Source organism: Rhizobium cerradonense (assembly GCF_030182455.1).
Classification (GTDB): domain Bacteria; phylum Pseudomonadota; class Alphaproteobacteria; order Rhizobiales; family Rhizobiaceae; genus Rhizobium.
In genome coordinates this window covers 54483-111521 of the sequence record NZ_JAQJCK010000001.1, presented here as the reverse complement: position 1 = coordinate 111521, position 57039 = coordinate 54483, and the positions used below count along the sequence as shown (strand labels likewise).

General features: G+C 59.7%; 54 protein-coding genes and 2 tRNA genes (1 of these 56 cut by a window edge). 21 read left to right on the top strand and 35 right to left on the bottom strand.

What is annotated here, in order from left to right:
- The first annotated feature begins 82 nt into the window (after window positions 1-82).
- Window positions 83-226, top strand: coding sequence for a DUF1127 domain-containing protein (locus PH547_RS00605; protein ID WP_065091553.1), 144 nt, complete (start codon window positions 83-85; stop codon window positions 224-226).
- A gap of 113 nt (window positions 227-339) precedes the next feature.
- The gene (gene trmFO, locus PH547_RS00600; protein WP_104825082.1) at window positions 340-1776 is read left to right on the top strand and encodes a methylenetetrahydrofolate--tRNA-(uracil(54)-C(5))-methyltransferase (FADH(2)-oxidizing) TrmFO; all 1437 of its coding nucleotides are present in this window, start codon (window positions 340-342) and stop codon (window positions 1774-1776) included.
- A gap of 6 nt (window positions 1777-1782) precedes the next feature.
- Here the strand turns inward: trmFO and PH547_RS00595 are convergent, their stop codons facing one another.
- From PH547_RS00595 to yajC, 5 genes are all read right to left on the bottom strand, one after another.
- Complete coding sequence (locus PH547_RS00595) at window positions 1783-2244, bottom strand: hypothetical protein (protein WP_104822939.1); 462 nt, start codon at window positions 2242-2244, stop codon at window positions 1783-1785.
- A 75-nt stretch (window positions 2245-2319) separates the two neighbouring features.
- Window positions 2320-3180: a phytoene/squalene synthase family protein gene (locus PH547_RS00590; RefSeq protein WP_104822938.1), complete on the bottom strand. Its 861-nt coding sequence runs from the start codon at window positions 3178-3180 to the stop codon at window positions 2320-2322.
- Window positions 3181-3197: 17 nt separating this feature from the next.
- Window positions 3198-3584 carry an Mth938-like domain-containing protein gene (locus PH547_RS00585; protein WP_104822937.1) on the bottom strand — a complete coding sequence of 129 codons (387 nt, stop codon included), beginning with the start codon at window positions 3582-3584 and terminating at the stop codon, window positions 3198-3200.
- Window positions 3585-3588: 4 nt separating this feature from the next.
- Window positions 3589-6126, bottom strand: coding sequence for a protein translocase subunit SecDF (secDF, locus tag PH547_RS00580; protein ID WP_104822936.1), 2538 nt, complete (start codon window positions 6124-6126; stop codon window positions 3589-3591).
- A 166-nt stretch (window positions 6127-6292) separates the two neighbouring features.
- Complete coding sequence (gene yajC, locus PH547_RS00575; RefSeq protein ID WP_104822935.1) at window positions 6293-6640, bottom strand: preprotein translocase subunit YajC; 348 nt, start codon at window positions 6638-6640, stop codon at window positions 6293-6295.
- Window positions 6641-6846: 206 nt separating this feature from the next.
- On the opposite strand from yajC, the gene PH547_RS00570 reads away from it, so the two are divergent.
- Entirely contained in the window at window positions 6847-7719 is an 873-nt protein-coding gene (locus PH547_RS00570; RefSeq protein WP_285167116.1) for an ATP-binding protein, read from the top strand.
- A 165-nt stretch (window positions 7720-7884) separates the two neighbouring features.
- Here PH547_RS00570 and PH547_RS00565 read toward each other — a convergent pair whose 3' ends face one another.
- From PH547_RS00565 to PH547_RS00505, 13 genes are all read right to left on the bottom strand, one after another.
- Window positions 7885-9660 carry a peptidoglycan DD-metalloendopeptidase family protein gene (locus PH547_RS00565; RefSeq protein WP_104822933.1) on the bottom strand — a complete coding sequence of 592 codons (1776 nt, stop codon included), beginning with the start codon at window positions 9658-9660 and terminating at the stop codon, window positions 7885-7887.
- 170 nt (window positions 9661-9830) lie between these two features.
- Window positions 9831-10484, bottom strand: a complete 654-nt coding sequence (locus PH547_RS00560; protein WP_104822932.1) for a protein-L-isoaspartate(D-aspartate) O-methyltransferase — start codon at window positions 10482-10484, stop codon at window positions 9831-9833.
- Window positions 10481-11254, bottom strand: a complete 774-nt coding sequence (gene surE / locus PH547_RS00555) for a 5'/3'-nucleotidase SurE (protein WP_104822931.1) — start codon at window positions 11252-11254, stop codon at window positions 10481-10483. Before surE ends, PH547_RS00560 begins: the two co-directional genes overlap by 4 nt.
- A 72-nt stretch (window positions 11255-11326) precedes the next feature.
- Window positions 11327-12610, bottom strand: coding sequence for a serine--tRNA ligase (gene serS, locus PH547_RS00550; RefSeq protein WP_104822930.1), 1284 nt, complete (start codon window positions 12608-12610; stop codon window positions 11327-11329).
- 100 nt (window positions 12611-12710) lie between these two features.
- On the bottom strand, window positions 12711-13538 hold the full coding sequence (tatC, locus tag PH547_RS00545; protein WP_285167109.1) for a twin-arginine translocase subunit TatC: 828 nt from the start codon (window positions 13536-13538) through the stop codon (window positions 12711-12713).
- A complete protein-coding gene (gene tatB, locus PH547_RS00540; protein WP_285167107.1) occupies window positions 13535-14224 on the bottom strand; it encodes a Sec-independent protein translocase protein TatB in 690 nt (229 codons plus the stop codon). The genes tatC and tatB overlap by 4 nt, the downstream gene beginning before the upstream one ends.
- A gap of 55 nt (window positions 14225-14279) precedes the next feature.
- Window positions 14280-14483: a twin-arginine translocase TatA/TatE family subunit gene (locus PH547_RS00535; RefSeq protein ID WP_104822927.1), complete on the bottom strand. Its 204-nt coding sequence runs from the start codon at window positions 14481-14483 to the stop codon at window positions 14280-14282.
- Window positions 14484-14719: 236 nt separating this feature from the next.
- Window positions 14720-15418, bottom strand: a complete 699-nt coding sequence (scpB, locus tag PH547_RS00530; protein WP_104825081.1) for an SMC-Scp complex subunit ScpB — start codon at window positions 15416-15418, stop codon at window positions 14720-14722.
- Window positions 15419-15458: 40 nt separating this feature from the next.
- A complete protein-coding gene (locus tag PH547_RS00525; RefSeq protein WP_104822926.1) occupies window positions 15459-16304 on the bottom strand; it encodes a segregation and condensation protein A in 846 nt (281 codons plus the stop codon).
- Between the two features lie 123 nt (window positions 16305-16427).
- Window positions 16428-17441 (bottom strand): beta-N-acetylhexosaminidase, encoded by a 1014-nt coding sequence (gene nagZ / locus PH547_RS00520; RefSeq protein WP_104822925.1) that lies wholly within the window; start codon window positions 17439-17441, stop codon window positions 16428-16430.
- Window positions 17442-17554: 113 nt separating this feature from the next.
- On the bottom strand, window positions 17555-20419 hold the full coding sequence (locus PH547_RS00515) for an SPOR domain-containing protein (RefSeq protein WP_285167102.1): 2865 nt from the start codon (window positions 20417-20419) through the stop codon (window positions 17555-17557).
- A 62-nt stretch (window positions 20420-20481) separates the two neighbouring features.
- Complete coding sequence (argS, locus tag PH547_RS00510; protein ID WP_285167101.1) at window positions 20482-22242, bottom strand: arginine--tRNA ligase; 1761 nt, start codon at window positions 22240-22242, stop codon at window positions 20482-20484.
- A 54-nt stretch (window positions 22243-22296) separates the two neighbouring features.
- The gene (locus tag PH547_RS00505) at window positions 22297-23514 is read right to left on the bottom strand and encodes a deoxyguanosinetriphosphate triphosphohydrolase (protein WP_104822922.1); all 1218 of its coding nucleotides are present in this window, start codon (window positions 23512-23514) and stop codon (window positions 22297-22299) included.
- A 315-nt stretch (window positions 23515-23829) separates the two neighbouring features.
- Here PH547_RS00505 and erpA point away from each other — a divergent pair, with 315 nt between their 5' ends.
- Together erpA and xth are read left to right on the top strand one after the other, a co-directional pair.
- Window positions 23830-24162 (top strand): iron-sulfur cluster insertion protein ErpA, encoded by a 333-nt coding sequence (erpA, locus tag PH547_RS00500; RefSeq protein ID WP_104822921.1) that lies wholly within the window; start codon window positions 23830-23832, stop codon window positions 24160-24162.
- A gap of 130 nt (window positions 24163-24292) precedes the next feature.
- Window positions 24293-25084 carry an exodeoxyribonuclease III gene (xth, locus tag PH547_RS00495; protein WP_104822920.1) on the top strand — a complete coding sequence of 264 codons (792 nt, stop codon included), beginning with the start codon at window positions 24293-24295 and terminating at the stop codon, window positions 25082-25084.
- Between the two features lie 9 nt (window positions 25085-25093).
- Here the strand turns inward: xth and exoR are convergent, their stop codons facing one another.
- The 6 genes from exoR to PH547_RS00465 all read right to left on the bottom strand — a co-directional run bounded on the left by exoR (window position 25094) and on the right by PH547_RS00465 (window position 33414).
- Window positions 25094-25897, bottom strand: a complete 804-nt coding sequence (gene exoR / locus PH547_RS00490) for an exopolysaccharide production regulator ExoR (RefSeq protein WP_104822919.1) — start codon at window positions 25895-25897, stop codon at window positions 25094-25096.
- 706 nt (window positions 25898-26603) lie between these two features.
- Window positions 26604-27857 carry an OmpP1/FadL family transporter gene (locus PH547_RS00485; RefSeq protein ID WP_104822918.1) on the bottom strand — a complete coding sequence of 418 codons (1254 nt, stop codon included), beginning with the start codon at window positions 27855-27857 and terminating at the stop codon, window positions 26604-26606.
- Window positions 27858-28268: 411 nt separating this feature from the next.
- Window positions 28269-31112: a valine--tRNA ligase gene (locus PH547_RS00480; protein ID WP_104822917.1), complete on the bottom strand. Its 2844-nt coding sequence runs from the start codon at window positions 31110-31112 to the stop codon at window positions 28269-28271.
- A 121-nt stretch (window positions 31113-31233) separates the two neighbouring features.
- Window positions 31234-32163, bottom strand: a complete 930-nt coding sequence (locus tag PH547_RS00475) for a DUF2497 domain-containing protein (RefSeq protein ID WP_104825080.1) — start codon at window positions 32161-32163, stop codon at window positions 31234-31236.
- A gap of 242 nt (window positions 32164-32405) precedes the next feature.
- Window positions 32406-33077 (bottom strand): protein-L-isoaspartate O-methyltransferase family protein, encoded by a 672-nt coding sequence (locus PH547_RS00470; protein ID WP_199773543.1) that lies wholly within the window; start codon window positions 33075-33077, stop codon window positions 32406-32408.
- A 263-nt stretch (window positions 33078-33340) separates the two neighbouring features.
- Window positions 33341-33414, bottom strand: a tRNA-Cys gene (locus tag PH547_RS00465).
- Between the two features lie 394 nt (window positions 33415-33808).
- Between PH547_RS00465 and PH547_RS00460 the strand changes: the two genes are divergently transcribed.
- Entirely contained in the window at window positions 33809-34912 is a 1104-nt protein-coding gene (locus PH547_RS00460) for a porin (RefSeq protein WP_104822916.1), read from the top strand.
- A 275-nt stretch (window positions 34913-35187) separates the two neighbouring features.
- A complete protein-coding gene (locus PH547_RS00455; RefSeq protein ID WP_104822915.1) occupies window positions 35188-35505 on the top strand; it encodes a hypothetical protein in 318 nt (105 codons plus the stop codon).
- A gap of 178 nt (window positions 35506-35683) precedes the next feature.
- Here PH547_RS00455 and PH547_RS00450 read toward each other — a convergent pair whose 3' ends face one another.
- From PH547_RS00450 to PH547_RS00435, 4 genes are all read right to left on the bottom strand, one after another.
- A complete protein-coding gene (locus PH547_RS00450; protein WP_104822914.1) occupies window positions 35684-35866 on the bottom strand; it encodes a hypothetical protein in 183 nt (60 codons plus the stop codon).
- 178 nt (window positions 35867-36044) lie between these two features.
- Entirely contained in the window at window positions 36045-36233 is a 189-nt protein-coding gene (locus tag PH547_RS00445) for a hypothetical protein (RefSeq protein ID WP_104822913.1), read from the bottom strand.
- A gap of 336 nt (window positions 36234-36569) precedes the next feature.
- Window positions 36570-36644, bottom strand: a tRNA-Asn gene (locus tag PH547_RS00440).
- Window positions 36624-36848 (bottom strand): hypothetical protein, encoded by a 225-nt coding sequence (locus PH547_RS00435; protein ID WP_285167506.1) that lies wholly within the window; start codon window positions 36846-36848, stop codon window positions 36624-36626. Before PH547_RS00435 ends, PH547_RS00440 begins: the two co-directional genes overlap by 21 nt.
- Between PH547_RS00435 and PH547_RS00430 the strand changes: the two genes are divergently transcribed.
- Window positions 36762-37076, top strand: coding sequence for a hypothetical protein (locus tag PH547_RS00430; protein ID WP_104822912.1), 315 nt, complete (start codon window positions 36762-36764; stop codon window positions 37074-37076). The two genes, PH547_RS00435 and PH547_RS00430, sit on opposite strands and share 87 nt — an antisense overlap.
- A 10-nt stretch (window positions 37077-37086) precedes the next feature.
- Here the strand turns inward: PH547_RS00430 and PH547_RS00425 are convergent, their stop codons facing one another.
- A complete protein-coding gene (locus PH547_RS00425; protein ID WP_104822911.1) occupies window positions 37087-37644 on the bottom strand; it encodes a sugar O-acetyltransferase in 558 nt (185 codons plus the stop codon).
- 463 nt (window positions 37645-38107) lie between these two features.
- Between PH547_RS00425 and PH547_RS00420 the strand changes: the two genes are divergently transcribed.
- The 3 genes from PH547_RS00420 to PH547_RS00410 all read left to right on the top strand — a co-directional run bounded on the left by PH547_RS00420 (window position 38108) and on the right by PH547_RS00410 (window position 41464).
- Window positions 38108-39460, top strand: a complete 1353-nt coding sequence (locus tag PH547_RS00420; RefSeq protein ID WP_285167097.1) for an extracellular solute-binding protein — start codon at window positions 38108-38110, stop codon at window positions 39458-39460.
- 197 nt (window positions 39461-39657) lie between these two features.
- Entirely contained in the window at window positions 39658-40542 is an 885-nt protein-coding gene (locus tag PH547_RS00415; RefSeq protein WP_104822909.1) for a carbohydrate ABC transporter permease, read from the top strand.
- A 7-nt stretch (window positions 40543-40549) separates the two neighbouring features.
- The gene (locus PH547_RS00410; RefSeq protein WP_104822908.1) at window positions 40550-41464 is read left to right on the top strand and encodes an ABC transporter permease subunit; all 915 of its coding nucleotides are present in this window, start codon (window positions 40550-40552) and stop codon (window positions 41462-41464) included.
- A 244-nt stretch (window positions 41465-41708) separates the two neighbouring features.
- Here the strand turns inward: PH547_RS00410 and PH547_RS00405 are convergent, their stop codons facing one another.
- The gene (locus PH547_RS00405; protein ID WP_104822907.1) at window positions 41709-42821 is read right to left on the bottom strand and encodes a sn-glycerol-3-phosphate import ATP-binding protein UgpC; all 1113 of its coding nucleotides are present in this window, start codon (window positions 42819-42821) and stop codon (window positions 41709-41711) included.
- A 248-nt stretch (window positions 42822-43069) separates the two neighbouring features.
- On the opposite strand from PH547_RS00405, the gene PH547_RS00400 reads away from it, so the two are divergent.
- Entirely contained in the window at window positions 43070-44527 is a 1458-nt protein-coding gene (locus tag PH547_RS00400) for a cryptochrome/photolyase family protein (protein ID WP_104825078.1), read from the top strand.
- A 4-nt stretch (window positions 44528-44531) separates the two neighbouring features.
- Here PH547_RS00400 and PH547_RS00395 read toward each other — a convergent pair whose 3' ends face one another.
- Window positions 44532-45362, bottom strand: a complete 831-nt coding sequence (locus PH547_RS00395; RefSeq protein ID WP_283050153.1) for an SDR family NAD(P)-dependent oxidoreductase — start codon at window positions 45360-45362, stop codon at window positions 44532-44534.
- 295 nt (window positions 45363-45657) lie between these two features.
- Between PH547_RS00395 and PH547_RS00390 the strand changes: the two genes are divergently transcribed.
- The 5 genes from PH547_RS00390 (at window position 45658) to PH547_RS00370 (ending at window position 49504) form a co-directional block, all read left to right on the top strand.
- Window positions 45658-46698: a cysteine synthase A gene (locus PH547_RS00390; RefSeq protein WP_104822905.1), complete on the top strand. Its 1041-nt coding sequence runs from the start codon at window positions 45658-45660 to the stop codon at window positions 46696-46698.
- Between the two features lie 4 nt (window positions 46699-46702).
- Entirely contained in the window at window positions 46703-47440 is a 738-nt protein-coding gene (locus PH547_RS00385; RefSeq protein WP_104822904.1) for an alanyl-tRNA editing protein, read from the top strand.
- Window positions 47441-47493: 53 nt separating this feature from the next.
- A complete protein-coding gene (gene sseA, locus PH547_RS00380) occupies window positions 47494-48351 on the top strand; it encodes a 3-mercaptopyruvate sulfurtransferase (RefSeq protein ID WP_104822903.1) in 858 nt (285 codons plus the stop codon).
- A 59-nt stretch (window positions 48352-48410) separates the two neighbouring features.
- A complete protein-coding gene (locus PH547_RS00375; RefSeq protein WP_104825077.1) occupies window positions 48411-48923 on the top strand; it encodes a GNAT family N-acetyltransferase in 513 nt (170 codons plus the stop codon).
- A gap of 71 nt (window positions 48924-48994) precedes the next feature.
- Window positions 48995-49504: a DUF1203 domain-containing protein gene (locus tag PH547_RS00370; protein ID WP_104822902.1), complete on the top strand. Its 510-nt coding sequence runs from the start codon at window positions 48995-48997 to the stop codon at window positions 49502-49504.
- A gap of 17 nt (window positions 49505-49521) precedes the next feature.
- Here PH547_RS00370 and ald read toward each other — a convergent pair whose 3' ends face one another.
- Complete coding sequence (gene ald, locus PH547_RS00365) at window positions 49522-50640, bottom strand: alanine dehydrogenase (RefSeq protein ID WP_285167096.1); 1119 nt, start codon at window positions 50638-50640, stop codon at window positions 49522-49524.
- Window positions 50641-50790: 150 nt separating this feature from the next.
- Between ald and PH547_RS00360 the strand changes: the two genes are divergently transcribed.
- The gene (locus tag PH547_RS00360; RefSeq protein WP_104822900.1) at window positions 50791-51252 is read left to right on the top strand and encodes an Lrp/AsnC family transcriptional regulator; all 462 of its coding nucleotides are present in this window, start codon (window positions 50791-50793) and stop codon (window positions 51250-51252) included.
- Window positions 51253-51268: 16 nt separating this feature from the next.
- On the opposite strand, the gene PH547_RS00355 is transcribed toward PH547_RS00360, so the two are convergent.
- On the bottom strand, window positions 51269-52078 hold the full coding sequence (locus PH547_RS00355; protein ID WP_199773542.1) for an endonuclease/exonuclease/phosphatase family protein: 810 nt from the start codon (window positions 52076-52078) through the stop codon (window positions 51269-51271).
- Between the two features lie 174 nt (window positions 52079-52252).
- Between PH547_RS00355 and PH547_RS00350 the strand changes: the two genes are divergently transcribed.
- Both PH547_RS00350 and PH547_RS00345 read left to right on the top strand, forming a co-directional pair.
- Window positions 52253-52612, top strand: coding sequence for a PilZ domain-containing protein (locus PH547_RS00350; RefSeq protein ID WP_104822899.1), 360 nt, complete (start codon window positions 52253-52255; stop codon window positions 52610-52612).
- A gap of 137 nt (window positions 52613-52749) precedes the next feature.
- On the top strand, window positions 52750-54738 hold the full coding sequence (locus tag PH547_RS00345) for a bifunctional 2',3'-cyclic-nucleotide 2'-phosphodiesterase/3'-nucleotidase (protein WP_285167095.1): 1989 nt from the start codon (window positions 52750-52752) through the stop codon (window positions 54736-54738).
- Window positions 54739-54773: 35 nt separating this feature from the next.
- Here the strand turns inward: PH547_RS00345 and PH547_RS00340 are convergent, their stop codons facing one another.
- Window positions 54774-55742 (bottom strand): LysR family transcriptional regulator, encoded by a 969-nt coding sequence (locus PH547_RS00340; RefSeq protein ID WP_283050140.1) that lies wholly within the window; start codon window positions 55740-55742, stop codon window positions 54774-54776.
- A gap of 136 nt (window positions 55743-55878) precedes the next feature.
- On the opposite strand from PH547_RS00340, the gene PH547_RS00335 reads away from it, so the two are divergent.
- Window positions 55879-56493: an FMN-dependent NADH-azoreductase gene (locus tag PH547_RS00335; protein ID WP_104822896.1), complete on the top strand. Its 615-nt coding sequence runs from the start codon at window positions 55879-55881 to the stop codon at window positions 56491-56493.
- A 57-nt stretch (window positions 56494-56550) separates the two neighbouring features.
- Here PH547_RS00335 and PH547_RS00330 read toward each other — a convergent pair whose 3' ends face one another.
- Window positions 56551-57039, bottom strand: the 3' portion of a protein-coding gene (locus tag PH547_RS00330) for a TetR/AcrR family transcriptional regulator (protein WP_104822895.1). Its footprint extends 99 nt past the window's final position; the window shows 489 of its 588 coding nt (coding positions 100-588); its start codon lies off the right edge, out of view; the stop codon is at window positions 56551-56553.

The following is a 57039-nucleotide window of genomic DNA, read 5'->3' as shown; positions in this document are numbered from 1 at the left end:
TATTCGTCCTCGCGCCTATATGAATATCAAGCGCTGAGGCGGCAATCGTGCCGCTCGCAACTAGATGACTGAGGACAAGAAAATGAACCCGCTTCGTATTGCCAAGAACTGGATTAGCTATCGCCGCACCCTGAACGAGCTCGGCAACCTCTCCAGCCAGACCCTGTCGGATATCGGCGTTAGCCGCTACGAAATCCGCAACATCGCTTCCCGCTCTTTCCGTTAATCGCAACGGACTGAGTGGACTGCTTCAAAACGGCGCTCTTCGGCGCCGTTTTTGATTCCGGCTTCCGCGTAAAGCAATTGGATCGCCGGCCTGCCCGTGGTAATGACGCGCGCATGACAAATACCAACTCCATTTCTCCCATCCATGTCATCGGCGGCGGCCTTGCCGGCTCCGAAGCCGCTTGGCAGATCGCCAGCGCCGGCGTGCCCGTCATCCTGCATGAAATGCGTGGCGTGCGTGGCACCGAGGCGCACAAGACCGACGGTCTGGCCGAACTCGTCTGTTCCAACTCCTTCCGCTCAGACGATGCGACCAGCAATGCGGTCGGCGTCATCCATGCGGAAATGCGCCTGGCCGGCTCGCTGATCATGGCTTGCGCCGATAAGCATCAGGTTCCCGCCGGCGGCGCGTTGGCGGTAGATCGCGACGGATTTTCGGAGGCGGTAACGCAGGCGATCGAAAACCACCCTCTGATCACGGTCGTTCGCGAGGAAGTCCAGGGCCTGCCCCCGACGGAGTGGGGTCGGGCGATCATCGCCACCGGGCCTCTGACCGCGCCGGGGCTTGCCAGTGCCATCCAGGCAGAGACGGGCGCGGACGCACTTGCCTTTTTCGACGCCATCGCGCCGATCGTCTACCGCGACAGCATCAACATGGACATTTGCTGGCACCAATCCCGCTACGACAAGGTGGGACCGGGCGGCACGGGCAAGGACTACATCAACTGCCCGATGGACGAAGCCCAATATAACGCCTTCGTCGACGCGCTGATCGCCGGCGACGCCGTTGGTTTCAAGGAATGGGAAGGCACGCCCTATTTCGACGGCTGCCTGCCGATCGAGGTCATGGCCGAGCGCGGGCGCGAGACGTTGCGCCACGGGCCGATGAAGCCGATGGGCCTGACAAATGCCCATAACCCCGGCGTCAAGGCCTATGCGGTCGTACAGCTACGCCAGGACAATGCGCTCGGCACGCTCTACAACATAGTCGGCTTTCAGACGAAACTGAAATATGGCGCGCAGGCCGAGATTTTCCGGCTGATCCCAGGCCTGGAGAATGCCGAATTCGCACGGCTCGGCGGCCTGCATCGCAACACCTATATCAATTCGCCGACGCTGCTCGACCGCTCGCTCTCGCTGAAATCGCGGCGGGGCCTGCGTTTTGCCGGCCAGATCACCGGTTGTGAAGGTTATGTCGAAAGCGCCAGCATCGGTCTGCTGGCCGGTCGCTTCGCGGCAGCCGAGCACAGGGGCGAGTCGCCGTCCCTGCCGCCAGACACGACGGCGCTGGGCTCGCTGCTCAACCACATTACCGGCGGCCATATCGTTTCCGATGAAGAGCCGGGCAAGCGCTCCTTCCAGCCGATGAACATCAATTTCGGGCTGTTTCCGGAATTGGAACCGGGTTCGATCGTCAAGCCGGAGGGCGTCAAGCGCTTCCGCGGCAAGGACAAGACGATCATGAAACGGCAACTGATCGCCAAGCGGGCACTGGCGGATTGCGCTGCGTGGCTGGGGGTTCAGGCACCCGCGATCATCAAAAGCGCCTGAGCCTCTTTAGGCCTTTGCCGCTGGCTTGGTAGCCGAGGACTTGGAATCATCGCTCGCAACATAATTGCCGAGCAGCCAGAGTGAGACCTCTGCTGCCTCCGCGGGCGTCGCGAATTCGAATGTGCCGTTATGGTGCGGGGCGTCCAGGAAATCGATGGTCAAGCCGCGACCGCTTCCCGAATCCTTGGCATGTGCCCTGCCCGGCTCGATCAGATGAACGGCAAAGTGATTGCGCAGGCTCCGCATGAAGCCGGCCTTGTCATCATGCAAGCGCACGAAAACCGCTTGGCCATTGGCCGTGGTCTGCAATTGCCGGATGGCTTCCGTCGGAAAAGCGCGGCCGAACTCCAGAATGGCAAGACCGGTATCGTGCAGACCATCTTCCTTGTTCTGCGACGCCATGCGCGTTGCGAAGAAGGCAAAGAAAACGACGATCGCAAAGAGTATGCACCAGACGATGATGCCCATAGCGGCTCTCCTGGGATGCGGGCAAATATTCGGCAATCTCTATAAGCTCTGAGACTTGCGCGAACGTGGTCAGTTTCAGATTTTCCTGGTCACCGAGGCCAGAGCCATGCGCATCTGCCGGCGCCATTGTGGCTGCAGGAACGATCGATCGAACAGGTCGGCGCCCAGCGCCTGCGCGCGTTTCAGCACCGGCTCTGCCAGAACCACCGGCAGGAAAGCCGGAAATACCGCCGGCGAAATATTGCCGGCAGCTCTCGCCTTCGCGAGATGCTCACGGCCGAGGCCGGCGAAAGCTTCGATGGCGGCAGAAATGCGTGCCTTGTCCTCGCCAGCGAGAAAAGCATCTCGATCGAGACCGGTTGCCGTCAAGATTTCCAACGGTAGATAGAGCTGTCCGCGATGGCGGTGCATCGGCATCAGCAACAGCAGCCCGGCAATCGCCTGTGCCACGCCGGCATGGCCGGCAGCGTCGGCCGAGCGGCGGGCATCCTCCGGCGACAGCACGAGGCTCGCAAGCTGGATCAGCGCCGACGCCGTCTCGCCGGCATAGCCTTCCAGCGTACCGCGCGTTTCCATCGGGTCGTCGTAGAGATCGAAGATGCGCGCATCGATCATATCGATCAGCGTTTGACGCGGCAGGCGATGCAGCTCGATCGCGGCGAGCAGCTCGGCAGCCACGGGATTGGCCGCGCTCGACCCATGCGCCTGTCCCTCGAGCAGATCGCGCCAATATTGCATGCGCACTTCGCCCGGCAATGGCTCGTGGACCAAATCGCGGATGCGCGCCAGCTCCGCATTGAAGGCGTAGAGTGCGGCGAGAGCGCCGCGCTTATCCTCCGGCGCCAGCAGACAGGCAAGATAGCGGTCGCGATCGGTGTCGCGAAGCGTCGCCAGGCAAAGATCCTGGTTGCTACGGGGCGCAGCTAATGTCGTCATGCCCTGCCTGATCCTCGTCAAACGGCGATCAGCGCCGCGGCAACGGCGCGCGACTCGGCCAGCATGATGTTGAATGTGCGCACCGCCGCTCCCGTATTCATCGAATCGGAAGAAATCTGCCTGGCGCGGAAAGCCGCCCTCAGCTCCGATGGCAAAGGCCGCAGTTCCAGGCCGGTGCCGACCAACAACACCTCGATCTCGGCAGCCTCATCGAGCACTTTCTGGAAATGCGCCGGCGTCAACGCATCCTCCAGCGTCATGTCCCAGCCGTAAATGCCGGAGGGCAGGCAGAGCAGCGAGCCGCGATGCGACATGTCGGCAAATCGAAAACCGCCATTGCCATAAGCGTCGATCGGTGCGCGGCCGGGAAAATGCGCGTTCCGTATTTCTATGCCTTTTGCCACTTTGTCACACCGCTGGTTTGCCTGATTGAACGTCGCCGCCTGCCTGTCCCTTGTTTTCGCCGCCAGCCTGGAATCTATCCGGGCGTAGCTTGAAGACGATCAGGACCGGGGCCGCAATATAGATCGAAGAGAAGGTGCCGACCGCGACGCCGAAGAGCAAGACGAAGGTGAAGGAGCGGATCACCTCGCCGCCGAATATACAGAGCGCGAGCAGCGCCAGCAAAGTCGTCGCCGAGGTCAGAACCGTGCGCGACAGCGTCTGATTGATGGAGGCATCAATCAGAATCGGCAACGGCATCTGCGAATAGCGTCTGAGATTCTCGCGCATCCGGTCATAGACGACGACGGTATCGTTCAGCGAATAGCCGACGATGGTCAAAAGTGCCGCAATGCCCGTCATGTTGAATTCCATGCCGGTCAGCACGAAGAGGCCCAGCGTCAGGATGACGTCATGCAGCGTGGCGACAATCGCGCCAACGGCAAACTGCCACTCGAAACGCAGCCAGATATAGATGAGGATCGCAGCCAGCGCCGCGAGAACCGCAAGCGACGCCGTCGCGCTGATTTCGCCGGAAACGGCAGGGCCGACGACCTCGACACGGGAGAAGTCGTATTCCCTGCCTAGTTCGTCGCGCACGAGGGTCACGGCGGATTGTTCGGCGTTCTCGCCGCCCTGCTGCGCATGCACTCGGATCACCGCACTTAGCCGATCGTCGAGCCGCTCGACCTGTACATCGCCCGGAACGACGTCCTGCAGACGCGATTGAATATTGGCCGGATCGACAACGCCCTGCTTGGCGCGAACTTCGATGATCGACCCGCCGGTAAAATCGATACCGAGATGCATGCCGATCGTTGCGAAGGCAAGCAGGGTTGCGACCGACAGCGCCGCCGACACCGTAAACGAATAGCGGCGGATACCCATGAAGCGAATATTGGCGCCGTCGAAGATGCCGCTTCGCACACCCGCCAGCAGCACGCGCGGCTTGCGATGCGAAATCCAGGCGTCGACGAGCGAACGCGTCACGAAGCAAGCGGTAAAGAAGGTGGTGAAAACGCCTGCTATCAAGGTCGCGGCAAAGCCGCGCACCGCGCCGCTGCTGACATAAAAGAGGATGGCCGCGACGATGAGCAGCGTGAGGTTGGCATCGGCTACGGTGGCAGCGGCTCGGTTGAAGCCGTGGCGCAACGCGTCGACGAGAAGATGGGTCTTCTTTTCTTCTTCCCGGACGCGTTCGTAGATCAACACATTGGCATCGAGCGCGATACCAATGATGAGAACGATGGCGGCAATCCCGGGCAAGGTCAGCGTGATGCCGAACAGCCCCATGATTGCCAGAACCATGATGATGTTGATGACAAGTGCAATCGTCGCGGCGACGCCGAGCAGTCCGTAGAAGCCGATCATCAGCGCGGCAACGAAAATGGCGGCAACAATGCAAGCGGTTATGCCGGAGCGCATCGTTTCATTGCCCAAACCGGGCTTGATGGTTCGCTCTTCGACCGTCGTCAGCGTCGCGGGCAATGGCCCGGACTTCAGCATGACGGCGAGATCCTGCGCGCCCTGCGCCGTGAAATCACCGGGTATATCGATATCGCCGGTGGTGATTGCGGTCTTCAAGGCGGCCGCCGAGATGACCTGGTCGTCAAGCACGACCACGACATTCTTGCCGAGATTGGCAGCCGTCGTCTGTGCAAAACGGGTGGTCGCTTCGGCCGTCAGTTTGACGGAGATATTGCCGTTATTGTTCTGGGTGTTGGACACCGCCACAGCATCGGCAAAGTCGATATTCGAGAGGAGAGGCTGCTTCTGGACGAGATAGCCAACTGGAGGGTCATCTTCGGAAAACAGCACTTCCGAACCGGCGGGCGGGCGGCCATTGATGGCATCCTGCACCGACATGGATTGATCGATCAGACGGAAGCTGAGCTGGGCTGGCTGGTTCAGGAGGTTCTTCAGGCGCTGCGGATCGGCAAGGCCCGGCACCTGAATGACGACACGATCCGCGCCTTGCCGGCGGATCAGTGGCTCACCGACGTCCAACTGAGCGATACGATTGCGGATGACTTTCAGCGAGCGCGTCATCGATGCAGAGACACGCTCATCGATGCCGGCATCGGTAATATCGACGGTCAGGGCACCATTGTCGCCCTGCGATAAGACCACTCCCGTCTTGCCGCTGGTGATCGGCTTCAAGGCAGTTACAGCAGCCTGCACCTGCGCGGGATCGTTGATGCGGAGCTGGATCTTCTGGCCAGTGCCGGTAAGACCGGAATAGCTGATATTGACCGTGCGCAGCCTGGCGCTGATATCGCCAACAACAGTCTCCAGCCGATCCCGGACGACATCGCCACGCTCGATTTTGAGCATGATATGTGAACCGCCCTCAAGATCGAGCCCGAGTCCGACTTTGCTTCGCGCAAACCAGGCCGGAAAAGAGGAGAGCTGCTGATCGCTGAGCAGATTGGGCACGGCAAGGAGAACGCTCAAGAGAACGGCGAACCAGATCAGGACGGTCTTCCACCAGGAGACGTGCAGCATCGCTCTCTCGAGTTTTGGCTTCTCACTGCGCCCCCACAATCACCGGGACACACAAAGGCGCAGTAACACTTTGAATTTGCGCACAGTTCTCTTCGAAAGTCGAATCCGATTTTCGAAACTGCACGCTGGCGTGGCAAGCTGCTCGGCCCCACCTGCCCGTCAAACCTTACGCAGCGTCAGCCTTGACCGGCTCGCCCTTGACGCGGACTTCCGTGATGGCGCTGCGCACAACGCGGATGCGGACGCCTTCGGCGATTTCGACTTCCAGTTCCTTGTCGTCGACGACCTTGGTGACCTTGCCGACGATGCCGCTCGTGACGATCTGGTCGCCGCGGCGGATATTCTTCAGGACTTCCTCACGCTTCTTCGCCTGTGCGCGTTGCGGGCGGATAAGAAGGAAATACCAAACCACCATCAGCGGCACAAACAGGATGATCATTTCAAAGCCGGAACCGCCAAAGGCGCTTGCGGCTGAATCTGTCGCGCTCTGCGCATATGCGTTGGTGATAAACATCGAGAACTCCCTTGAACTCCTTGCGGGAACGGGCCCCGCGTCAGGTGGCCGGAATATAGTTGTGATCATCGCGAATGCAACAAAAACAGCCGCGGACCGTACTGTTTTCCAGGCCTCTTAGCCTTTCGGGCCCGAAAGGAGCATGGTACCCGCCAAGACAGGGAGCATTTTACTCCTTTCCCGACTAACGTTCTGGAGGAAAAACGGTGACCGAAGATCAAAACACGCTGATCCTTGCGGAAGTCCGCCGCCTCGCCGACGCGCTTGAACGCCTCGCCGGCCCGGCACCGGCCGTCAACGATTGGGACGCTGCCGATTGCTTCGTCTGGGCCCCTACCCGGCTCTATCTGCAGCCCGTTGCCCGGCCGAACCGCGTGGCGCTGACCCTCATCCGGGGCGTCGACCATGTGCGCGACATTTTACACGAAAATACGCTGCGCTTCACCGAAGGCTTCGCCGCCAACAATGTCTTGCTCTGGGGTGCGCGCGGCATGGGCAAGTCGTCGCTCGTCAAGGCCGTGCATGAGGATGTGCGCCGCGCCACCGGCGTCTCGCTGAAGCTGGTCGAAGTGCATCGAGAGGATATTTCCTCCTTGCCGGTACTGCTCGATATCCTGAAAGCCACGCCGCATCGGGTCATCGTCTTCTGCGACGACCTTTCCTTCGATCACGACGACACCGCCTACAAATCGCTGAAGGCGGCGCTGGACGGCGGTGTCGAAGGCCGGCCGGACAATGTGCTGTTCTACGCCACATCGAACCGCCGCCACCTGCTGCCGCGGCATATGACGGAAAACGAGCAATCGACGGCCATCAACCCTTCGGAAGCGGTGGAGGAAAAGGTATCGCTCTCCGACCGTTTCGGTCTCTGGCTCGGCTTCCACAAGTGCAGTCAGGAAGATTATCTGCAGATGATCGACGGCTATGCCGATTATTTCAAGCTCACGCTTGATCGCGCCCAGATGCATCACGAGGCGCTGGAATGGGCAACGACACGCGGCGCCCGCTCCGGGCGCGTGGCGTGGCAATATATCCAGGATCTTGCCGGTCGGCAGCGGATCGTGCTGGAGCGGGATTGACCATCGCCTTCCAAATCATGTCGCGCAGCGGCCGTGCGACAACGACATGCGCAAAATTAAGAACCTAATGCGCAAAGAGCGGATCCCAGAGATCGCGATGCGCTTTAGAACGACAAAAAGCCCGGTGGTAGCCGGGCTTTTTGCAGACTCCTTGAGACGCACTACCTATTCAAGGAACGTCATTGGGTTGACCGGGGCCGAATTCTTGCGGACTTCGAAGTGAAGCTGCGGCTGCTTGACGTCACCGCTCATGCCGGACGTGGCCAGCGTCTGGCCGCGCTGAACCTTCTGGCCACGGGCGACGCTAAGTGCATCGGCATGGCCGTAGACCGTGACCGTGCCGTCGTCGTGACGGACGAGGACGGTGTTTCCGAGTTCCTTCAGGCCGTTGCCGGCATAGATGACGACACCGTTTTCAGCGGCCTTGATCGGGGTGCCTTCCGGAACCGAGATGTCGATACCGTCGTTGCGGCTGCCGTTGACGTTGGAGCCATAGCCGGCAATGACCGCGCCGCGGACTGGCCAGCGGTATTTGCCGATCCCCGTCGCTTCCGGAGCATCCGCCTGCACGTCGGCCTTGGCGGCGGCGTCGCCGACGGACTGGGTCGGCGCTGCGGCCGCGACCGCCTGGGGCTTGGCGGCATCGGCGGCCGGCGCTGCGGCGACGGCCTTGGGCGCTGCCTTTGCTGCCGGCTCTGCGGCGGCAGTCTTAGTCGCGGCGGCTTTCGCAGCCGGTTTTACGGTCGGCTCAGCAGCCGCCTGCTTCGGCTCCATGGCCGGCACTGCAACAGACTTCACGGCGGACTTTTGCGGCTCGATCGAGGCGGTTTTTACCGGATCGGGTTTCACCGGTTCGGCCTCGGCAACTGCACCGTGCGGCAGCTTCAGCGTCTGGCCGATACGGACGCCGCCGCCCGACTGTATGTGGTTTGCCTGCTTGAGCGCATCGACGCTGACGCCGGCGTTTTTCGCGATCCTGGCAAGCGAGTCACCCGGCTTGACGACATAGGTGCCATCGCCCTTCGGCTGCGGACCCTTGCCGTTACCGGCAGCGAGCTTGCTGGGATCGGCGAGGCCGGCCTGCGACTTGCCACGCATCTGACCGTTGGATGGCAGCACCACGGCATCCTGCTCCGGAGCCTTGACCGGCGCGGGCATCTTGCCACCCTTGGAAAGGTCGGTCGCTTCCGAGGCCACTTTGGCCGGGCTCGGAGCACCGGCACCGTTCATGGTCGGGATGATGATCTGCTGGCCGGGCTGAGCGCTGGCGCTGTTCTTCAAGCCGTTGGCGCGCAGGATTTCTTTTTCCGGAACGCCGTAGCGGCGCGACAGCAGGCTTATGTTTTCGCCGGGACGCAGCGTGACGCTTGGCGCGTTGACTGCCGTCCAGCCGGATGAAGGTGCTGCGGCAGTCGGCGCCTTGATCGTGCCGGTCGACATCGTATCCGGAGCCAGAGCCGGTTCTGCGCGGGATACCGCAGCTTTGCCACGCGATGCGGGGAACGGCTGGGCAAGCGCTTCGCTTTCTCCCTTGGAGGCGACATGCGAGCGAACCGGCGCTGCGGAAGCAGTCGGCGCTGCAAGCTCGGTCCGCTGGATCGCGACGGGAGCGCTTGATACGCGAGCACTCGAATAGGATGGATTATAACGGGCCGGAGAATTCGGATATGGCCTCGTCACCGGTGCGTTCTGCTGCGAATAATCCTGCTGCTGATAACCGCCGCCCTGGGCGAGATCGGCACGCGGCACGGGATCGCCATCTGCCCCATTCAAGCCGCGACGATTGATCGAGCCGGTCGTCGTCTGATCCGGAGAGCCCGCAAAGAGCCCGCCGAAGCGCGTCGTGTCCGAACTACAAGCTGTCGCGGTACTCGCCAGGAGAACGGCCACCAAGACTTTCCCTGCCGATTTACCGAAGTTTGACGAAAGACTGAAACCCATGACTCGACCCACTTGAGACGCAACCGATTATGGGTCGATTAAAGCGCGTTAATCTTACCATGCGGTTAAAGCACTGGCGTCACATGTGTTTTTTTGAGGAATTGCTAACCATAGAAGATGAAACCCCGCGTTCGCGGGATACTTCCAAGGATTTCAATCTAAATTAGGCCTCAAAGATAAGAGGCGAGCATCGGCACGATCGGCTGATAAGGAACATCGAAGAGTTCCTCGCGCTCGAAGCGACTGCCGGTCTTGGTGAGACGCACCATGCGGCAGACATTGTCTGAAAGTATCAACGGCGCAATCATCGACCCGCCGGAAACCAATTGCTCGGCAAAGAAGCGCGGCATGGTGGTGAAGGCGGAGGTCACCAGGATGCGATCGAAAGTCCCCTCGCCCGGCAAACCGACGCTGCCGTCAGCCTGGCGGATGATGACATTGCGCAGGCCGAGCGTATCCATGCGCTGCTGCGCTGCCGTCGTCAGCGTCTTGTAGCGATCGACCGTCAGCACCCGCTCGACAATGCGGCCCATGACGGCAGCAGTGAAGCCGCTGCCGGTTCCGATTTCGAGAACGCGATGGCCTGGCTTGATCTTCAGGCTATGCAGAATGCGGACGACGAGATCGATGCCTTCCATGAAGGCACCGCATTCGATCGGGATCGTTCGGCTGGAATAGGCATCATCGGCAAATTGCAGCGGCACGAAGGGTAGGCGCGGCGTCTGTTCGACGGCCGTCATCAGATCGATGTCCAATATGCCTTCGGCCCGCAGCCGCAGCACGACGGCTGCAAAGCCTTCCTTCTCGACCAGACGAGATGTCAATCCGCTACTCCGTACCCGAGCGCCCGCGCCACGCGGTCTTGCGCCGAATAATCCGTTAAATCGAGTTTCAAAGGAGTTACCGAAATACGATTTTGTTTCAAGGCATGGATATCGGTGCCGGGGCGAAAGATGCCGCTGCGTTCGCCGAAGCGCAACCAGTAATACGGGAAACCACGGCCATCGGCCCGTTCCTCGACCTGGAGATTGAAGGCGAGATTGCCCTGCGCGGTGACTTCTGTGCCCGAAACTTCGTCCGGTTGGCAGTTCGGGAAGTTCAAGTTGAGAAAGGTGCCGTCGGGCATGTCGACATCGATAAGCTTGCTGAGAAGCGCGGGCGCATGCGCCTCCACCACCTCCCAGGGAACGACCCGTGTCCCGTTCTCATGCACATAGGCTTGGCTCAGCGCGATGGAGCGCACGCCCTGCAGCGTACCCTCGATCGCGCCGGCAATCGTGCCCGAATAGGTGACATCGTCGGCAACGTTGGAGCCGGAATTGACGCCTGAGAGCACCAAGTCCGGCTTGATGTCCATGACCTGGCGGATGCCCATGATGACGCAATCCGTCGGCGTACCGCGCAGCGCATAATGCTTGTCGGAGACCTTGCGCAGACGCAACGGTTCGGAAAGGCTCAGCGAATGGGCAAGGCCGCTTTGATCCGTCTCCGGCGCCACGATCCAGACGTCATCGGACATGGTGCGGGCGATGCGCTCCAACACGGCCAGTCCTTCGGCATGAATGCCGTCGTCATTGGTCAGAAGTATCCGCATTGCCCCCACCGCTCAAAAACATGATCCCGAATAGCGCGAAGCGGTTTTCGGACAAAATCATGTCCCGTCAAATCAGGCTGCCCGCTCGATTCTCTTCAGACCACCCATATATGGCAGCAGTGCGTCCGGAACAGTGACTGAGCCGTCGTCATTCAGATAATTCTCGACAACGGCGATCAGGCAGCGGCCAACGGCAGTGCCGGAGCCGTTCAGCGTGTGGACGAATTTCGTAGCCTTGTCGTCCTTGCCGCGATAGCGGGCATTCATGCGCCGCGCCTGGAAATCGCCACAGACCGAGCAGGAGGAGATTTCGCGATAGGTGTCCTGCCCCGGCAGCCATACTTCCAGGTCGTAGGTCTTGCGGGCGCCGAAGCCCATGTCGCCGGTCGACAGCGTCATGACACGATAATGCAGGCCAAGACGCTTCAGCACTTCCTCGGCGCAGGCGGTCATCCGCTCGTGCTCGACAATCGAGCTTTCTGCGTCGGTGATGGAAACGAGTTCGCATTTCCAGAACTGGTGCTGGCGCAGCATGCCGCGCGTATCGCGACCGGCCGAACCTGCTTCCGACCGGAAAGACGGCGTCAGCGCCGTGAAGCGCAGCGGCAGCTTCTCCTGATCGAGGATTTCACCGGAGACGAGGTTGGTCAGCGTTACTTCGGCAGTCGGGATCAGCCAACGGCCATCCGTGGTCTTGAACAGGTCCTCGGCGAATTTCGGCAATTGGCCGGTGCCGAACATGGCCTCGTCGCGCACCATCAACGGAGAGCTGACTTCGGTATAGCCGTGTTCACCTGTATGAAGGTCCAGCATGAATTGGCCGAGCGCCCGTTCCAGGCGCGCAAGCTGCGAGGTCAGCACGGTGAAACGCGAGCCGGAGAGCTTGGCAGCGCGCTCGAAATCCATGTAGCCGAGCGCTTCGCCGATCTCGTAATGTTCCTTCGGCGGATGGTTCCAGGTCGGCTTGGCGCCCCAGGCATGCTTGACGACATTATCGTGCTCATCCTTGCCAACCGGCACGTCGTCGAGCGGAATATTGGGAATGCGCGACAGGGCGTCGTTGAGCTCGGCCGTCAGCACGCGCTCCTCTTCTTCCGCGGCCGGCAGCGACGTTTTGATCTCGGCGACCTCCGCCTTCAGCTTCTCGGCAAGCTCGGTGTTCTTCTGCGCCATGGCCGCGCCGATTTCCTTCGAAGCGGCGTTGCGGCGAGACTGCATATCCTGGACGGATTGGATGACGGAGCGGCGCTTCTCGTCGAGCGCAATGAGGCTTTGCGACAAAGGCTCGGCTCCGCGCTTAGCAAGCGCTGCATCCAAAGCCTCGGCATTCTCACGAATCCATCTGATATCAAGCATCGTCGTTCCAGGTCGTTGCACAAGATGATGACTCCGCCCGAGATTTCGGACGGAGATTAAACCGGCAGAACCTTATGGAAAGACGATGCGGACCTGCCGCTCAGACGCTATCCGTCTTGGCGACATCGGACGTCTCGTCACTCTCCTCGAGCGCTTGCCGGGCACGCTGGCGTTCCACGAGTCGCGCCGCGTAGATGGAAATCTCGTAGAGAAGGATCGTCGGCAGTGCAAGGCCGATCTGGGACATCGGATCCGGCGGCGTCAGCACGGCGGCGACGATGAAGGCGAAGACGATCGCGAACTTGCGCTTTTGCGCCAGCCAAGCCGATGTCAGCAGGCCGACGCGCGCCAGCAGCGTAGTGATGACCGGAAGCTGGAAGACGAGACCGAAGGAGAAGACCAGCGTCATGATGAGGCTGAGATATTCCGAGACCTTCGGCAGCAGCGCGATGCCCACCTGACCCTCGGCCGGTGCCTGCTGCATCTTCAGGAAAAACCACATCACCATGGGCGTGAAGAAGAAGTAGACGAGTGCGGCGCCCATCAGAAACAGAATCGGCGATGCGATTAGGAACGGCAGGAAGGCAGAACGCTCGTTCTTGTAGAGCCCGGGCGCGACGAATTTATAGATCTGTGCAGCGATGATCGGGAAAGAGATCACCAGCGCACCAAACATGGCGACCTTCACCTGCGTAAAGAAAAACTCCTGCGGCGCGGTATAGATCAGCTCGGCCTTGGTAACATCGAGGTGCGCCCAGACCACGGCCCATTTGTAGGGATAGACCAGATAGTTGAAGAGGTGCTTGGCAAAGGCGAAACATCCGATGAAGGCAATGAAAAACGCCACCAGCGACCAGATCAGCCGCGTGCGCAATTCCATGAGGTGTTCGATAAGCGGCTGCGGCTTATCGTCGATGTCACCCGTCATGCCTCGTCCTTCTTCTTAGGCGTTATTTTGCTCGCTGCAGGGCGCTTCCTGGGAGAGGCCGCGGCGGCTGGAGCATCGGCCGTGGCCGCTGCAACCTTGCGAGGCGCCCGCTTCGGCTTTTCCGCGACAACCGATGTGTCGACCAGCGCAGCAGCGACCTCGTCCGTCTTGCCCGGTGCTTTTGCCCGAGGCTTGCGAACAGCTTTCGGCTTAGCAGGCGCTTCCGCAGCAACGGCGGCCGGCTGCGGCGTAAGCGGCGCTGACGATACGGCCGGTGCGGCCTCGCTAGCTGCCGGAACGATTGGAGACATTTCCGGCAGCCCCATGGACGGCTCGGACACTGGTTCGGCCGGCGTCGATGTTGCCGCGACAGGCTGATCAGCGGTCGTCGAACGCTGCAAGTCGGCCTTGATCTCGTTGCCCATCTGCCGCAGCGGGTTCATTGCTTCTCGCAATGAATTGACCGGATTGAGTTTTTGCGCATCGGAGATCGTTTGGCGCACATCGTCCAGCTCCGCCTCACGCATGGCCTCATCGAATTGCGCGCGGAACTCGCCCGCCACTTTTCGGGCCCGCGCCGTCATTTTGCCGATTGTCCGCAACGTTGCCGGCAGTTCCTTAGGGCCAATGACCACAAGCGCCACGACGGCGATAACCAGCAGCTCAGACCAGCCAACATCGAACATGAAAAGGCTCCTGGGCCGACAGCGAGCGTCTCAACTCCCTGCGCACCCGACATGATTATTTCGATTCGTCGGCCTTGTGTTCAACCGTGCGGGACGCTGTCGTCTGAGACGGCGTCTCATCCTCGTCGCTCATGCCTTTTTTGAAGCTCTTGATGCCCTTGGCAACGTCACCCATCAGCTCCGGAATCTTTCCACGGCCGAACAACAACAGCGCGATGGCCAGGACGATAAGCCAGTGCCATATGCTTAGAGAACCCATTGCGATAACTCCCAATTTCAACGTCTTCCCGATGTAAGACGTTTACGGATGTTTTTCAAACACCAAAATGTGCTGCGTCAGCGCACATGGGGATAGTGAGCGCCAAAGCCGCAGTCGAACATCTCCAAATGAGGAGAACGGCCTACATATTAGAAGCCGCTAATGGCAAAACCGAGACTTGCTGTCACTGTCTGGAAAAAAGCTTTGTCGCGGCCAAGCGGCCTGCAACGACCCGCTTATTCGTCCGAAGCGCCGCCTGGCGCCAGAAGGCCGAGTTCCTCCAGATCCAGTTGCGTGATCGGATCTTCGTCCTCGGTCAATTCGTCGCTCATCAGTGGCGACGGAATGTTGAAGTTGGCGGGAATACGGCCCGAAAGCAGCCCTGCCCCCTTCAATTCCTCGAGACCGGGAAGGTCTCGCAGCTCTTCCAGCCCGAAATGATCGAGAAAATCCCGCGTCGTACCCAGCGTCACCGGACGGCCGGGCGTGCGCCGGCGACCGCGAAACCGAACCCAGCCGGATTCCATCAGGACGTCCAACGTCCCCTTGGAGGTCTGCACGCCTCTGATATCTTCAATCTCGGCGCGCGTCACCGGCTGGTGATAGGCAATGATGGCCAGGACTTCGAGTGCTGCGCGCGACAGTTTGCGCACCTCGTTGTCATCGCGGCGAATTACGAAGGAAAGATCGGCGGCCGTGCGAAAAGCCCAGGCGCCGTCGACCTGTATCAGATTGACGCCACGCGTCGCATAATCGGCCTTCAGACGCTGCATGATGGAGCGCACATCGATGCCGCGGGGAACGCGATCGGCGATAAAACCTTCGGACACCGGCTGAGCGGAGGCGAAGACCAAGGCCTCGGCGATGCGTTCGGCCTCGCGGATGAGGTGTTCGTCGACGGCCGGCTCTGTCGGCGCAGCCGCTTCATCGTCCATATGGTGGTCGTCGTCCGGGCCGGTCACGCTCGCTCCTGCTCTATTCCGCCGCTTCGAGTTCTATATGGTTCGGCCCGCGACGCATATAGAGCGGCTGAAACGCGCCCTCCTGGCGGATTTCCAGCTTGCCCTCGCGCACGAGTTCCAGCGAGGCGGCAAAGGCGCTGGCGATGGCGGTGACACGCTCGCTCGCGCTGGTCATATAGCGCAGCAGATAGTGTTCCAAGGCAGTCCAGTCGGTGATCTCGCCGATCATGCGGTTGAGGATCGTCCGGGCGTCGACCAGCGACCAAACGCGGCGACGCTCGATCGTTACCTGCGTGATCGCCTGGCGCTGACGCAGGCCGGCATAGGCAGTCAAGAGATCATAGAGGCTTGCGTCATAGGCCGATTGGCGCCGGTCGGGAATATGTTCGGGCGCGCCGCGGACGAAGACGTCGCGGCCGAGACGATTGCGGTTGACGAGGCCGGTTGCCGCATCCCGCATCGCCTCCAGACGCTTCAGCCGGAAGGCAAGCGTTGCGGCCATTTCCTCGCCGGTCGGACCGTCTTCCTTGCTCTGCTGCGGAATGAGCAGCTTCGACTTGAGATAGGCGAGCCAGGCGGCCATGACTAGGTAATCGGCGGCAAGCTCGATACGGATCCGGCGGGCACGCTCGATGAACAACAGATATTGCTCGGCGAGCGCCAGCACGGAGATACGCGACAGATCGACCTTCTGGTTGCGGGCAAGATGCAGCAGAAGGTCGAGCGGGCCTTCGAAACCGGCGATATCGACGACCAGGGCAGGCTCATGCATGCCGCGCTCGGCACTATTGTCCTGCCACAGCTTGTCCATCGGCGCCGCCGCCTGCAGGCTGTTTTCCGTGCCGTCCACCTTGTTCACCTTTCAGATCCCTACTGCATAATTCCTTAAATCGGTACCGATTTAAGGAATTATGCAGCATTTCAAAGCGCTACAGCGTCCTTAGCGCGTCTTAAAAGACGCGCGGCGCTGTAGAGTTCGGTCTTACGCCACCGCAAATATCGCGTCGAATTCAGCGCGGATCGAAGCCTCGTCGGCACCGTCGTTGCGGCCGAAGGCTGCCTCGACCGCTTTCGCACGCGCCAGAGAAGCTCCGGCCAGCACCGGAACATTACGCACCACCTGCTGCATCTCATCCATGACGCCATTGCAGTGCAGCACGATATCGCATCCGCCCGCAACAATATTCGCCGCCCGCTCGCCGATTGTGCCGGCTAGAGCGTTCATCGAGGTATCGTCGGAAAGCAGCAGCCCCTGGAAGCCAATATGGCCGCGAATGATCTCGTCGATGACCTTGCGCGACGTCGTCGCCGGATTGGTGGGGTCGATGTCGGTAAAGACGACGTGGCAGGTCATTGCCATCAACTCGTCCTTGAGCGCCACGAAGGGCGGAAAATCATGCGCCTCCAGCTCCGCACGCGGAACCGTGACGACCGGCAATTCATGATGCGAATCGGCAAAGCCGCGGCCATGCCCGGGCATGTGCTTCATCACCGGCAGCACGCCGCCAGCCTTCAGACCTTCGGCGGCCGCGCGCCCCATCTCCGTCACCGTCGCGGGATCGCCGCCATAGGCGCGGTTGCCGATAACATTGCTCGAACCTTCGACGGGCACGTCGAGCACCGGCAGGCAATCGACGTTGATGCCGAACTTCAGGAGATCGAAGGCATGCAGCCGCGACATCAGCCAGGCGGCGCGCAGGCCCTGTTCGCGATCTTTGCGATAGATATCGCCCAGTGCTTGGCCGGACGGATAATGCGGCAGAATCGGCGGACGGATGCGCTGCACCCTGCCCCCCTCCTGATCGATCAATACCGGTGCATCACGGCCGACGCTATCGCGTAACGAAGCGACGAGATCGGCTATCTGCGCGGGCTCGGAAATGTTGCGTCCAAACAGGATAAAGCCCCATGGCTGTTCCGACTGATAGAAGGAACGCTCTTCGGGCGTGATGGAATGGCCGCTACAGCCGAGGATCATGGATTTTGATTCGGTCATGTTCGAATCATAAAGGCCACCTCGCGAAATGCGAATAACCTCAAACCGAGATACACAAAAGAAAACGGCGAGCCTCGGCCCGCCGCTTTCAACAATCTTGGGGCCTCGATCTCCTATTTAGAGATCAGGCAGGTGCCGCCTGCGGCGCGGTAACGCTGGCAGATGTCGGCAGCTTCATCCTTGGAGCCGGCGACGACGCGGACGCGATAGTAGGTGCCCTTGCCAGCGATATCGGCCTTGCGAATTTCGAGCGGATGACCACCGATGACGCTGGCGAACTTGACCTTCAGATTGGCCTGCGACTTCTGCGCTTCCGCCTCGGAAGGCAGCGAAGCGATCTGAACGCCGTAAGCACCGCTTGCACTTGCCGACGCGGCCGGAGCAGCCTGGGCCGCAGCCGGGCTCGCCGACGCGACCTGTTGCGGTTTCGGCTGAGCCGGAGCCGGGTGCGCGGCGGCGGCGTTATTTGTGGCAGCGGCAGGGACGGCGGGGGCGGCCTTGGCCGGCTGCTGTGCCGGACGCGAGGTCGGAACCGGAGTCGTCTTCACGACACGGATCGGCGTGCTTTCGGCGCTGGCTGAGTCGCCGTCGTCGGCCTGGTCCGCAGCCGGTTGCGAGGCCTGCGTCTCTGCCGTCGAGGGGCGAAGATCGGCGGAGGCGACTTGATTGCCGACCGGCGGTTTTGCAGCCGGCGTCTTCGGTGTCGAAGCCGGAGAGGCGGCCGTCGTGGTGTTGTCGACAGCCGGCTCCTCGCGGGCAACCAGCGAGCCATCTGGCTTGACGATCATCGTGCGCACCTTGCGCGGCGATACCGACGGAACCTGCGAATCATCGTTGGCGGCCGTATTGGCATTGTTGCCGTTCTGGTTCGGCAACAGCCGCGGATCCTCAGTTTCGCCGACCGGAGTCGGAGTGACCTGATCGTCGCTGCCGTCGTCAGGCGATACAGATTCGGGGATCAGCGTCTTCTGGACGACATCCACCGGCTGCTCATTGGAGGAAACCAGTTCCTTCTGCTTCGGCGCCGCAGTGCTGTCGCCGGCCACGCGGTCGTAGACAGCCTTGTCCTGATTGGGAACAACCGTGCCGCCTGGATTTTCCGGAGCGACCTTGACCGGATCGGCATCGGCAGTGATGACGCGCGGCTCGCCGGAGAAGGTCGAAATCGGCGAACCGTGACGAACCCAGCCGTAGATACCATAGGCGCCAAGACCCAGAACTGCGATGACGGCAGCGGCGGTCGCCATGCCACGGAACGAGCGCGCCGGACGACGGCCGGCCACAGCGGCCGGGTTCAGCGTCATGCGGGCGACGTTCTCGACCGGATTGGACGCTTCACGGTAGCTGCGGCGGAAATCCTCTTCCAACGCCCGTTCGAACTCGTCGAATTCCTCTGCAGGCTGTTTGGCCACAGCAGCAGGCTTTGCTGCCGCATTCTTGGACCAGGATGCGGCCATCGCGGCGCCGCCGAGGGCGGCTGCGGCAGCCGGCTTGATCGGCTCGGGGGCCGCTTCCTTGGCGGGCGTACCGAACAGGCTCGCCATCTCCGAGTCGATGTCGAAATCATATTCCGGCGGCACCACGATCGGCTCTTCCGGCTCGACCGGCGGCAGGTTTGGAACATGCGAGCCTTCGAAGTTCTCGACACGATCTTCAGTATCGGAGATTTCGGACGGATCGAATGGCAGAGCCTGATCGGCATCAAGAACAGGCGCAGCCTTGCGGGCCATCGGAGCTGTAGCAACAGCGACGGGCTCAGCCGGGCGCTGCGGAGCCGGCTCCTGACGCGGAGGCTGCATGACGCTGGGCGCAGCAGCTGCGGCAGTCATCGCTGCCACAGTGACGACGGGAGCAGCCGGAGGCGGCGCTACCGGGGTTGCCCGAGAGACAATCGGAGCAGGCTGCGGTGCGACCACCGGAGCGGACGCAGGCTGCGGGATCGGAGCAGCCTTGTTCGTTTCGGCGAAATCGAGCTCAGCCAATTCCATCTCGATATCTGCGAGATCGAACTCGAAGTCCTGGCCGGCGAAGGGATCTTCGGCTTCCAGAGCGATCGGCTTCGGCTCTTCGCGCTGCGGAGCCGCAGCAACGGGCGCAGTCACAACAGCGACGAGGGCGTCAACAGGCGCTGCCGGTGCCTTGGGCTCCGAGCCGAAAATATCGAAACTCGGCTCAACCTTCGCCGCCGGTGCGGCACTTCTGGAGGGAACCGGATAGCGGTCGACATCGGCCAGCAGATCGTCGATTTCAGCGGAAAGAGCCGCGGCGTCCATCTGGACGGGCTCCGGTGCCCTGGCGACCGACGCATCCGGTTGAGCCACGACAGGCGGTGGCTGAGGCGTGTCCTGCATCATCGGCAGATCGAAATCGAGCGCCGTTTCGATAGGCGGCTGCGCCTGAACTACCGGCGCGACCGGAGCTTGAGCCACAGGCTTTGCTTGCGTCGGAGCCGCAACGGTGAAATTAGCAAGCGGCAGCCGCACGGTGGCGGCAGCGGACTGCGGCAGCGGCGCAGGCTTCGGAGCCGGAGCTACTGCCTGTGGCGCCGGAACGGGTTGCGGAGCAGGAGCTGGCTGCAAGGCCGGCGCGATCGACATTTCCAGTTCGTCGATCAGATCGCGTGCGCCGACGGTTGGCTTGGCCGGAGCCACGGGCTGCGGCAACTCGGCAAACTGAGGTTCGCTGCGCACCGGCTCGACCGGATGCGAGAGCTGGGCTTCGCCGGCAAAAGGCTGATCTTCCGGCGAGACCGGAATGTCATCAGCAGGACTCAAACGAGGCGCATCATAACGCTCGAACTCCCGCAAGAGCTCATCTTCGAGATCGAAGGCCGGCTCTTGCCGCTGGGCAGCGGGCGCCGCCTGGGCGGCAGGCCGCGGCTCGAAACCGACGATGCGGGCGAGTTCGGCAAGCGGATCATCATCCGCAAAGAACTCGTCGTTTCCGCTTGCGCGATACGCCAACTGTTTTTCTGCCATCACCCAATCCACTCGCAAACGCTACAGATAAATGCCAGCGCAATGTGGGTAAATGGTGACGTTTATCGCATTTCATCCGGCGCTGCGGTCCCGGTTATACCAAGACCTGACTTCAAAACCGACGCGACAGCGTGCACCAGCCCAAGTCTGGCAATGCTTAATTCTCGGTTCTTATCGTTAACAAATCGTAATTCAGGTAAATCTTTACCTTTATTCCAATGTCCATGGAAGGAACTTGCCAGATCGTAAAGATAAAAAGCGATGCGGTGAGGCTCCTGCGACTGGGCTGCAGCCTCAATGATTCGCGGGAATTCCGCAATCTTTGCGATGAGCTGTAATTCGGTCGGATCGGAGATCGCGCCGCTGACGGCTTTTGCCAGATCGAGCGAGGCAATATCGAGATCGGGGAAGGCTTCCTTGGCCTGCCGGAAAACCGACATGCAGCGCGCATGCGCGTATTGCACGTAGAAGACAGGATTGTCCTTGGACTGCTCGGTCACCTTGGCGAAGTCGAAGTCCAGAGGTTCGGAATTCTTCCGGTACAGCATCATGAAGCGTACAGAATCGCGGCCGACTTCTTCGACCACGTCGCGCAGCGTGACGAAGTCGCCAGAGCGCTTCGACATCTTCACCGGCTCGCCATTACGGAACAACTTGACGAGCTGGCACAGCAGCACCGTCAGTTTCGCCTGACCGTCCGAAACACCACGCGCCACGGCTTCCAGCCGCTTGACGTAGCCGCCATGGTCGGCGCCGAGAATATAGATCATCTCGTTGAAGCCGCGGTCGAACTTGTTCTTGAAGTAGGCGACGTCGGCGGCGAAATAGGTATAGGAGCCATCCGACTTGATCAGCGGACGGTCGATGTCGTCACCCACTTCCGTCGAACGGAACAGGGTCTGCTCACGATCTTCCCAATCTTCCGGCAACTGTCCCTTCGGCGGCGGCAGCGCGCCCTTGTAGACGTATCCCTTGAAGGTCAGGTCGTTGATCGCGGTACGGATCAGGGCGGCACCATTGGCATGCAGCGTCCGCTCGGAGAAGAAGACGTCATGATGGACGTTCAACGCTTCCAGATCGGCACGGATCATCGCCATCATCGCGTCGATGGCGCGTTCCTTGATAATCGGCAGCCATTGATCTTCCGGCATGCCACGCAGCTTGGTGCCGAATTCCTTCGCCAGTGCCTCACCGACCGGAACGAGATAGTCGCCGGGATAGAGACCGGCCGGGATGTCGCCGACCTGCTCGCCAAGCGCCTCGCGGTAACGGAGGAAGACCGACCGCGCCAGCACATCGATCTGCGAGCCGGCGTCGTTGATGTAATATTCCTTGGTAACGTCATAGCCGGCAAAACCGAGCAGATTCGCCAGTGCATCGCCGACGACGGCGCCGCGGCAATGGCCGACATGCATCGGCCCCGTCGGATTGGCGGAGACATATTCGACGTTGACTTTCTGGCCTGCACCAAGGGTCGAGCGTCCGAATTTTTGGCCTTCGGAGATCATCGTCGCCAGCAGGCGCTGCCAATAGCCAACCGAAAGGCGAATATTGATGAAGCCGGGGCCAGCCACCGAAACCTCGGCAACATCGGCATCTTCCTTCAGCTTGCCGATGATGATCTCAGCGAGCGCGCGGGGATTGGTGCCGAGCGGCTTCGACAGCACCATGGCCGCATTGGTGGCGACATCGCCGTGGCTGGGATCTCGCGGCGGCTCCACGCCGATGCGTCCAAAGTCGAGTTCGGATCGCTTTTCCTTCACAATATCAATTTGTTCAAGAGCGCTCTTAATTCTGACTTCGAAATCGGTGAAAAGGTTCATCATAGTGTCCACGCATAGCTTGGGCGGGCCCTGTCGGCCCGACGCCGCCGCTGCCTATCGCAAATCGGGAGTCTGGTCAAACAAACGCCTGTGGGCGCTGATGGCGTAGGTATCGGTCATCCCCGCTAGATAGTCGCCGACATGGCGAGCCTTGGCGGCAACGGCGAGGCCGGCGATATGGTCGACCCAATAATGGCTCTGCATCTCCTGGGGATTGTCCATATAGGCGCGGAACAGATCGGTGACGATCTGTGCTGCGCCGGCGCGGATGCGCATAATATCCGGATGGCGGTAGATACGTTTGAAGAGCATCTGCTTGATCTGCTTGTCCGTCTCGGCCATTTCCGGAGAGAAGGTGGCGATGATGCGGCCAGCAGCGCGGATATCGGCAACGTTGCTCGGCCTGATCTCGCCCAGCGCTTTTTGCGCAACGGAGATCACATCCTCCACCATGCGGGTGATCTGCCGGCGCATGATCTCATGCGTGAAGCGACTCGGCTCCAGATGCGGATAAAGCGCCCTCACCTCGGCCATCAGCGCCGAAAGAAATGGAATCTCCTCCAGCATCTCGAAATTCAGATAGCCGGAGCGCAGGCCGTCATCGATGTCATGGGTATTGTAAGCGATGTCGTCAGCGATTGCCGCCACCTGCGCCTCAAGGCTCGCAAAGGTCGCAATCTCCAGATCGTGGATTTCGCAATAGTCGAGGATCGGCTGCGGCACGGGGCCGCGCGTGCCCTTGCCATCTGATGTCAGCAGCGGACCGTTGTGCTTGACCAGCCCCTCCAACGTTTCCCAGGTGAGATTCAAACCATCGAATTCGGCATAACGCCGCTCGAGCTTCGTCACAATGCGCAGCGATTGCGCGTTGTGATCGAAGCCGCCATAGGGCAGCAGCACCTCATGCAGCGCGTCTTCACCGGTGTGGCCGAAGGGGGTGTGGCCGAAATCGTGGACGAGCGCCACGCCTTCGGCAAGATCCTCGTCGAGCTTCAGGGCGCGCGCCAAGGCGCGGGCGATCTGCGCCACCTCGATCGTGTGCGTCAGGCGCGTACGATAGTGATCGCCATCCTGCGCGATAAAAACCTGCGTCTTGTGCTTCAGCCGTCGGAAAGCGGTGGTATGCACGATGCGATCGCGGTCGCGTTGGAAATCGGAGCGCGTCGGGCTCGATCCCTCTTCATAAAGCCGTCCACGCGATTCCCGGGGATCGGTCGCATAGATAGCCCGCTCACCATAACCGAAACCCAATGCATGCCTGTCGATCGTCATTATCCATCCATTCCGGCGTTAGAGCGCCCGCGCTTTCGATTGAACGCGTGAAAGTCGCCCCATTCCTTCCAATCCAGAGCATCTTCTCCGCATTTTGATGATGCCATTCAAACGCGGGATGCTCTGGCCCATTGACGCCGCTTCACGGCCTTCATACCTATACCAAAGAAAAACAGCAAAATGGCACATGGCTCAACCATGAAACCATAGCTGTCAACGGCCGCACTTTCATGATAAAGGCTATGGATATCAGCCGTTTGAAAGGCGGACGGCTCATTGGTTCTCTCCGGATCTTGACCCCGGCAGGAGGAAGGCATGACTGAGACGAGTGTAACCCTATCGGATGCAGCGGCAAAGCGAATCGCCGCCATCGTCAGCGCCGAAACCGGCAAGCGAGCGCTTCGCGTCGCCGTCGAAGGCGGCGGCTGCTCCGGCTTCTCCTACAAATTCGATCTTGCCGACGGACCGCAAGAAGATGATATCGTTGTCGAAAAGGGCAACGCTACGGTACTGATCGACCAATTGTCGCTGGTCTATATGGCCGGCTCCGAGATCGATTTCGTCGATAATCTGCTCGGTCAGTCCTTTCAGATCAAGAATCCGAATGCGGTCGCAAGCTGCGGCTGCGGCACGAGTTTTTCGATCTGACTCTGCTGATTTTTCCACAGATTGATTGCCGGTCGGAAGCTGTTGCTTACGGCCGGTTTTCATTTGGACGGGTGGCCAAGGTCGTTTGCTGCGGATAAAAGAAAAACCGAAGCAGAGGAGCCGTCCCTTCATGAAGATCGCCACCTGGAACATCAACGGCGTCAAGGCGCGTATCGAGAACCTGTGCCAGTGGCTGAAGGACTCCGATCCCGATATCGTTTGCCTGCAGGAGATCAAGACGGTCGACGAAGGCTTTCCGCGCTTTGAGATTGAAGCGCTGGGCTATCACGCCGAGACGCATGGGCAGAAGGGTTTCAACGGCGTGGCGATCCTGTCCAAGATGAAGCCCGACGAAGTGACGCGCGGCCTGCCTGGCGATGACGCCGATGAGCAGTCCCGCTTCATCGAAGCGGTGTTCTCTGTGCCGGGGCATGGCGCGCTTCGTGTCTGCTGCCTGTATCTACCGAACGGCAATCCCATCGATACGGAAAAATATCCCTACAAGCTCGCGTGGATGGAACGCCTGCGGAAATTCGCCGTCGGTCGGCTGGAGCTTGAGGAGCCGATCATCCTCGCCGGCGACTACAACGTCATCCCGGAACCGCATGATTGTTTCGATCCGAAAGTCTGGGAAAACGATGCGCTGTTCCTGCCGCAAACCCGCCAGGCTTTCCGCCAGCTCGAGCATCTCGGCTTCACCGATGCGGTGCGCGCCACGACGGACGCGACCAAGCTTTATTCCTTCTGGGATTACCAGGCGGGCGCCTGGCCGAAGAACAACGGCATTCGCATCGATCACCTAATGCTTTCGCCGGAAGCGGCCGATCGCCTGACGTCGGCTGCAATCGAAAAGCACGTGCGTGCCTGGGAAAAGCCGTCGGACCACGTTCCCGTCATTGCGCATTTCGATTTTCAAGGCTGAGATCGGGGATTATTCGGCGCCGGCGACGTCCAGTTGATGCGCCATGGAAACGGCGACGCGACGGTCGTCTTCGCTGGCTATCGAGAAGGCCTGCTCCTGCAGGTCTTGCATCCATGGACAATCCTTCGGCTTGCACTTTTCGAGCGCCGCCGTCATGAAGGCGAGGCCGCGCACTGACTGGCCTTCCTGGAAGAGAATATTGCCAAAGACGGACATTGCGCCGGGATGGCCGCTCTTACGGGCCTGGTTCAGCCACTTCTTGGCCTGCTGCACATTGGCCGAGCCGCCCTCACCTGCCAGCATCATCTGCGCGAGCTGAAACTGCGCCTCGGGAACGCCGAAGGTCGATGCGACCTGGAAATAGAGCTGGCGCGCCTGATTGAGGTCGACCTTGACCGGGCTGTTTGCAATGCCGGTCTTGTAGTAATTGGCGAGCGCAAGCAGTGCGTTGATGAAGAAGCCGGTATCTTCGGAGCCGGGCTCTACACCCTGCTGGGCGATCTCGCTATAGATCTTGAAGGCTTCGAAATCGTCCTGGGTCACGCCATCGCCGTCGGCATACATATTGGCCAGCGCCCAACGCGAGCCAGTGTGCCCCTTCTCGGCGGCGTAACGATAGGCTTCGACCGCCTCTTCCTTCTGGCCATTCTTGTAGGCCCGGAAGCCGAATTTGAAGAGATCGAAGGGCCCCGATTCCTTTGTGACACCCGCATTGATATCGAATGCCAGGGCCTGGCCTGCGAGTGCCACAGAGGTGGCAAGCGACAGGCTGAGCATCATCATTCTCGCTGATATGAACTCGGACTTAAACATAACAGTCGATTTCTTTCGCTCCATTCGCATCCGCTGCGGTGATCCCATCTGCACCGTAAGGCCTGCGAATGTATTCCCTACCGGCGCGCAAACCAGCGAGATCCCCTTTTGAGGAGGTCTGCAGGACACCAGCCCAACGCCGTTCGCCACATTTCCGAGCGTAGTCTGAAATTATGTCCAAACGAGCATCCACGCTGACGCGGTCACATGTCGCCCTTGAAACAGCCCGCCGCTTCGCTGTCCAAAGAGAGAGATTTACGATCGAACGGGTGTATGATTCCTTCGGGAAATAATGCGTTTCCGGCTGCGTCGTGAACGTCACCGTTCCGATCCCGAATTGCTCTTTTTTCCGAAGTGTAAACTGACCCATCAACCGTTTACGCACTTTCTACTAAGGCCTTCCCCTGTGCCCGTATAATCGCTGCTCCCCATTTGTGGCGGGAAATGGACAAATTGGGCGCCGGATACACGCCCGTAATCTGTTGAAATAAAGTGTTGCTGATTCGTCACAAAGAGTTTGCCGATCTTGAGGTTTCGTTAACCACGAAACGCTAGGTGAGACGGTTTTGCCGGTCGGATCTGAAAACGGCTTGGCGCCAAACTTGGAATTAAAACGCCGCGAGACCAAAAAGGGCTCGCGGCGCGGGAATCGCTTGAAGCGGCGAGGACGAGACCTCGAAAGCTGCTTCAGTTCAATGATTTATGCTTAGAATCTAACCTTCATCGACGTCGACAATGCCGCGACGAGATCATTGCCGTAGCTGTAGGTCGCGTCATTGCCGTAGGTGATGCCGTTGGAGGTGATGGTGCCGGATTTGCCGCTGGTCAGCAGGCCCAGCGCGCCGGCGAAGGTGAACTCGACATGTTCGGTCGGCTTGTAGGAAAGACCAGCACCGAGCGTCCAAGTATCCGAGCTCAAGCCATAACCCTGGCTTGTGCCGCGATCCCAGCTCAAGCTGAGCGCGCCGCTCCATTGGTCATTGAACTTATGACCAATGCCGCCGGTGACCGTCCAGCCATCCTGGTAAAGCAGATCGAGCGAGGTGAGCTCGGTCGCGCCGCCCGTATGGCAGGATATGCCACGCGTGGAGGTCGGGCAAAGCGCGATGCTCTGCAGAACGCTCCAGTTGGTCCACTTGACCGAACCGAAGGCCAGCCAGTCCGGCGCGATGCCGCTCTGCACCTTCCATTCCAAGGAGTCCGGTGCATCGGCCGAACCGAAGACGGACGTGGCTTTGCCGAAGAACGCGCGGACCGGCGGCAGTTCCGTCAGATCGACGGTGCCCTTGAGGTTATCGTATTTGACCCGGCTGTTGTAAACGAGGCTGGTACGGAGGGCATATTCGGGGATCTCATAGGCAAGACCGGCGCGCCAGCCCCAGCCATGACCGTCGACATCCAGCGAGCCGACACCGTCATAGACGGCGGAAAACGGAGCGGGAACGACGGAGACCAGACGGGACTTGTAGCCGCTGACTTCCTGATAGAAACCGCCGCCGATCAGGCGTAGCTGACCCGGACCCGCATCGAACTTGTAAGAGCAGGTCGCCGCATAATTGTGCGTACGCACCTTGGTCTCGATTTCATTGTTGGCGCCGGCCCAGTTCAGACCCGGATTGGTGTGTGCGCCGAACGGCTCGGAGTAATCGGCCATGCAGTCGATGTCATCGGTAATGCCGATCTTGAAGCCGATATAAGGCACCGCAAAATTCTCGCCGGCATCGACCGAATGCGGACGGCCATTGAGGTTGCCATCGGTCGGATCGATGTCCTTTGCATTCTTCAGCTTACGGTCGGGCATCACATAGGTCACGCCGGACTCGAAAACGTAACGTCCCTTATCGAAAAGTAAGTCAATATCGTAGCCGGCGCGATCAAGCCCGCCCGCAAAAGCGGCGCTGGCGAATGACGAGCCGATAATGAATGCAAATGCGCCCCTCAGCGCAATACGAAATGCCATTGTGTCTCCCCCGATTTCGTATTCATTAATCCGATTGTTGCGACGATCACCCGAATTGGCAATGCGGCGCCGGCAATCCACAATGTTGTGAGATATTGATTGACTTACGTAAGAAAGTGATCTGCACGCCCAATCATAGCCAAGTTTAGGCATTTTTTGCTTCTCTAATCTCTATAATGGGCCCCGGTTAGATTTTCATTCCACACTGCAACAATTCTGTTACAATCTGACAACAGTCCGGCTTTTCAATAAACCCTACCAATTTAGGGGTAACCTTTCTTGCCTGTGCGAAGCTGGAGCGTCTTGAAAAGCGACACATTTTTCTGACGCTTGCCATCGAATCAGCCGCGCAAAGAAAAAGGGCACGCTGCCTTCGCTGCGTACCCTTACATTCAGATTGTTACAGCTTCTTCAGCCGGCTTCGCTGACCCGGTCAAGCGCAACCTTGAGGCTCGAAAGTTGGCCTTCGAGTTCGCCCAAGCGCTCGCGCTCGGCGGCGACGACATCCGGGTTAGCATTGGCGACGAACTTCTCGTTCGAGAGCTTGCCGACGATGCGGGCCATTTCCTGTTCGTTTTTGGCGATCCCCTTTTCGAGACGCGCCTTTTCGGCAGCGAGGTCGATGAGGTTACCGAGCGGCAGGCAGGCTGTCGCTTCGCCGACGATGATCTGCGCCGCACCCTTCGGCGCGGTGTCGGAGAGCGAAATCTTCTCGACACGCGCCAGCCGCTTGATCGCCGCGTCATGGCGGAACAGGCGTTCGCGCGTCAGGCTGTTGGCGCCGACGAGCACCAGCGGCGCGGTGGCGGCCGGCGGCACGTTCATTTCCGAGCGTACGGAGCGCAAACCTGAGACGAGATCGATCAACCAGTTGATCTCATCGGCAGCGACATCGTCGGCATAGGAGGGCGCCGGCCAGTCCGCATGGCAGATCAGGCCATGGCGTTCCCTGCCCTCGCCTGCCGTATGCGCCCACAGCTCTTCGGTCATGAAGGGCATGAAGGGATGCAGCAGCTTATAGGTCTCTTCCAGAACGTAGGCGGCGCAGGATTGCGCCTCCGCCTTGGCGTTCTCGTCGTCACCGCTGAACACGGGCTTCAAGAGTTCGAGATACCAGTCGCAGAACTGGTTCCAGATGAAGCGATAGAGCGAGCCGGCGGCATCATTGAAACGATAGGCCTCCAACGCTTCGGTAACATCACGCTCAGTGCGGGCAAGCTCCGTCAGGATCCAGCGGTTGACAGTGAGTTCGGCTGCTTCCGGGACAAAATGCGGATCACTCTTCGCGCCGTTCATCTCGGCAAAGCGCGTAGCGTTCCAAAGCTTGGTGCCGAAATTACGGTAGCCGGCGATGCGGGCCGGATCGAGCTTCACGTCGCGACCCTGCGCCGCCATGATCGCCAGCGTAAAGCGCAGGGAATCGGCGCCGTACTGGTCGATCAGTTCGAGCGGATCGATGACGTTGCCCTTGGACTTCGACATCTTCTGCCCGTTCTTATCGCGCACTAGGGCGTGAACATAGACCGTGTGGAAAGGCTCGACGGGCTCGCCGTTTTCGTCCTGCATGAAATGCAGGCCCATCATCATCATGCGGGCAACCCAGAAGAAGATGATGTCGAAGCCGGTGACCAGCACATTGGTCGGATAGTAGCGCTCCAGTTCCGGCGTCTCATCCGGCCAGCCGAGCGTCGAGAACGGCCAGAGCGCCGAGGAGAACCAGGTATCGAGCACGTCTTCGTCACGCGTCAGGATTTCGCCCGGCCTGAAGTTTTCCAGCAAGTCCTCGACATAGGCCTTCATCGGCCCTTCATGCGAAAGATAATGCTGGATGGCGGCCTGCAGCGCCTCTTCTTCCGTCTTCTCGACGAAGACCTGACCGTCCGGACCATACCATGCCGGGATCTGGTGGCCCCACCAGAGCTGTCGGGAAATGCACCAGGGCTGGATGTTCTCCATCCAGTCGTAATAGGTCTTGTCCCAGCTCTTCGGAACGAGCTTGGTGCGGCCTTCGCGAACGGAGGCGATTGCCGGTTCGGCAAGCGTCTTGGCATCGACATACCATTGTTCGGTCAAGCGCGGTTCGATCGGCACACCACCACGGTCACCATGCGGGATGGTATGCTTGTGCGGCTCGATCTTATCGAGCAGACCAGCCTCTTCGAAGATGCGGACGATGATCTTGCGGGCTTCGAAACGATCCTTACCCTCAAGCTCATCCCAGGCGCCATGCAACGCCGCCGGATTGTCGACACCTTCGAGGAAATCCTCGTTATCCTTGATGGTGATATGGGCATCGGCTGTCAGGATATTGACGACGCGCAGGCCGCGACGCCGGCCGACGTCGAAGTCGTTAAAATCATGCGCCGGCGTCATCTTGACGGCGCCGGTACCCGCGGTCGGATCCGGATATTCGTCGGCAACGATCGGAATGCGCCGGCCGACGATCGGCAGGATAACATGCTTGCCGACGATCGCCTTGTAGCGCTCGTCACTCGGATGAACGGCGACGCCGGTATCGCCGAGCATGGTCTCCGGGCGGGTGGTGGCGACAACGAGATAGTCGCGCGTTTCCCATTCCGTCGGCTTGCCACTTTCATCGAAAGCGATCGGATGTTGATAGGTGACGCCTTCTTCGAGCGGATAGCGCAGATGCCAGAGATGGCCGTTGACCTCATGCTGCTCGACTTCGATATCCGAAATCGCCGTCAGCATTTTTGGATCCCAGTTGACCAGCCGCTTGTCGCGATAGATCAGTCCTTCCTTGTAGAGCGTGACGAAGACTTCGAGAACAGCCTTGGACAGGCCCTCGTCCATTGTGAAGCGTTCGCGCGACCAATCGCAGGAAGCGCCCAGGCGCTTCAACTGGTTGAAGATCAGGCCGCCCGATTCCGCCTTCCATTCCCAGACTTTTTCGATGAAGGCGTCACGACCCATGTCGCGGCGGCCGGGCTGCTGCCTCTCCATCAACTGGCGTTCGACAACCATCTGCGTGGCAATGCCGGCATGGTCCATGCCCGGCTGCCAGAGCACATCCTTGCCGCGCATGCGCTCGAACCGCACCATAATGTCCTGCAGCGTGTTGTTCAGCGCATGGCCCATGTGCAGCGAACCGGTGACATTCGGCGGCGGGATGACGATGGTGAAGCTTTCCGCGCCGGGCTTGGCGTTCGCACCAGCGCGAAAGGCGTCGGCCTCATCCCATTTCTGGGCGATCTTCGGTTCGACGGCGGCGGAATCATAGGTCTTGTCGAGCATTTGGGGACCGGATCTGGAGGGTTCGGTGATGCGGGTTGTAAATAGGATGGTCGCGGGCAAGTCAATAAAAAAGCCGCCCCGGAAGCCGGAGCGGCGGATCGTCTACCCGGGGCTCAGGCTGTCAGCGACGCGGGCCGCGGGCCACTCGTTCGATTTCCTCGCGCACGAGACGCTCGACCAGAGTCGGCAGATTATCGTCCAGCCATTCCTGCAGCATCGGCCGCAGCATCTCCTGGGCGATTTCGTCAAGCGACCGGCGCTCGCTGCCGTCGATGGCAGCCGCGAGCTCGCCGAAGGAACGGGCAACCTGCGCACCGGCCGCTTCCGACATCAACGAGGATGTAAGCTCAGCCTGCACTTGCGGCAGGTAGCGATCCGCGGCTGTCGTAGATGGCGGCTGATTGAAAACCGGCATCTCAACTGAAGCGGCCGCAGTAGGAGCAATGGCAGCAGCCTTGCGCTCTTCGATCGACTCAGGCTGTGGTTCGATCTTGGCTGGTGCAACCACAGCTTCGGCGAGAAGGGCAGCGGCGGGCGGGGCCACGACCGGCGAGGTCACTGCCGGTGCAGGCGCTTCGGCGATCGCGCTACGCAAGGGCACGTCGGCGACCGGATCGACACGCGGCTCGGCAAGACGCGCGGCCATGGCCGGCGGCAATTCGCGCGGTTGCGGCGTTTCGCGCGCCGAATTCAGTTGTGCGGCATTGCGCTCGGAAGCGGCACGAACGCGCGCGGCGACATCGGCGAGCGACATGGTGCGGGCGGGCGCTTCCGGCTCGCGCATCGGAATCTGCGAATTGGCGGCGACAAAACGCGGCTCGGGGACAGCGGCTGCGGCCGACGGCACGTCATCCATTTCGGCAGCAGCAAATTGATCATCGACCGTCAGGTGGATATCGTCATCCTGCTCATCATCGGCAAGGGTATAAACAGCAGGCAGAGACGGCGAAATGGATTTGCCGGCGCCGGGCTCGTTGTTCTCGATGATCCGGCGGATCGACGCCAGAATCTCTTCCATGGACGGTTCACGCACTACACTTGGCTGAGCCATATTCATCCCCGTTTTCCCAGACAACGACCGGATTCCCGCCAAAGCAGCGCCCGAATCAGCGCCAGCGTAGAATACTACCCTTGGGAAAAAAATCACCGCGATAGCACTAAGCCACCTGATGCACAGTTTTGTTACGGTGGCTGCGAATCACCTGATATTGTGGACTTCTCTCTCCAAATGCCCAACGAAAAACGGGCGCCCGAAGCGCCCGTCTCAAAAGGATGGTTCAACCGCTTAAGCGGTCAGAATACGAATGCCTTGGCCTTGGCAAAGCCCGGCAGCGGTTTGACCGAAGCGTTGAAGAAGACGTTTTCGGAAAGGGCGCCACGCTCGCGTATGAAGACGGTGGCGCGCGCGGCGTGGCCATAGCCGAGGACGACGATCAACCGGCCACCTTCGCCAAGCTGGTCAAGAAGCACCTGCGGCACTTCTTCGACCGAACCATCGACGAAAATCACGTCATAGGGACCGCTGCCGGCATGGCCCTTTTCCAACTCGCCGGTAACGACGGTCACGTTTGCCTGACCGAGCGCGGCGAGATTGGCCTTGGCTTCTGCAGCCAGCGCCTCATCGGATTCAAGTGCGACAACGGTGCCTGCAAGGATCGACAGGAGTGCCGAGACGTAACCCGTGCCGCAGCCGACATCGATAACCTTGTCTTCCTTGGTGATTTCACCGAGCTGCAGCAGCTTTGCCAGCGGCGAGGCTTCCATCAGGAAACGCGCCGGCTTGCCGGAAGCTGCGGGGCTGACCTCAATGTCATTGTCGATGTAGGCCAGGAGCTTCGACTTCTCCGGCACGAAATTCTCGCGCGGTACCGTCAAAAACGCGTTCAACACGGAATGGGAGGTGACATCCGTCGTGCGGATCTGGTTCTCGACCATTTTCACGCGTGCTGCTTCGAAATCCATCATATCCTCTCGCGCCCAAAGGCAAAGCCGGGGTTGCTGTATGCTCAGCGTGTCTTAATCGCGTGCGGCTACGCTTTCAAGGCATCGCAGCGTCGGGCGCAGAGATTCATGGCATGGCGTCGCGGCGCAACAACAGGCGTTCCCTATTGTGCCAGTCAAATCGATGCCTCAACCCGAAGCCAATGGACGCTAAAGCAGGAACAAACTGCCACATCTTCCAAAAGGCGGGCCGAAATCAACCAATTAGAGATGAGATAGGAGAAGGATGGAGGCCTCGCCCGGAATCGAACCGGGATTCAAGGATTTGCAGTCCTCTGCGTAACCACTCCGCCACGAGGCCATCCGATTTGTAAAGGCGAGTGATGGCGGGCGTTTAGAACGAATCTTATTGGAGCGCAAGACCTATCGCGGCTGATGATCAAATAACTTGATTTCCAGCCTATGAACTCGGCAAGGCGCGGCAAAGCTTAACGATTTATTAAGCACCAACTAAACCTCCGAAGGCCGCCAATTGGCGGATTGCGTCATTTTTGCAACAAGATTCTTTTTCGAGTAGCGTGCGAATAGTTCGTCAGTCTTAGTATCTTGTCAAATCATTGAGACGGGTTCAGGAAATAGTTCGCGAGGCTTATTACTTCGCACCTACTGATAGGGAACATGAACGGGATGGGGTTGGGCACGTCGTCTTTTCGGCGCGATATCTCATGCCCAATCAGGAAAAGATTGGAGTTATTATGAACATCAAGAGCCTTCTTCTCGGCTCCGCTGCCGCGCTTGCAGCAGCATCCGGCGCTCACGCGGCCGACGCCATTGTCGCCGCCGAGCCGGAGCCCCTCGAATACGTTCGCATCTGCGACGCATACGGTGCAGGCTACTTCTTCATTCCGGGCACCGAAACCTGCCTCAAGGTTGGCGGCAAGGTTCGTACGGAAGGTGAGTGGTACAACGCTTACAACCGTGACAGCCACCAGGGCACGCTCTGGCACACCCGCGCCGAGCTGAACGTCGATACCGCGACCGACACCGAATACGGTCCATTGAAGACAGAAACCATCGTTCGCTGGGACTGGAACGACGGCAACTCCACCAGCACCAACCTGCTGTGGTCCTACATCAGCCTCGGTGGCTTCACCGTCGGTAAGAAGGACTCGGCCTACAACCTCTACATCGGTTACGCCGGCGACGTCATCAACGACGATGTGATCTATGACGGTCCGTACGAACTGAACCAGTTGACCTACAACTATGACGCCGGCAACGGCTTCACGGCGGTCATCTCGCTCGAAGATTCCAATTCCAGCGGCTCGGGCGCTTCTTACGGCGCAAGCTGGTGGACGGATGACAAGGCCGATCACTACGCGCCGGACGTCGTGGCCGGTGCTGGTTACAAAGCCGGTGCATGGTCCTTCAAGGTTGTCGGCGGTTATGACTCGATCGTCGAAGAAGGTGCTGTCAAGGCCCGCGTCGATGCGGACTTCGGTGCATTTTCGGCTTTCTTGATGGGCGGCTGGAACACCGACGGCGACAAGCTCAACAAGTATGCCGGTACCAACCAGGATATCTCCGCTTGCACGGCGCCGAACGGCACTGTGAACGAATCCAAATGCGGTTGGGGTGATTGGGCTGTTTGGGGTGGCGTTGGCGTTCCGATCAACGACAAGCTGAAGTGGAACGTGCAGCTTGCCTACACTGACTCGAAGATCTTCGAAGCGACCTCGAACCTCAAGTTCAATCCGGTCAAGGATCTGCTGATCGAGCCGGAAGTGACTTACGTTCACTATGATTATGCCAAGGACGATACCGTCTCCGGCATCCTCCGCTTCGAGCGCAACTTCTGACCTGATCTGAATTGACCTCCGATCAGAGAAGAGAGGGGCCTAGCTTTCCCTGCTAGGCCCCTTTTCTATGCCGATCGCCTCCCGAATATATAACCTCGGCCCCACCTGATCCCCCACCGGGACAGCGGAAGACACTACTTTCGGCAGGCGGCATTCTTATTGCCACCACTATACCACACGTTGCAATTGACACTCAGGTAACTTAAAGGGGAACTTTGCGGCCATCGCAGCGTTAAGTCCTGAAGGGACGTTGGTCCAAACAAGGAGTCGATGCTTTGAGACACTTCGCTTCGATAGCCCTGGCAGCCTCACTTGCTATGGGAACAGTGCTGGCCGCCGCGGTTCCGGCAACGGCAATGCCGTTGACAAGCTCGCCCTCGCCTAGCCTTTCCAGCGTCATTCTGGTTCAGGAGCGCGGATCCCGACGAAACCAGGATTGGTACGATGGGCGATATTGGCGTGATCGCCACTACCACCACCGCTACTGGCGCGATAGCCGCTGGGATCGCCGCCGTTACTATGATGATGATGACTGGCGATATCGCCGCTACCATCACCGGCACCACGGAGGCATCTACTTCGAATTCCGGTAATCCATAGCGACAAGTGCCGAATTCGTTACGCGTCAAAGCGGCGGATGCGATTGCCGCAAAGAGCGGATGCTTGTGCCCATATCCCAAAAACATTCCGGCCGTTGCCGACGATATATGCGGCAACGGCCGGGCCTATTTTTCTGGCGCTAACGGCCGGCAGTTCGAAGCAGCGACAGGATCAACGGCAGACGCGTTCCTTGCGGACAACCCAATGGCCATGAACATGGTGCCGTACGGTCTTCACAACGCAATGATGGTGATGATGATCGTCGACATGCACGATCGTGGCCGCCTCAGACTGCGTGCTGATGCCGACGAAGGAAGCTAGGGCAACGGCGGAAGCAAGAATCAGGTTTTTCATTTCGAACCTCTAAAGCATTTGGGGGAATATGCTGCGCGATAGGCGCACGACGTTTTTGCGCCCGTTCAGATTAACGCTACATGAATGTATCCTCACATTTTCGAGAGCAGCCGAACCTGCGGGAAGAGTGCGTGAGAACGCCACGCTGGGCGCGAAGAGAAAGCCGCGACAGCCCGTTTCAGCCCAGGCTATCACCGGCCACGCGCCGCATGATTTCTTCTGATCGATGATCCTGTTCCGTCGCCTGCTTCATGGCTTCGCTACGCTCGTGATCGAGCGGTTTGGCGACAGATTGGGCGACCCGAGCGGAAAGGCCGCGCTCCATTAAAACAGAAAGGCCGAGCGATGCCTCGCGCCGGCCTTTCATGCTCCAGTTCGACACTGCCGGTACCTCCGCGGTCAGCGATCGAAATGGTCCATGAACTAGAATATGGCGCGGCTGCAAAATTCTGCAATAGGTAAATCGGAGTAGGACAACCGTCCGAGCGCTCGGCTAATACGCCTAGCTCGATAGCGATTCAGCTAAACCAGGCCGGACCTCGCTCCGCCCGTCTCGGGGCAGCGCGGAAGCTGATGACGAGGAAGCACTTAATCTTTCGAGGAAAAACAATCGCTTAGCGAAAGAACCATTAGAATAAAATTAGGAGCCGGTTCAATCAAGAACCGGCTCCTACAATAAAGTCAGCTACTAAGCTGAATAAACTGGCTCCCCGGGCCGGATTCGAACCGGCGACCTGTCGATTAACAGTCGAATGCTCTACCGCTGAGCTACCAGGGAATACCGCTTGGCGCGGTGTGAGCGGGGTAATACAAATGCTTTCCCGATTTGCCAAGCGGTTTTTTCAAAAAAATCCATTTCCCTTGTATTATTTCGTCGCCTTACCATTTCCTGTGGATGACCGATCAAGCCAGAACCAAAGAAAAGACCGATCGCAACGGCAACGGAAAGGCGCGGCGTTTCGGAATAGATCATACCACACATGAGCTCGTCCTTGGCTCAATTCGTATTCCGCTTCCGCAATCGAGGCTTGCCCGGCTTGGCATCGGCCTTGCGTTGATCCTCGGCGGCCTTCTCGGCTTCCTACCCATCCTCGGCTTTTGGATGCTGCCGCTTGGCTTCATCCTGTTGTCACATGATCTGCCGCTCGTAAGGCGGTGGCGACGACGCCTTGCCGTGTGGTGGACAAAACGGCGGCGCCCGACGGATTGATGTCCGTCGCCTATTTGGCGTGCAAAGCCCTCGCAGGATTGCCTATCACGGTCGTACCTGCCGCGACATCCTTGGTAACGACGGCGCCTGCTCCGACGATCGCTCCATCGCCGATGGTTACCCCGCCGAGGATGATGGCGCCGCCGCCGATCCAGACATCCCGGCCGATCTCAACCGGCCGCGTGATTTCCAACCCTGCGCGCCGCTGCACCGGATCCTTGTGGTGCTCGGCACAATATATGTGAACACCCGGCCCCAGCATACTGCCGCCGCCGATGCGCACCGGGGCGTTATCGAGAATAGTGCATCCGGCATTGAAATAGACGCGCGGGCCGAGCGAGATGTTCATGCCATAGGAGCAATGAAACGGCGCTTCGATGAACACGCCCTCGCCCACATCGGCAAACAGCATGGACAGCGCGGGACCAATACCGCCGCGCTCACCCGGCGGCATGGTGTTATGCTGATGCACAGCCTCCCGGGCAAGTGCGCGCAGGGCATCAAGTTCCGGATCGAGGCAGCGATACCATTCTCCCGCCGCCATCTTCTGTCGCTCGCTTCTGCCCATTGATCCGCTCCCCCGACGCCTCCGTCACCATATCGGGGTGATCATGCACACGATCCAGGCGGGCGGCAAGGGGAGCTCACGGCTCAGTCTGCGCCCCTCAATATCCTGCAATCAGCAGCGTCAAAGGGCCGAGCGCCATTAAGGTGAGCGCCGCCATGATCAGAAGCAGCTCCCTCATTATATATCGTTCCATTCTGATGAGGCGCGGGGATCTGCGACCCATGCGCGACTCCTCTCCATATCAAAATATTAGATGCACCTTATGCGATACATAAGACGCCGTCTTCCCCTCCTAAAGGATTAATCCGCGATAGCCCTTTAAAAGCGTTCGCAAAGGCGCAAAACTGCCGGCGGACGAGAGGTTTCCGCCCACAACAAACTGTCACACAGCTTGTCTATAACGCCACTGCCGCGAACTTGCGCAAGGCCCACCGGTTCCGCGCTTTCAAAAGGAAATAGGGATATGTCCAAATTTTATAACTGCATTTCGGCGGCTGCCGCCGGCGTCATGAGCTTAGCGCTGGCCCTGCCGGCTGCTGCTGCTCCGATCAAGTTCGATTTCTGGTTCGGCCTGTCCGGCGACCTGGAGCGTGTTGTTCAGACCCTGTGCACGAACTTCAACAATTCGCAGACCGATTATCAGGTCGTCTGCACCGGCCAGGGCAACTACGACGCCGCTCTGCAAAACACCATTGCCGCCTTCCGTGCTGGCAAGCAGCCGGCCATCGTGCAGGTTTATGACGTCGGCACCGCAACCATGATGCTTTCCGGCGCCTATTATCCGGTCGGCAAGCTGATGTCGGAAAACGGCTACAAGGTTAAGTGGGACGACTATTTCCCCGGCATCGCTCGCTACTACGCCACCTCGAAGGGCGAGCTGCTTTCCTTCCCGTTCAACTCTTCGACCGCCCTGCTCTACTGGAACAAGGACGCCTTCGCAAAGATCGGCAAGACCGCCGCTCCGAAGACCTGGGAAGAAGCCGCCGACGACGTGAAGGCGCTGAAGGGCGCTGGCTATGATTGCCCGATGGCCATCAACATCTCCGGCAACGAGAGCTGGCAGTTGATGGAACAGTTCTCGGCCATCCACAACGAGCCGGTCGCTACCCAGAACAACGGCTATGACGGCCTCGACGCCCGCCTGACCGTCAACAAGACAAAGTTCGTCAAGTACGTCACCGACCTCAAGAGCTGGTACGACGCCGGCCTCATCAAGATCAAGTCGAAGGATCTCGGCCAGGATATGGTCCAGGCCTTTGCAGCGGGCGATTGCCAGATGATCATGACCTCGGTCGGCGACCATGGCACGGTCGGCAAGACGCAGAAGGCCGGCATGAACTGGGATGTTGCCGAGCTTCCGGTTTACGCCGGTACTGAGCGCAAGAATTCGCTCGTCGGCGGCGCTTCGCTCTGGGTTCTCTCCGGCAAGTCGTCTGACGAATACAAGGGCGCTGCAGCGTTCCTCGACTTCATCGGCAAGCCCGAAACCGCTCTGTTCTGGTCCACCAACACCGGCTACATCCCGGTCAAGAAGTCTGGCTTCGACTTCATGAAGTCCTCCGGCTTCTACGACAAGGCTCCCTATAAGGGCCGCGAAGTCGCCATCGCCAGCTTGACCGCTTCCGAGCCAACCCCGATCACCCGCGGCGTCCGCCTCGGCAACTTCACGCAGATCCGTGCTGAATTCGGCAACCAGATGCAGGCCATCTTCGCCAACAAGGTCAGCGTCCAGGAAGGCATCGACAACCTCGTCAAGAACGGCAATGCTGTTCTCGATCGCTTCGAAGCCACCTACAAGGGCAAGCAACTGCCGTAAGCAGTTCGCCCGTGAATAGACGACGTCCGCCGGGCTTTCCCGGCGGACGTTCGTTATGACCGCGAATGGCATTAGAATATCCCGCTTTCAGTTGGAATCATCTGAAACGGACGAGGTATTCTCGATTCAAACGGTAGAGCGTCCTGTGTGCGTTCAGACGACCGCACGGCGCTCGGGGGTCCAAGCCGGAAGAAGCAATGGAAAAGCGTACGACTTTCAGCAAGTGGAGCGTCGGCATCCTGTTCGCAGTGCCGCAACTCCTCCTCATCTTCACCTTCTTCTATTGGCCCGCCGGCCAGGCGATCTTCTGGTCGCTGACGCTGCAGCAACCCTGGGGCGGCGGCAATATCTGGGTCGGACTCGACAACTTCAAATCCATTCTCGCCAATGCCGATTACTGGAATTCGGTGACGATCAGCATCATCTTCGCGGCGATCAGCACCAGCATTTCCATGGGGGTCGCGCTGATACTGGCCGCTCTCACGGACCGGCAGCTCAAAGGTTCGAAATTCTACCGCGTCGTACTTATCTGGCCCTATGGCATCGCGGCTCCCGCTTCGGCGATGGCCTTTCGCTTCATCTTGGCGCCCGAAGCCGGCTTCATGTCCGTTGTCAACCATTATTGGCCGGGCTTTTGGGACCCGGGCCTCGACGGCACTGCCGCCATGGCCTCCATCATTGCCGCCTTCTCGTGGAAATATACCGGCTACAGCTTCATCTTCTTCCTTGCCGCCTTCCAGGCCATTCCGCGCTCATTGATCGAAGCAGCGGCAATGGACGGCTCGGGCGTGATCCGGCGCTTCTGGGACATTCAGTTCCCCATGATCACGCCGACGATCTTCTTCCTGCTGGTGATCAACATCACCGAAAGTTTCCAGGACTCCTACGGCATCGTCGACATCATGACATCCGGCGGCCCGCACAATTCCACGAACCTCATGGTCTACAAAATCGTCTTCGACGGCTTCAGAGGTCTCGACTATTCCGGCGCGGCGGCGCAGAGCATCATCCTGATGCTGCTGATCATCGTGCTCACCATCTTCCAATTCCGCTTCATCGAGCGGCGCGTGCATTACCGTTGAGGCTGACATGGTCGAGCGCACCCCAATTCTCAATTTCTTCACCCATGTGATCCTGTTCCTCGGCTTCATAGTGGCGGTAGGACCGCTGGCCATCGTCGCGATTGCCGCATCTCACAACCTTTCCGAGGTTAACCAGGTGCCGATGTCGTTGGTCCCCGGCACCGATTTCTGGATCAATATCAAGACGGCGTGGACCACGGCCAATCTCGGCCCCAAGCTGCTGAACAGCCTGATCTTCGCGGGCGGCGTCGCGGCGGGCAAGGTGATCGTTTCGGCGCTGACAGCTTTTTCGCTTGTCTATTTCCGGTATCCTGGCCGCGGCTTCATCTTCTGGCTGATTTTCGTCACGCTGATGCTGCCGCTCGAAGTGCGTATCGTACCGACCTATGCGGTCGCCGCCAACGTATTGTCGCCCTACCAGGCGATCCTCGACGTTACCGGCATCACCTGGCTCATCGAAAGGATTTCTGGCATTCAGGTCTCGCTGGATCTGGGGCTGCTCAATTCCTACCCCGGCTTGATCCTGCCGCTGGTCGCGACGGCGACCGGTACTTTCCTCTACCGTCAGTTCTTCCTGACGATACCCGATGAGCTGACCGAGGCCGCGCGCATGGACGGCGCCGGATCGCTGCGCTTCTTCATCGACATCCTGCTGCCGCTGTCGCGCACCAACATGGCCGCGCTCGGCACCATCATGTTCCTCTGGGCCTGGAACCAATACCTGTGGCCGCTGCTCGTCACCACGGATCCGTCGCATGCAACCGCCGTGACCGAGCTCAAGCAGCTCATCCCGAACGTAGGCGGTCTTCCCGAGTGGCACATCGCCATGGCCGGCACGCTGATCGTCATGGTGCCGCCTCTCGCCGTCGTCGTGCTGATGCAGCGCTGGGTCGTTCGCGGAGTGATCGCCACCGAGAAGTGATTGGATTGCCTGCCGCGCTTCCCCGGGGAATGCGGCAGACTTTCGAGGCCGGATCATTGCGGCGATAGTGGCGCGTGACAGAACCGGACGTCGTCGCGATATTGCGACGTCGATGGAATGTGCTCCCGCCGATCAGGACAGAGCCAGCTTCGGGCCACAGCAACTGCCTTTGGCCCAGGCAATAAAAAGCCCGGAAATCGGTAGGGATTTCCGGGCACTCTTGCTGAAAATTGATGTCTGAAAATTAGTTTGCGGCAACCTTGAGGGGTGTGACGGAGGCAATGGTATCGAGCCGCAGGCCGGTGTCCTGGGCGAAGAGATGCGTATGCTGCTGAGGAAGCTCCAGGCCGACGCTGTCGCCCGTCTGTCCCGTGGTATGGTCCGCAACGGCAACGGCGAAGTTGGAGCCGTTGATGTCGCAATGGATGACGCGGCCGGCGCCGAGTTCTTCGACGAAATCCACCGTGGCGGGAACGGCACCCGGCGTGCCGGCCGGCACGAGACGCGCATGTTCCGGGCGGATGCCGAGCGTGACCGGCTGGCCGGCATGACGCTTGCCTATATTGGCGTCGACAGCGATCGGCAGGCCATCAAAGATAAATTGCTCGCCATTTGCCGCGAAGGAGCCCTCAAGGAAATTCATTGCCGGCGAACCGATGAAGGAACCGACGAAACGGGTGCGCGGCGTATTGTAGACCTCGAGCGGCGTGCCGACCTGCTCGACATTGCCCTTGTACATGACCACCAGCTTGTCAGCGAGCGTCATGGCCTCAACCTGATCGTGGGTGACGAAAACCGAGGTGGCCGCCAGGCGCTTGTGCAGGCGGCGAATTTCGACACGCATCTGCACGCGCAGCTTGGCATCGAGATTGGAGAGCGGTTCGTCGAAGAGGAAGACTTTCGGTTCGCGGATGATGGCGCGGCCCATGGCGACGCGCTGGCGCTGGCCGCCTGAAAGCTCTGATGGTTTGCGGGCGAGGAAATCTTCGAGACCGACGATGCGGGCCGTTTCCTTGATGCGACGGTCACGTTCCTCGCGCGGTACACCGGCCACCTTGAGCGCGTAGCCCATGTTGGCGGCGACATCCATGTGCGGATAAAGCGCGTAGTTCTGGAAGACCATGGCGCAGCCGCGCTCGCGGGGCTCGAGCTGATTGACGACCTTGCCGTCGATGATGATTTCGCCCGAGGTGATATCCTCAAGGCCGGCGATCATGCGCAGCAGGGTGGATTTGCCGCAGCCGGAAGGGCCGAGAATGACGACGAATTCGCCGGAGCGGAAGTTCAGATCGACGCCATGCACGACCTGATTGCGTCCATAGGCCTTGCGAACTTGCTCGATCCGGATCTCTGCCATCTTGCGCTTTCCTGCCTGTCAATTCTGGGGCCTTAAGTTCGCTGGACTGCTAGCGAACTTGCATTACAAAAAGGTGACAAGGGCCCCGTTATATCACAGGCGGCATCGAGATTCCCTCACAAGAGTTATGTGCGCTATTCACCATGAAATGTGCGGGTGGCGGAACTATTGTGCTGACGGCTTCGTATATTGGTTCCGGCAGCGAAGAAGCATGTAAGGAAGAGGAAGCCTGGTCAAAGGCAAGGACGATGACGACCACGAAAAATGAGCCCAATCCCGTGCTGCTGTGGTTTCGCAAGGATCTCCGCCTCGACGACAATCACGCCCTGCAAGCCGCCGCAACATCCGACCGTCCGGTCATTCCGGTCTACATTCGTGAGCGCGGAGAAAAGGCTAGCGGGCCGCTGGGCGCAGCGCAGGAGTGGTGGCTGCATCATTCGCTGGTCGCACTACAGAAAGCTCTGCATGCCCTTGGCAGCAAGCTCATCCTCCGACAAGGCGATGCGCAGACAGTACTTGAAAAACTTCTTGCGGAGACCGGGGCTGAAGCCGTCGTCTGGAACCGGCGGTATGATCCCGCCGGCATAGCGGTCGACACGCAAGTTAAACGGGCGCTGCGAGACAACGGCATCGAGGCCAATAGTTTTGCGGGCCAGTTGCTCCATGAGCCAACGCGCCTGCGCTCGGGCACCGGCAATCACTACAAGAGCTATACGCCGTTCTGGCGCGCACTGGAGCAGTCCGGCGAGCAGCCGTTTCCTATCGTGGCTCCCGAACAGCTCCCGGCTCCCGGCCATTGGCCTCATTCGAATTCGCTCGACTCCTGGTCGCTACTTCCCAGCAAGCCGAACTGGGCGTCGGATTTTCCCGACATATGGACACCGGGCGAAGCTGCCGCGCATGAGAAGCTGGAGAATTTCGTGGAGACCGCGCTCGACGGCTACGCGGTCGATCGCGATTTCCCGGACAAGCCGGCAACTTCCCTGCTTTCGCCACATCTGGCACTCGGAGAAATCTCGCCTGCCCGCATTTGGCATGCGACGCGAGCGCTGGCCGGTAAGGTGCGCACGGACGACATCGTTCGCTTTCGAAAGGAGCTTGTCTGGCGAGAATTCTGCTATCACCAGCTCTTCCACTTTCCGAAGCTGAACTCAGTCAACTGGAACGAGCGTTACGACGATTTTCCCTGGCATGCGGATGTCAAGCTTTTCGATAGCTGGCGTCGCGGCCAAACAGGATATCCGATCGTCGATGCCGGTATGCGGCAGCTTTGGCGTCACGGCTGGATGCACAATCGCGTCCGCATGATCACGGCCTCGTTCCTGATCAAGGATCTGTTGATCGACTGGCGGGAGGGCGAAGCCTGGTTTCGCGATACGCTCGTCGACGCCGATCCAGCGGCCAATGCTGCGAACTGGCAATGGGTCGCGGGCTCCGGCGCCGATGCCTCACCTTTCTTCCGCATCTTCAACCCGGTGTTACAGGGCGAGAAATTCGATCCGGATGGCGGCTATATCAGGGCGTTCGTACCCGAGCTGGCCGATCTCGACAGCCAATATACCCATCGCCCATTCGAAGCGCCGGCCGACGTGCTAAAACGTGCAGGCATACAACTCGGCAAGGACTATCCTCTCCCGATCGTCGATCATGCCGCCGCGCGGCAACGCGCGCTCGACGCGCACGCATCGCTGAAAAATGATGGATAAGACCTTATTCGGCAGGGTGCGGAGTCGCACGCGTCCCCATCGACCGGCCGTTGCGGCCGCTTCCGAGAAAATATCTGAGAACGCGGAAATAGAGGCTGTAGGGCAAAAACTTCAAAAGCTTTGCCCGGAAGACCAGGCGCTTCGGGAAGCTGATCTCGAAAGCCGATGATTTCAATCCGGCTGATATCGCGTCAGCCGCCTGCTGTGCCGACACCATATCCGGCATCTCGAATTTGTTTTGCGCAGTCATTGGCGTATCGACATAACCGGGGGTGACGAGCTGGATGTGAATTCCCATGCGCTCGAGCTCGAAGTTCAGGCTTTCGGCCATGTTGATAAGGGCAGCCTTGCTCGCGCCATATGCGGCGCCACCAGGCAGGCCGCCATAGCCAGCAACGGACGACACGAAGGCAACCTGGCCATATCCCCGGGCGCGCATATGCCGGACCGCCGGCACGAGGCAGTTGACGACGCCATGGAGATTGACGGCAAAACTGCGCTCGAACACCTCATGATTGAGATCTTCGCCTCGCGCCGGCAAATAGATGCCGGCGTTCAGAACCGCCAAGGCGACGGGGCCGTGTTGATATTCGATTGCAGCAACCGTGTGCTCCATATCCTCGGCATCGGTCACGTCGCCGTCCAGCACCACGATGCTGCCGGCAAGAGCGCCTGCCTCGGCCTGTAGAGCCAAGAGTTTTTCGTGGCTGCGCGCCGTAACGGCCACCTTGTATCCTTCTTCCGCCAGTTTCAGCGCGAGAGCGCGGCCGACGCCGGAACTGGCGCCGGTGATCCAGACGACTCCATGTTCAGGACGTGCGATGAACGGGCTCATGGTTCTTCTCCTTGGCTGGCGGTCGTCTACATCAAACGCTTAGCCGCGACCGACCGTGGCATTTTAGCAATAGCGTATCATTGTGGCCGCTTTCGGCCGGTTTAGCGGCTCCGCGCGGAAAACAATGTCACCAATTGGAGACTAGGCACCCCATGAAAGACTTAGGCAAACGAATGCTGCCAAGTCGAATTTTGCGGCTTGAACAAGCAGCAAGGAACAGAATTTCTTGCCTATGCCGCCTTGTGAAGGGAAAAGACCGTTCTTACAGTAGTCCTGAACAGAAGGCAGAGATTCCATGACCGTCCATCCCTCCGTCCTAGAAGCGATCGGCAACACGCCACTGATCAAACTCAAGGGTGCCTCCGAGGCGACGGGCTCGACCATCCTCGGCAAGGCGGAGTTCCTGAACCCCGGCCAGTCGGTCAAGGATCGCGCCGCGCTCTACATCATCCGCGATGCCGAAAAGAAAGGCCTGCTGAAGCCCGGCGGCGTCATCGTCGAGGGGACTGCGGGCAATACCGGCATCGGCCTGACGGTGGTCGCCAAAGCGCTCGGCTACCGCACCGTCATCGTCATTCCCGAAACGCAGAGCCAGGAAAAGAAGGATGCCCTGAGGCTGCTCGGCGCCGAGCTCGTGGAAGTGCCGGCCGTCCCCTACAAAAATCCCAACAACTACGTGAAGGTTTCCGGCCGGCTTGCTGCGGAGTTGGCAAAGACCGATCCGAACGGAGCGATCTGGGCCAACCAGTTCGACAACGTCGCCAACCGTCAGGCGCATATTGAAACCACCGCCAAGGAAATCTGGGCCGATACCAACGGCAAGATCGACGGTTTTATCTGCTCCGTTGGTTCCGGAGGCACGCTGGCGGGTGTCGCCATGGGCCTGCATGCCTTCAACAAGGACATCAAGATCGGCATCGCTGATCCGGAAGGGGCGGCACTTTACGAATTCTACAAGAACGGCGAACTGAAATCCTCTGGCTCTTCGATCACCGAAGGTATCGGCCAGGGCCGCGTGACGGCAAATCTGGAAGGTTTTACGCCCGATTTCGCCTATCAGATCAGTGATGCCGAAGCCCTGCCCTATGTCTTCGATCTGGTCGAACACGAAGGTCTCTGCCTCGGCGGCTCGACGGCCATCAACATTGCCGGCGCCGTACGCCTTGCTAGGGATCTCGGCCCCGGCCATACGATCGTGACCATCCTCGCCGACTATGGCAACCGCTATCAATCCAAGCTTTTCAATCCGGATTTCCTGAATTCGAAGGGTCTGCCGCTGCCGGCATATCTGACGACGAATTCCGATATTCCTATTCCTTACGAAAACCTCGCGTGATCTTATGTCGGTGAATGCCCTTTATCGTGACGATTTCTATCTCTCGACCGCCGAGGCTGTCGTAACCGCAATTCACGAGGATGGGGGCATCGAGCTCAATCAAACCTGCTTCTACGCGACCTCCGGCGGGCAGCCGGGGGATACCGGTTTCTTCGAGCGCGCGGATGGTTCGAAAATCACGCTCGGCCAGACGAAGCATGGAGCGACGAAGGACATCATCGTCCATGTGCCGCTTGAGGCAGAAGCAAAGCCTGCCGTCGGTGAAAAACTGGTGCTGCATGTCGACTGGCCGCGCCGCTATAGGCTGATGCGCATGCACACGGCCTGTCATCTGCTCTCGGTCGTCTGCCAATATCCGATCACGGGTGCGGCGGTCGGCGAGGATGAAAGCCGCGTCGATTTCGACATGGGCGAGACGATCGACAAGGACGAGGTGACGGCGAAAATGATGGCGCTCGTCAATGAGAACCATCCCGTTTTCGTCCAGTGGATTACGGATGAGGAGCTTGCAGCCAATCCGGGTATCGTCAAATCGAAGAACGTGCGTCCGCCGATCGGACTCGGCCGCGTCAGCCTTGTCTGCATCGGCGAAAACTCCGCCATTGACAGCCAGCCCTGCGGCGGCACACATGTGTCGGAAACGCAGGAAGTCGGGGCAATCTACATCGCCAAGATCGAGAAGAAGGGCAAGGAGAACCGCCGCTTCCGCATCCGTTTCGGCACGCCCGCCGACGAAGTTTGACCCGGCGGTTCCTGGATTAAACAAGGCCCGATATAAATCAGGGAGAGATCATCATGACAGCGGAGAAGAGCCGTTTCGTCGTATCCGCCGACTGGCTGCAGAACGAATTGGGCGCCAAGGACCTGCGTATCCTCGACGCATCCTTCTACCTGCCGGCGCAGAAGCGCGATGCTGATGCCGAATATGCCAGCGGCCACATTCCCGGCGCCATCCGCTTCGATCAGGACAAGATCGCCGATCACTCCACCGACTTGCCGCATATGGTGCCTTCGCCGGAATTCTTCGCGGCCGAGGTCGGCAAGCTCGGGATCAGCGAGACCGATCGCATCGTGGTCTATGATGGTCCCGGCGTCTTCGCATCGCCGCGGGTCTGGTGGCTGTTTCATGTCGTCATGGGCGCCGCGAATGTCTTCGTGCTCGACGGCGGCCTGGATGGCTGGAAGGCCGAAGGACGGCCGCTGGAAACCGCCCTGCCCGCATTTGCACCGGCCACCTTCAAGCCGAATTTCAACGCAGCCCGTGTTGTCCCCTTCGAAGAGATGCGCGAGATCGTCGACAGCGGCTCGCTGCAGATCGCCGATGCCCGCAGTGCCGGTCGTTTCGCCGCCACCGAACCGGAGCCGCGCGAAGGCATGCGCTCCGGCCATATGCCGGGCGCAAAAAGCCTTCCGTCCGGCAGCTTCGCGGTGAACGGCAAGTTCAAGTCCCTGCCGGAACTGCGCGAAACGATCGAGAAGGCCGGCATCGATCTTGAAAAGCCTGTGGTGACCACCTGCGGCTCCGGGATCACTGCCGCCATTATCACGCTGGCGCTGGAATCGCTCGGCCATGGCGCTAATCGTCTCTATGACGGCTCCTGGTCGGAATGGGGCAGCCGGCCGGATACGCGCATCGTCACCGGTAAAGATTGAGCGGCGCAGACCCCGTGAAAACGCCATCGTCTCTCAAAGTCCATATCACCCGGTTGGAAATGACCGCGCCTCCCAAGGCGAGCCTGCCCGTGCCTGTCAATATCCAGACGGCAATCATGCGCTCGCCCGGCATTCCCCTGCCGTTTTACCGCTATCTCTATCGCCAGGTCGGTGCCCGCTGGCATTGGGTCGACCGGCTTCGCTTGCGTGACGAGGAACTGACGGCCGTCCTGCACGACCAGCGCAACGACATCAGCGTGCTCTATGTCAACGGCGCGCCGGCCGGCTTCTTCGAATATTTCCGCGAGGATGAGGAGACGATCGAGCTAAGCCATTTCGGCCTGATCGAGCACGCTCTCGGGCTCGGCATCGGCAAATGGTTCCTGTTGCAGGCGCTCTACGCCATGTGGACGCTGAGCCCGCAACGCATCACCACGACCACCAACAATCTCGACCATCCGCGGGCGCTTCAGCTCTACCAGATGTTCGGCTTCTCCCCCGTTTCAACCGGCGAAGGCATCGTCAGGCCGCTGAGCGACAAGGAACTGCTGGAGCTGGCAAAGAAAAGCTAGCCGCAGGAATCGGGTGGCTTCTCCCTCTATCGGGGCGCATCACATGACAAACCCTAAAAAGGAGATTTGCCATGTCTGCGATTGCTTTTGCCGCCATGCCCACGTCCGATGCCGAAGCTCTCTGGAACGGCGGCGTGGACGCCTATAGTCACCGGCCGGAGACAATGATCTCGGATGGTCCCGGCCATCCCTGTCGCCACTGCCTGCAAAATATCGATGCGGGCGAAGAGCTCTATGTCTTCGCCTATCGGCCGTTTCCGGATCTGCAGCCCTACGCCGAGACCGGGCCGGTTTTCCTGCATAAGGTGCCTTGCCGGCGTTACGAAGCCGAGGAAGTCCTGCCGCCCGTGCTGACCACCAGTCCGGATTTCATCGTGCGCGGCTATGGCGAAAACAACCGCATCGTCTACGGCACCGGTGCCGTGACACCGATCGGCGACATCGAGGCCTATGCTGGCGAACTCCTGAGCCGCGAAGGCATCGCCTATGTGCATGTCCGCTCGGCGCGCAATAATTGCTATCAGTGCCGGATCAATAAAAAAGAAGCGCCGGCATACGGTGACGCCGGCGCTTCCGTCTGACGTGAGCGCGATGGGATTTACGCCACGTTCAAGACGCTTTCCGGGGCGAAGGCCTCGTAGCCGAGCGCTTCGGCGACGGGTCTGTTGGCGACACGGCCCTTGTGGATGTTGAGGCCGTTGCGCAGGTGCTTGTCCTCGGCAATGGCGCGCAGGCCGCGATCTGCGAGCGCGAGGCCGTGATAGATGGTGGCATTGTTCAACGCTTGCGCCGAGGTGACCGGAACCGCCCCCGGCATATTGGCGACGCAATAGTGCACGATTCCGTCGACCTCATAGGTCGGTTCGGAATGGGTGGTTGCATGGGAGGTTTCGAAGCAACCGCCCTGGTCGATGGCGACATCGACGATAACGGCGCCCTTCTTCATGCCGGACAGCATTTCGCGGGTGACAAGCTTCGGCGCCGCCGCGCCGGGGATCAATACGGCGCCAATCACGAGATCGGCGGCGAAGACCTCTTCCTCCAGCGCCTGGATGCTGGAATAGCGCGTGTGAACACGGCCGTTGAAGATATCGTCCAACTGGCGCAGACGCGGCAGCGAACGATCGAGAATGCTGACATCGGCACCGAGGCCGGCCGCCATCTTGGCCGCATGCAGGCCGACGACGCCGCCGCCGATGATGGCAACCTTGGCCGGCAGAACGCCGGGCACACCGCCAAGCAGGATGCCAAGACCACCATTGGCCTTCTGCAGCGCGGTGGCGCCCGCCTGGATCGACAGACGGCCGGCAACTTCCGACATCGGCGCGAGCAGCGGCAGACCGCCACGCTCATCAGTGACGGTTTCATAAGCGATGGCGGTGACGCCGGAGGCGATCAAGCCCTTGGTCTGCTCCGGATCGGGCGCGAGATGCAGATAGGTATAGAGAAGCTGGCCATCGCGCAGTTGCGACCATTCGGAAGGCTGCGGCTCCTTCACCTTCACGATCATGTCGCACTTTTCGAAAATATCCTTCGCGGTGGCGGCGATCTTGGCGCCGGCGGCGATATAGGCGTGGTCATCGGCCCCGATACCTGCGCCCGCCTTGGTCTCGACCCAGACCTCATGACCATGGGCCACATATTCGCGAACGGATGCAGGCGTCAGACCGACGCGATATTCATGATTCTTGATCTCTTTCGGACAACCTACGCGCATTTGCTCCTCCTGAATGCTTTTCCGGTTTGCAACTGTTCCGGTACGGATGAGACCACTTTCGCCCTGAAATGTCCTTGCAAAGACAATTTGCCGAACAAGCATTTTTCGTGGATTATTGCGTTTAAGCCAATTTTTTCGAAAGATCTTCGAATGCCGGATATAGACACCATCGATCGTGCGATTTTGGGAGTACTGCAACAGAACGCCAGGATCACCAATGCCGAGCTTGCGGAAAAGGTCGGCCTGTCGCCTTCAGCCTGCTCGCGCCGGCTCGACATTCTGGAGAAAAATGGCGTTATCGGCGGTTATCATGCCCGGCTGTCGCACAAGGCGCTGGACTACAAGATGATCGCCATCGTCCATATCTCGCTCTCCGGCCAGTTCGCCAAGACGCTGTCGGAGTTCGAAACGGCGGTGAAACGCTGCCCGAACGTGCTCGTCTGCTACCTTATGTCCGGCGAATACGACTATATCCTGCGCGTCGCGGCGCGCGATCTCGAAGATTACGAACGCATCCACCGCGACTGGCTCTCCGCTTTGCCGCATGTGGTGAAGATCAATTCCAGCTTCGCGCTGCGCGAGATTATCGACCGGCCGAATGTCGGGCTCTGAGCTGCGGCTGGTCGAGCTATCGCATACCCAGAAGCAAGGCGCGGTGATCGGAGACTTCCGGCTCGGCGACGGGGTCGAATTCGATCACCTCCACCGCGGACGTCACCAGCATATAGTCGGCGAAACGCGGCTCCTTGCGGTAATAGGAAGTCCGTGTATCGCGATGACCGCGCGAGGTGACGAGGTCGGAAAGCCCCAATGCTCCGAGGGAATCGAAGGTTACGCTCCCCGGCAGGACATTGAAGTCGCCGCAGACGACCAGCCTCTCATTGCCCTTGTGAACATGCCGGATGAGCTCCACCAACGCGTCCGCCTGATGACGGCGAGCCGGTGTGTCGCCCTTGCCATCGATATCGCGCAGGCCATGCATATGGGCGATGGTGACGGGGAAACCGCCCTCGTAATCGAAGATGCGGATGCAATGGGCGTTGCGCGACCGCGGGTGCGGACCCCAGCCGTCGGCCGAAAATTCCCCATGTACGAAGCCCGACGCCTGGCCGATGACCGGATAGGACTTACGGACAAAGGTTGCTAGGCCGAATTCGGAGGCTATCCGCCGATCACCGTCAAAGACATCGCCTCGCGCTGTCGGACAGAAGAAGGCGTCGTGCATGGGCAGGGCAGCGGCGATCTCCTCAAAAAGATTGGCTCGTTGCGGAAGTTCGACGCCGTGGTCGCGATAGACCAGCCATTCGGAGGGTGCATCCTTGGTGCGCGTGACCTCCTGCAGGCACAGAACATCCGCGTCGACATCGACTAGGTACTGCATGAGCGGTTCATGCAATAGGCCACCCCACACATTCAGCGAAACGATGCGCAACGCCATTTCTTCTTTCTCCAAAACTCCCGCTCGACCTCCATAAGAAAGTCCGGAGTTGAAACATTAAAAGCAACAGGTCCCGATTCGGAACGGATCCTGTCAATTTTACCGATCGTCCTAAGCACCTTTCAACGCCTACCTGCTATCCGGAATTGTCAGACACAGGCATCGAGGTCAGTTATGCAGCCGATTTCAAAACCGCTTACTGAAAACAATCTGAAAATCAAAGCGAGGCGTTCGCCGCGCAAGTATGCCCGTCTGATGGGTCGGGTCCGATATTTCGCCAAGGCGGTTACCGGCCGTGTGGTCAATATTTCCACCGGCGGCATCGCGCTCGACCTGCAATCGCCGATCCATGCCGCCGCCGGCAGCAAGGTCCGGGTCGAATGCGACGACATCGGCGTATTGGATGGCATCGTGCGCTGGACCCATAGCGGCCGGATCGGTATCGAGTTCGACCCCTCCTCCAATGCGTCGGCGCAGGTTGCTTCCTATTTCCGCTTTTTCCACAAGGACATACAGCCGGTTCTGAAACGCTGACGGCTTCTTCGCTCCTTGGCGCCGAAGCCACAATAAGTCTGTCATATTACTAGTGCACACCTTCAAAAATCGTCTTAATCTCCCTCGCCCCGAAAGGTGATCGAGGGATCATGGATTCATTGTTGAAGGAGTGTTTCATGTCTTCCATTCTGGAATTGCCCAGCATGTCGCGCCGTTCTTTGCTGCAGGGCCTCAGCGCCACCGCCGCGCTGATCGTGCTGCATCCATTTGCCGCCCGCGCCGCCGGCAATCAGGCGCATCTGCGTCTCATGGAAACGACGGACATTCACGTCAACGTCTTCCCCTACGACTATTACGCCGACAAGCCGAACGACACGATGGGTCTGTCGCGCACGGCAACGATCATCGACAACATCCGTGCCGAGGCCACCAATTCGCTGCTGATCGACAATGGTGACGTGCTTCAGGGCAATCCGATGGGCGACTACATGGCCTATCAGCACGGCATGAAGGACGGCGACGTCCATCCCGTCATCAAGGCAATGAACACGCTCGGCTATGAGGTCGGCACGCTCGGAAATCACGAGTTCAACTATGGCCTCGACTTCATGTTCAAGGTTCTGGGCGGAGCGAATTTCCCCTTCGTCTGCGCCAATCTGACCAAGGGCCAGCTTGCCTCCGACCCGAAGAAGGACGACCTGTTCTTCAAGCCCTATCTGATCCTCGACAAGAAGATCAAAGATGGCGCCGGCAATGAGAACACGATCAAGATCGGCTTCATCGGCTTCGTGCCGCCGCAGATCATGCTCTGGGACATCAAGAACCTTGAAGGCAAGGCACAGACGCGCGACATCGTCGAGGCTGCCAAGGCCTGGGTACCCGTCATGAAGGAAGAAGGCGCCGACATCATCATCGCCCTCTCGCATTCCGGCATCGACGGCAGCGGCCCGAGCGACAAGATGGAAAACGCCTCGCTCTACGTTGCGGCAGTTGACGGCATCGATGCCGTCTTCACCGGCCACCAGCATCTCGTCTTCCCTGGCCCGAAGACCTGGGACGGTATCAAGGGCGCCGATCCGGTGAAGGGCACGCTGCACGGCAAGCCCGCCGTCATGGCCGGTTTCTGGGGCTCGCATCTCGGTCTGATCGACCTGCTGCTCGAAAAGGACGGCAAGAGCTGGAAGATCGTCGACTTCACCTCCGAAGCACGGCCGATCTATCACCGCGACGACAAGAAGAAGGTCATCGCCGATGTCGCCGACAAGAAGGAAGTGGTGGAAGCGGCAAAGGCCGAGCATGAGGCGACGCTGACCTATGTCCGCACGCCCGTCGGCAAGACCTCTGCGCCGCTCTATTCGTATTTTGCTCTCGTTGCCGACGATCCGTCGGTGCAGATCGTGAGCCAGGCGCAGGTCTGGTACATCAAGAACATGCTGAAGGAGACGCAGTATAAGGATCTGCCTGTGCTTTCGGCGGCTGCGCCCTTCAAATGCGGCGGCCGCAACGGCGCCGACTATTATACCGACGTTCCCGCCGGCAATATCGCCATCAAAAACGTCGCCGACCTCTACCTCTATCCAAATACGGTGCAGGCGGTCGTCATCAACGGCGCGCAGGTCAAGAACTGGCTGGAAATGTCCGCAGCGATGTTCAATCAGGTCCAACCGGGCGCCAAGGATGCGGATCTGATCAACAATAGTTTCCCGTCCTATAACTTCGACGTCATCGACGGTGTCACCTACCAGATCGACCTCTCGCAGCCGCGCCGCTTCGGCGATGACGGCAAGGTCTTGAATGCCGACGCAAATCGCATCCGGAACCTGCAGTTCGACGGAAAACCGATCGATCCGGCTCAGAAATTCCTGGTCGTCAGCAACAACTACCGCGCCGGCGGTGGTGGCAACTTCCCGGAAATCGCTTCGGATAAGGTCGTCTATCAGGCTCCGGATACTAACCGCGACGTTATCGTCCGCTATGTCCATGACCAGGGCACGATCAATCCGACCGCTGACGGCAACTGGACCTTCAAGCCGCTGCCGGGCACGACCGTTCTGTTCCAGAGCTCACCGAAGGCTAAGGATTTCCTCGCTGATGTGAAGAGCGTGAAGATCGAGGACGCCGGCGAAGGTGTCGACGGCTTCCGCAATTACCGGCTGGTACTCTGATTCCGTTGACCCTCCCCCCGCGCGGGGGAGGGTTTTCACTCCGCCGCCAACGGCTTCTCGTTCGGATGAAACATTTCGACGGCCGCCTTGAAATCCGCCTGGTTCGGGCATCGCGAAAGGCGCGAGCTGAAGGCTTCGATCATCCAGGCAGCGGCGGGACCGGGAGGACTGGCAAGCTTGTGGACGGCGTAGATCGGATATTCGCTCTGGTCGTACGCATCGAGGGCCAGAGGCACCAACCGTCCCTTCTGTAGGTCTTCCATGATGAGCGAAGCCGGCAGCCCGCCCCAGCCGAGGCCGCCGCGCATCAATTGATGCTTGGTCGCGATATCGCTGACATGCCAGATCTTGTAGGAGAGGACGTTGAAATCTTTGCCACTCGTGAGACCGGAGGCATCGGTAACGACCAATTGCACCTCCTCCCGCACATCGGCAAGCGTCAACGGCCTCCCAATCTGAGCGAGTGGATGATGGGGCGACGCGACCGGAAGCATGAAGGAGTGCCCGATACGCTCGACGACCAGCGAATCATCCTTCTTGAACACCGCGCCACCAATACCGATCGTAGACTTACCGCTGGCGACGAGTTCCATCATCGTGCCGAGTTCGCCGGTGTCGAGCCGAAGCGAGACGAGCGGGAAGCGCTCGCGAAACTCGCTCAACACGTCGACGGTGGCATGTATCGGCACCATGACGCTGATGGCCACCGCCACTTCCGATTCAAGTCCCGCCTTCAAACCTTTGACGCGCGCACGCATCACTTCGAGATCGCCGAGAATACGACGCGCATCTTCCAGCATAGCTTTGCCCGCGTCCGTCAATGTTGGCTGACGGGAGCCGGAACGCTCGAATAGCGGTACCTCGAGCTGGGCCTCGAGATTGGCAATCGTGTAGCTGATGACCGATTGCGCACGGTTTAAGGTTCGCGATGCGGCGGAAAAGCTGCCGGATTCGGCAACGGTGAGAAAGACCTGCAACTGGTCGAGGGTCGGATTGGGAAGCATGGGCCATCCATTCTATCGATAATTCCAATCCATATTATCACAGTTTTTTCGATGGCACTGCAGACTTATTTCTTTTCTCGAACGATGGCTGGCCTCCCTGCCTGGCTCTCGCAACTCATTGAAAAGGAACACGACCATGTCCTCTATTCTGCTTTTGACGTCCAGCCCGCGCAGCGACTCGCTTTCCACCAAGATCGCCAGCGAGCTTGCCGACAAGATCAAGGCCCAGAACCCGGGCAAGACGATCGTCCATCGCAATCTGGCCGCTGCGCCGCTGCCGCATATCGATGAACTCTTCACCGCCGCCATCCGCACCCCGGTCGAGGCTCGCACGCCCGAGCAGGCCGAAGCCGTCAAGGTTTCCGACCAACTCGTGGACGAGCTGCTTGCTGCCGACACCGTCGTCATCGGCACCGGTCTCATCAACTTCAACATCTATTCGTCGCTGAAGGCCTGGATCGACAACATCGCCCGCGCCGGCCGCACCTTCACCTACACGGAAACCGGCCCCAAGGGTCTGGTGACCGGCAAGAAGGCTTATATTGTGCTCGCTTCCGGCGGCGTCTATTCCGAAGGTCCGGCTGCCCCGCTCAATCATGCCGTTCCCTATCTGAAGTCGGTTCTCGGCTTCATCGGCATCACCGAAGTCGAGACCGTCTATGTCGAAGGCCTTGCCTTCGGTCCGGAAGCCGCTGAAAAGGCGATCGGCGCTGCCCAAGCCCGCGCAACCGAACTGGCACTTGCCGCCTAAGCTTTCAAAACAATCGCAATTCCCTGCGAGCGGCCGGTCCCCCACCGGCCGCATTTTTTATTTCCGGCCGTCTGTCGCCAGTTCCTTCAAGAAGCTCTTCGCAGCCTCCAGAATTTCACGGGAGAGCTCTTCGTCGTTTGCGATGCGCGCAAGGCCGACCGCGCCGCTCATCAAGCATGAGGCGACAATGGCATTGCGCCGCATCTCCGTGGCATCCTGGTGCGGCAGGCGCGCGGCCATCGTTTCGAAGTTTTTCCGTATCCCTTCCGTTGCAATGGTTCGCACGGCATCGCCGCTGCGCGCGATATCGGCCGTCAACGCTGCATAGGCACAGCCTTCGCCGCGGTGGTCGCGATGTAGCGTGCTGAGATAATCGTCGGCATAGTCCTCCAGAGAAATATCCGCCGGATCGATCCCCTTCCCCTCCAATTGCCGCCGCCACGATTCCACCGCCACCTGGACGGCTTCAGCGACGAGTTCGTCACGGGAGGCGAAATGCTTGTAGAATCCGCCGACCGTCAGGCCGGCTTCCTTCATCAGATCGGC

Bases quoted from the DNA above. Each gene is read 5' to 3' on its own strand.
- tatC (WP_285167109.1), bottom strand. From the start codon at position 13,538: ATGACGGGTGACATCGACGATAAGCCGCAGCCGCTTATCGAACACCTC.
- PH547_RS00565 (WP_104822933.1), bottom strand. From the start codon at position 9,660: ATGGGTTTCAGTCTTTCGTCAAACTTCGGTAAATCGGCAGGGAAAGTC.
- PH547_RS00415 (WP_104822909.1), top strand. From the start codon at position 39,658: ATGGAAAAGCGTACGACTTTCAGCAAGTGGAGCGTCGGCATCCTGTTC.
- PH547_RS00400 (WP_104825078.1), top strand. From the start codon at position 43,070: ATGACGACCACGAAAAATGAGCCCAATCCCGTGCTGCTGTGGTTTCGC.
- secDF (WP_104822936.1), bottom strand. From the start codon at position 6,126: ATGCTGCACGTCTCCTGGTGGAAGACCGTCCTGATCTGGTTCGCCGTT.
- PH547_RS00385 (WP_104822904.1), top strand. From the start codon at position 46,703: ATGTCGGTGAATGCCCTTTATCGTGACGATTTCTATCTCTCGACCGCC.
- sseA (WP_104822903.1), top strand. From the start codon at position 47,494: ATGACAGCGGAGAAGAGCCGTTTCGTCGTATCCGCCGACTGGCTGCAG.
- PH547_RS00605 (WP_065091553.1), top strand. From the start codon at position 83: ATGAACCCGCTTCGTATTGCCAAGAACTGGATTAGCTATCGCCGCACC.
- PH547_RS00355 (WP_199773542.1), bottom strand. From the start codon at position 52,078: ATGGCGTTGCGCATCGTTTCGCTGAATGTGTGGGGTGGCCTATTGCAT.
- tatB (WP_285167107.1), bottom strand. From the start codon at position 14,224: ATGTTCGATGTTGGCTGGTCTGAGCTGCTGGTTATCGCCGTCGTGGCG.
- PH547_RS00430 (WP_104822912.1), top strand. From the start codon at position 36,762: ATGACCGATCAAGCCAGAACCAAAGAAAAGACCGATCGCAACGGCAAC.
- PH547_RS00485 (WP_104822918.1), bottom strand. From the start codon at position 27,857: ATGGCATTTCGTATTGCGCTGAGGGGCGCATTTGCATTCATTATCGGC.
- PH547_RS00595 (WP_104822939.1), bottom strand. From the start codon at position 2,244: ATGGGCATCATCGTCTGGTGCATACTCTTTGCGATCGTCGTTTTCTTT.
- PH547_RS00535 (WP_104822927.1), bottom strand. From the start codon at position 14,483: ATGGGTTCTCTAAGCATATGGCACTGGCTTATCGTCCTGGCCATCGCG.
- argS (WP_285167101.1), bottom strand. From the start codon at position 22,242: ATGAACCTTTTCACCGATTTCGAAGTCAGAATTAAGAGCGCTCTTGAA.
- PH547_RS00480 (WP_104822917.1), bottom strand. From the start codon at position 31,112: ATGCTCGACAAGACCTATGATTCCGCCGCCGTCGAACCGAAGATCGCC.
- scpB (WP_104825081.1), bottom strand. From the start codon at position 15,418: ATGGACGATGAAGCGGCTGCGCCGACAGAGCCGGCCGTCGACGAACAC.
- PH547_RS00335 (WP_104822896.1), top strand. From the start codon at position 55,879: ATGTCCTCTATTCTGCTTTTGACGTCCAGCCCGCGCAGCGACTCGCTT.
- PH547_RS00475 (WP_104825080.1), bottom strand. From the start codon at position 32,163: ATGGCTCAGCCAAGTGTAGTGCGTGAACCGTCCATGGAAGAGATTCTG.
- PH547_RS00370 (WP_104822902.1), top strand. From the start codon at position 48,995: ATGTCTGCGATTGCTTTTGCCGCCATGCCCACGTCCGATGCCGAAGCT.
- PH547_RS00360 (WP_104822900.1), top strand. From the start codon at position 50,791: ATGCCGGATATAGACACCATCGATCGTGCGATTTTGGGAGTACTGCAA.
- PH547_RS00450 (WP_104822914.1), bottom strand. From the start codon at position 35,866: ATGAAAAACCTGATTCTTGCTTCCGCCGTTGCCCTAGCTTCCTTCGTC.
- exoR (WP_104822919.1), bottom strand. From the start codon at position 25,897: ATGTTTAAGTCCGAGTTCATATCAGCGAGAATGATGATGCTCAGCCTG.
- ald (WP_285167096.1), bottom strand. From the start codon at position 50,640: ATGCGCGTAGGTTGTCCGAAAGAGATCAAGAATCATGAATATCGCGTC.
- serS (WP_104822930.1), bottom strand. From the start codon at position 12,610: ATGCTTGATATCAGATGGATTCGTGAGAATGCCGAGGCTTTGGATGCA.
- xth (WP_104822920.1), top strand. From the start codon at position 24,293: ATGAAGATCGCCACCTGGAACATCAACGGCGTCAAGGCGCGTATCGAG.
- PH547_RS00395 (WP_283050153.1), bottom strand. From the start codon at position 45,362: ATGAGCCCGTTCATCGCACGTCCTGAACATGGAGTCGTCTGGATCACC.
- trmFO (WP_104825082.1), top strand. From the start codon at position 340: ATGACAAATACCAACTCCATTTCTCCCATCCATGTCATCGGCGGCGGC.
- PH547_RS00350 (WP_104822899.1), top strand. From the start codon at position 52,253: ATGCAGCCGATTTCAAAACCGCTTACTGAAAACAATCTGAAAATCAAA.
- PH547_RS00410 (WP_104822908.1), top strand. From the start codon at position 40,550: ATGGTCGAGCGCACCCCAATTCTCAATTTCTTCACCCATGTGATCCTG.
- PH547_RS00590 (WP_104822938.1), bottom strand. From the start codon at position 3,180: ATGACGACATTAGCTGCGCCCCGTAGCAACCAGGATCTTTGCCTGGCG.
- yajC (WP_104822935.1), bottom strand. From the start codon at position 6,640: ATGTTTATCACCAACGCATATGCGCAGAGCGCGACAGATTCAGCCGCA.
- PH547_RS00505 (WP_104822922.1), bottom strand. From the start codon at position 23,514: ATGACGATCGACAGGCATGCATTGGGTTTCGGTTATGGTGAGCGGGCT.
- PH547_RS00445 (WP_104822913.1), bottom strand. From the start codon at position 36,233: ATGAAAGGCCGGCGCGAGGCATCGCTCGGCCTTTCTGTTTTAATGGAG.
- PH547_RS00515 (WP_285167102.1), bottom strand. From the start codon at position 20,419: ATGGCAGAAAAACAGTTGGCGTATCGCGCAAGCGGAAACGACGAGTTC.
- PH547_RS00460 (WP_104822916.1), top strand. From the start codon at position 33,809: ATGAACATCAAGAGCCTTCTTCTCGGCTCCGCTGCCGCGCTTGCAGCA.
- surE (WP_104822931.1), bottom strand. From the start codon at position 11,254: ATGCGGATACTTCTGACCAATGACGACGGCATTCATGCCGAAGGACTG.
- PH547_RS00375 (WP_104825077.1), top strand. From the start codon at position 48,411: ATGACCGCGCCTCCCAAGGCGAGCCTGCCCGTGCCTGTCAATATCCAG.
- nagZ (WP_104822925.1), bottom strand. From the start codon at position 17,441: ATGACCGAATCAAAATCCATGATCCTCGGCTGTAGCGGCCATTCCATC.
- PH547_RS00390 (WP_104822905.1), top strand. From the start codon at position 45,658: ATGACCGTCCATCCCTCCGTCCTAGAAGCGATCGGCAACACGCCACTG.
- PH547_RS00435 (WP_285167506.1), bottom strand. From the start codon at position 36,848: ATGTGTGGTATGATCTATTCCGAAACGCCGCGCCTTTCCGTTGCCGTT.
- PH547_RS00425 (WP_104822911.1), bottom strand. From the start codon at position 37,644: ATGGGCAGAAGCGAGCGACAGAAGATGGCGGCGGGAGAATGGTATCGC.
- PH547_RS00405 (WP_104822907.1), bottom strand. From the start codon at position 42,821: ATGGCAGAGATCCGGATCGAGCAAGTTCGCAAGGCCTATGGACGCAAT.
- PH547_RS00345 (WP_285167095.1), top strand. From the start codon at position 52,750: ATGTCTTCCATTCTGGAATTGCCCAGCATGTCGCGCCGTTCTTTGCTG.
- PH547_RS00420 (WP_285167097.1), top strand. From the start codon at position 38,108: ATGTCCAAATTTTATAACTGCATTTCGGCGGCTGCCGCCGGCGTCATG.
- erpA (WP_104822921.1), top strand. From the start codon at position 23,830: ATGACTGAGACGAGTGTAACCCTATCGGATGCAGCGGCAAAGCGAATC.
- PH547_RS00470 (WP_199773543.1), bottom strand. From the start codon at position 33,077: ATGATGGATTTCGAAGCAGCACGCGTGAAAATGGTCGAGAACCAGATC.
- PH547_RS00340 (WP_283050140.1), bottom strand. From the start codon at position 55,742: ATGCTTCCCAATCCGACCCTCGACCAGTTGCAGGTCTTTCTCACCGTT.